Origin of the sequence: Paraburkholderia lacunae (genome assembly GCF_003353175.1) — a bacterium.
GTDB classification, from domain to species: Bacteria; Pseudomonadota; Gammaproteobacteria; order Burkholderiales; family Burkholderiaceae; genus Paraburkholderia; species Paraburkholderia lacunae.
The window spans coordinates 57,672-114,928 of the sequence record NZ_QHKS01000004.1; the positions used below are offsets into that span (position 1 = coordinate 57,672).

The following is a 57,257-nucleotide window of genomic DNA, read 5'->3' on the forward strand; positions in this document are numbered from 1 at the left end:
GTGGCTGGTGGACATCAGCATGATCTTCGGCGTTTCGATGCCGTTCGCGGCGAGCACGAAATACTTGCCTTCCACGCGATGCTCGTTGCCTTGCGGGTCTTTGTACAACGCCGCGGTGATGCGCTTTTGCGGACCGACTTCGAGCTTGTGGACCACGGCCTTGTCGATCAGCTTCGCGCCGGCCTGCTCGGCCTTTTCGACGTGCACGATACCGTTGTACATCGCGCCGATCGGGCAGATCGGCATGCAGTTGTTGTTGCCGCAGCAGGTCGGTCGGCCGTCGTAGGGACGGCTGTTGCGCGCAACCGGCTCGGTCACGACGTGGTAGCGCGCGTCGAAGCTGTTCAGCTTGCTCTTGATGGTCTGCTCGTTGTACGACAGCGGCAGCGGCGCCATCGGGTACGGCTGGGCGCGCGGCGAACCGAGCTCTTCGTCAGTCGGACCCCACACGCCGAGTTCTTCTTCGGCGCGCTGATAGTACGGCTCGAGTTCGTCGTATTGCATCGGCCAGTCGCGGCCCACCCCGTAGACCGTCTTCATCTTGAAGTCGTTCGGCATGAAGCGCCACGCGGACGCCGCCCAGTGCCACGTCGTGCCGCCCACCGCGCGAATATATTGCGAGTTGAATTTGTGCTCGCCCTTCAGGATCAGATAGTTGTTGGGCGGGCCGTATTCCGGATGCGGCGCCCATGCGCTCGACGGATACGGCGCCATGAAATCCATCTTGTCCGTCTGATTGCGAAAGCGCTCGACGATTTCCCAGCGCGGCATGCGCGGCCCTGCTTCGAGCAGGATCACGGACTTGCCCGCGAGCGCCATTTGATGCGCGACGATCGCGCCCGCGACGCCCGACCCGACGACGACGATATCGGCTTGTTGTGTTTCGGCCATTGCTTAAGCTTGCCTTTCGATGGGTTTTGCCGCCCAGAAGCCGGGCTTGTTGGGGCAATACGAACGGATGATCAGCGTGTCGGAGACCACGCCGAACATCAGCGCCTGTTCATAGGTCACGACGACGTTGTCGACCGTGCCGAGATACCAGGCTTCCATGATCTTCAGCGCGAGCGCCTGTTGGGCGGTATCGGCGGAACCGGCCGCCAACGCGCCGGCCAGCTTCGGCAGTTGCTGCGCGAGAGCGGCCGTGGACTTTTGCAACGCGGCCAGCAGGCGCGTGCCGACATCGCGATCGAGACCGGACTTGGCCGTCAGCGATTGCGACAGCGTCATGAAGGCGTCGATCGGCGCGGCGGCCGGATCGGCGGCGAGCGCTTTGAGCGCGAGCGAGCCGGCGAGACCGGCCGCCGTCAGCGCGAGCGCGCCCTGCAGCCAGCGGCGGCGCGTCATGGTCGACGCTTCACCGCTCGCTGCGCGCGCTTCGAAGGAAGTCCCCTTGGGGGACTCGCCGTGAGTGTCTTGTGGAGTCAATTGTTGTTTATCCCTTGTGAGGCGTTCAATGCTTACTGCGAGGCTATCCGTGCTGCCGAACGTGTTGCCGGATCGCTTGCCGAAGCCGCTTCAGAACTGATGCAGCATGCCGACGTACGCGCCGGTTTGCGACTCGCCCGCGAGCGGACTCGTGTTGTTGGACGCATCACGCGGCGACGCTTCCAGCGAGAAGCTCGCGTTGCCGCTGTTGCGCACGTAAGCGACCGTGCCGTACAGGAAGGTGCGCTTCGACAGGTTGTAGGTGGTGCCGAGCACGTACATCATCGCGTGGCCGGACGGATCATGTGACGCGTCGCCGGCGCCGTCGCCGACCTTGACGTAATAACCACCGCCGGTCATCGCCCAGCGCGGCTGGAAGTGATAGGTGGCGCCGAGCCAATAGTGATCCGCACTGTCGGCCACACCGGCCGGCGAATCCGGCGCCGCGTAGTGCGTATAGGCGCCCTGGATCTTCACCGCGTCGAAATGCAGGTTCGCACCGACAAAATACTCGCGCGAACTCTGGAAGATGTTGCTGAACCGGCCGTTGCTGTCGCGCAGTTCGTCGTAGATGCCGCGCACGTCGAAAAGCGGCGAGTGATACGTGAGCATGATGCCGTCCGAGCGGCCGAATTCGCCGGCCGCACCGCTGTTGAACGCGCCCGGCTGATTGCCCAACGCGTACTGCGCCTGCACGTCGAAACCCCAGAACACCGGGCTGTGGTACTCGACGTTGTTATTGGTCTGCTGCCAGTTGCGCCCGCGCACTAGAGAAGCCGATGCAAACGCCTGCTGCACGAACGGATCGAATTCCCAGACGCCGTCGCTGTCGATGAACAGATTGCGCCCGGCCTGCAGCGTGCCCCACTCCTTGCTGGACAGACCCGCGAACGCGCGCCGCGACCAGAGCCGCCCGCCGCTGGTGGTGCCGTTCATCACCTGCAATCCGGTTTCCAGATTGAAGATCGCATGCAATCCGCCGCCGAGGTCTTCCGTGCCTTTGAGGCCCAGCATGCTGGTGCCCCAGTCGCCGCCTTCCGCGCTCCAGCGGCTCGAACTGCCGCCTGCGCCATTGCCGATGTGATTCAGGTATTCAACGCCGCCGTCGAGGCGGCCATATAACGTCACGCTGGTTTGACCATAAGCCAGCGGGCTTGCCACCGCTAAGGCAGCCATTAATTTTGTAGATAGTCGCATTGTTTTGCCGTGAACTTTTTCTGTCGCAATGTTGGGCAAAGTGGACCGCTGAGCGGCCCCGCGAATGAAACAAAACTACTCGACGCCGCGTGCCGTGATTGTCTGCTGCGCGGCCGCGAATCTTGACGGAAGGTCCACAACGGACCCGGCTGCGGGCGTCTGGACAGTATTCGCAATGACCTGCTATGCATATCGGCCTACGCCGGGGAAGCGGGATTTTACCCAATTGCGAATAATCGTGTTGTAAAACTACACACTCCGCGAGTCGAACTATAGGTGATAGACGCCCGATAGCCTATTCCGCTTCATGCAATAAACTTTTGCCGACTGCGCGCTCGACATTGGAAATCAGACGCCGAATCGGCAGATCGAAAGGCACCCAAGATAAGATAGGCGGCGAATTGCCATCAGCCAAATCAAAACTCGCTATTTGCCGTGATTCGCTACTTCAATATTCGCCATTTGCCATGAACGCGCCTGAATTGACCGAAGACGAAAACCTTGGCCTCTATCAACGCGCGACCGAACATGGCGCGGAGTGGTGGCGTGTCAGCGTGGCGGACCGACCGGAAAACTACCGGCTCGAACACGGCGTCGATGACGGCAACGGCGCTGCGGCGGTCGATATCGATCTGGTGGTCGACGCGGAGAATCTGCGCGCGAAGCTGAAGAAATGGCGCCGCGAAGGCTTTGCGATCGACGCGAGCGACGCCGCGAGCGTACCGACGACGCTCGAACGCGTAGCCTTCATGCCGGAGCTCGAACGGGTGGCCGCCCTGGCTTCGGCGGCCAGACATCGGAGCACGACGGGCGCGGCGGGCGCGGCGGACACCGTGCGCATCGGCCGTACGGACGTGCCCTGCGGCGTCGGCAACCCGCTCGTGCCGCGCGTCAATCCCGCCTATCTGTTCTCCGAGCGCTTCAACGACATCGTCGAAGATATTGTCGAGAACCGGCGCGTGATGCTGATCGGCCATACCGGCGCCGGCAAGACGAGCCTGATCGAACAGGTCGCGGCGAGCTCGCGTCACGGCGTGTTGCGCTCGAATATGAACGGCCAGACCACGGTCGGCGATTTCGTCGGATTCTGGACCGTCAAAGGCGGCGAAACGATCTGGGTCGACGGCGTGCTGCCCACGGCGATGCGCGAAGGGCTCTGGCTGATCGTCGACGAAATCGATTTCGCCGAGCCGTCGATTCTCGCAGCGCTCACCTCCGTGCTCGAACCGCATGGGCGCCTCGTGCTGAAGGAGAAAGGCAACGAGATCGTCGCGCCGCATCCGGCCTTCCGGTTGTTCGCCACCGCGAATGCGGTCGGTGCGATGAGCCAGTTCCGACATCTCTACCAGGGCGCGAATCTGATGAACGAGGCGTTTCTCGATCGGTGGCGCGTCTATCTGCTCGACTATCTGAGCCCGACCGAAGAAGCCGATGTACTGATGCGCACGCTCGCGCCGCATATGACGCGCGCGTTGGCCGACACGCTCGCGGCAATCGCTGCCGACTGCCGCGCGGCATTCGCCCGCGAGGATCTGTCGAGCGCATTCTCGACCCGCCGCCTGCTCGACTGGGCCGAGCTGATGCTGCGCACCGGCGACCCCGAGCGCGCCGCCGGACCGGCGATCTACGCAAAGGTCAGCCCGGAAGACGCGGCGCTGATTCGCGGCATCGTGCGCCATCACATCGCGCCGGCCGCCTGACGGTGGGCGTGATGCACGCAGCGCGGGACACGCGGGGCTTCTCCTTCGAATCGACGCTCGGCAAGATTGCGCGCGTGCTCACCGGGCAATACGGCGTGACAGTCGCGTTCAGTCCGGATGGGCCGCGTGTCGAACCCGGCCGCATCGTGATTCCCGACTATGAGTTGAGTGGCGGCGCCGAGCGCGACGTGTTGATCGGCTATCTGGATCTGCTGGTGGCGCGCGCCAGGTATTCGTCGCTCGCGCAACTCGCGGCGTTGCCGTCCGGCGTCGCGGCCAGGCTGGCGCAGGTGATCGAAGACCGCCGCGTGTGCGCGCAGCTGCTCGACGAATATCCTGGTGCGCGCTGGTTCATCGGCAAGCTGCGCGTGCACGCCGCGCGCGAGGCGCGGCAGCGTTGGCAGAAGCTGCATTGGCGCGACCGGCTGGTCTGGCTGGTGGAGCGCGCGCTGTGGGACGAAACGCCGAGCGCGACCGAGGCGAGCCATTCGCTGATGGCCGCGCTGCATGCCGCGCAAGATTTGCTCGAACAGGCGCGTGCGAGCGGCTCGACTGCGCATAGCATCGCGGCGGCGCAAGACTTCGTGGCGCGTGTGCGGGCGCTGTCGGCCGGCGAGTTCAACAGCATGATGTTCAGCGCCGATCCGCTCGAGGACATCGACACGGAAACCGCCGCGTCCTCGTCCGAACCGTTCGGCGACGCCGCCGCCCTGCCCGATCTGGATAACGCCGCCGCACCGCCAGCCGGTCAGGGCGGCAGCGCGCAGGCGGAGAACGCGGTCGGCATGGGGCAATCGCTAGCCGATGCGCAGCAGCCGTCGGCACGCTCCGCTGGCGAAGCTGGCGCGGCGGCAGATTCCGCACGCGCGCTGCTGTCGATCCCGCTCGCCACCGAATTCGACGAAATCACCGATGTCACCGGCCAGGGCGACAGTGCAACGTGGCGCGAACTACGCAACCAGGCCCGCGAGGAAACCGCGCCGCTCAAGGAGAAACTCGAACGCGCATTGAGCGTCGACGAACGCACGCGTTGGCGTCGCGAACAGGAGCGCGGCGAAATCGACCGCACCTCGCTCGCCAAGCTGGCGACGTCACCGGGTTACCGCACGCCGTTTCGCACGCAGCGGCCGACCCGGGGACGCGATGTGGCCGTGAGCCTGCTGATCGACCGCAGCGGTTCGATGGCCGGGCGCAAGATCGAACTCGCGCGGCTCTGCGCGAGCGCGCTGTGCGATGCGCTCACGCAGTTGTCGTTCGATTGCGAAGTGCTCGGCTATTGCTCGCTCGAATCGGCGCCGATGAAGCAGTTGTACGAGCGGCAAGTATCGGCGGGCGTGGATTTGCGGCGCTATAACCGCTTCGTCGAGCGGCTCGATCTGAAAGTCTATAAACGCTTCGGCGCGGCCGATCTGAGCGGCATCGCCGAAATCGACTGCGGCCACGAGAATCCCGACGGCGAGGCGCTCGCCTGGGCGGCCGCCCGGCTCGCCGATCATCCAGCCGGAAGGCGCATCCTGATTGTGTTCTCCGACGGCTATCCGTCGACCGGCGACGGCGACCCGCACGTATTGCGCAGCGACCTGCGCGAACGCATCGCGGCGATCGGCAAGCGCGGCATCGAACTCGTGGGCATCGGCGTACTGACCGATGCCGTCGAGGATTTCTATCCGCACAACGTGGTGGTGAGCCGCCTCGCCGAATTGCCGGCGACGGTGTTCTCGGTGCTGAGCGCGATGCTGCTGACGCGCTGACTCGCTACGCCAGCTCAGGCGTGAACGGGTATTGCTCGATCTCGCCGCCGCGCGCGACCACCGCGGTGCTTTCAGGAATCGCTTCCCACCAGCCCGGCAGGTCCACCAGCGGCTCCGACAGCACCAGAAACGCATTCTGCCCGGCTGCCAGGATACGCGGATCGTCCGGATACAGATCGCGCAGGTGCCGGAACGACGTGCTGTGAAAGAGCGAACGCGACTGCCCTTCGCTCGAATAGCGCACCGCCACGATCTGCTCGCCGTCGGTGGCGCAGACCGTCATGTTCAACGGCTCGCCGACGCCGTGTTTGCGCCCGGTTTCCTCGATGAAACCCACCATGCGCTCGAGCGCGGCGACAGGCGCCCGTTCCAGACCGAAGGTCAGCGCCAGGTAGAACATCACTTCGGAATCGGTCGAGCCTTCGATCAACGGGAACAGTTCGGGCGCGATCGCCAGCATCAGATCGCGGCGCACCGCGGGATAGTCGCGCACCAGGCCGTTGTGCGCGAACAGCCAGCGGCCGTAGCGGAACGGATGACAGTTGGTTTCCTGCGATGGCGTGCCGGTCGCCGCGCGCACATGCGCGACGAACAGCGGCGCGCGGATGGCGCGCGCCGCCTCGCGCAGATTGCGGTCGCTCCAGGCGGGCTGAATGCAGCGGTAGCGAAACGGAATATCGGTCGGATGACCGTACCAGCCGATACCGAAGCCGTCGCCGTTGGTGGTCGTGTGGCCGAGCCGCGAATGCAGGCTCTGGTCGATCAGGGAATGTTTGGCGCGGAACAGCACCGCTTCGAGGTGAATCGGGTTGCCGGTATAAGCGAGCCAGCGGCACATGGGTCTCCCTCCTGTTTCGGCACGCTCGACAGACCTGAAGCGGACCGGGCGTGGCACTGCACTCGTGGCACTGCGCTCTATTTGACCACGGGCTGCATCTGCGCGATCGGAATCAGGAATTCGGAGAAGCCGGTCAGCATGATCTGCACGCCGATGCACAGCAGCAGGAACGACGATACCCGCATTGCGACCTTGGTCCCTTCCACGCCGAGATACTTGGCGAAGATCACCGCGCGGCTGTAGATCAGGTAGACGACTAACGCCACGACGATCGAGATCACCACCGACGCGATACTCGACAACACGAAGTCGGACAGCTTGTGCGTGCGGTTCGCGGTCAGCGCGATGGCGGTGGCGATCGAGCCGGGCCCGGTGGTCAGCGGAACGGTCAACGGGAAGAACGCCTTCGACTTCGCTTTATCCGCATCCACACGCTTGACGGGTTGCTCGGCCGGTTGCGTATCGGGCGCGTTGAGCATCTGCCAGCCCCCTACCGCCACTGCGAGGCCGCCGCCGATGCGCAGCGCCTCCATCGAAATGCCGAAGAAATGCAGGATCGGCGTACCGACAAAAAACGCCACCAGCAGCACGCACAGCACGTTGATGGCGATTTTCCTGGCGAGCGCGGTGCGCTCCTCCATGGTCAATGAAGCAGTCCGGTCGAGGAAGACGAAAGCAATGCCGATGGGGTTGATGATGCTGATCAGCCCGGTAAAGCCAAACAGAATGTCCGAGATCAGACTGTCGACCATATGCGATCCATATCGGGCAGCGGCTCGGGCGGATTCGCCGCGCACCGTGCGCCGCGCTGTGTTGAAGGGGCTGGACGCGCTATGTGTCGTCCAGGTTCGTTTGCTCGGGTGGCGTGAGCGGATCATATCGCGGCGCGGCACGCTTTATCGCGAATCGCACGATAAAGCGTGCCGATGCCTCGCGCGACTGACATTGCAACGCAGCAACCGCGCTGCCGAAAGATGCTCGCACAACTTTCGGAAAGCCTACAGTTTTTTGACCAACTTTACGCCACCGAAGCATCAGGCTTACAGTCGCCACCGAAGCCACCCTTTCAACGAGACGTACTCACCGGTTCGAGGAGTTGCCCCATGTTGCTTCGTGCGCTCGCCGCGTTGCCGTTCATCGGCATTGTGCTCGGCATCGCGTTTGTCAATCGTGTCGAACCGCTCGTGCTCGGCATGCCGTTCGTGCTGGCCTGGATCGTCCTCTGGGTGGTGCTGAGTTCGATCATCATGGCGATCGTGTATCGTCTGGACCCCGCCAATCGCCGGATTGCAGCTGAAGGCGAGGAGCTCCGATCATGAGCGCACTCGTCATCATCGCGGCCATCACGCTGTTTGCGCTGTACCTCGGCATGCGCGCGCGGCGCGGCCACGACATGAGCCTCGAACAGTGGACCGTGGGCGGCCGCAGCTTCGGCACGGCCTTCGTGTTTCTGCTGATGGCCGGCGAAATCTACACGACCTTCACCTTTCTTGGCGGCAGCGGCTTTGCATACGGCAAGGGTGCGCCGGTCTACTACATCCTCGCGTACGGCACGCTCGCGTACATCCTTTCGTACTGGATGCTGCCGCCGATCTGGCGTTACGCGAAACAACACCATCTCGTCTCGCAGCCGCATTTCTTCGCGCGCAAATACGACAGCCCGGCGCTCGGCACGCTGGTGGCGCTGGTCGGCGTGGCCGCGCTGATTCCGTATCTGGTGCTGCAACTGAAGGGGCTCGGCATCATTGTGGCGACCGCGTCGTACGGCGCGATTTCGTCGACGGCGGCCGTGTGGATCGGCGCCGCGGTGGTGACTTCGTATGTGATCGTCTCCGGCGTGCGCGGCTCGGCGTGGAATTCGGTGGTGAAGGATCTGCTGATTCTGGCGATCGTGTTGTTCCTCGGCATTTATCTGCCGCTTCACTACTACGGCGGCTTAGGCAACATGTTCCACGCGATCGATGCCGCCCGTCCCGGCTTTCTGACCTTTCCGGCCAAGGGTTCGAGCGTGACCTGGTTCCAGTCGACCGTGCTGCTGACCGCACTGGGATTCTTCATGTGGCCGCACACGTTCGGTTCGGTCTACACGGCAAGAGACGCGCGCATTTTCCGGCGCAACGCGATGGTGCTGCCGCTGTACCAGTTGATCCTGCTGTTCGTGTTCTTCGTCGGCTTTGCCGCCACGCTGAAGGTGCCGGGCCTGAAGGGCGGCGACATCGACCTGTCGCTGTTCCGCCTGTCGTTGCAGACCTTCGACCCGTGGTTCATCGGCGTGATCGGCGCCGCGGGCGTGCTGACCGCGCTGGTGCCGGGCTCGATGATCCTGACCGCGGCGTCGACGCTGCTTGCCAACGATGTTTACCGCGGCATCGTGAACCGCGACGCGTCTGACGCGACGGTGGCGAGTCTGGCGCGCATCCTCGTGCCGGTCGTTGCACTGGCGGCCGTGGGCTTCACACTGCACGGCGGGGAGACGATCGTGGCGTTGCTGCTGATGGGTTACAGCTTCGTGACGCAACTGTTCCCTGCGGTGATCTGCAGTTTGGCGCCGCGCAACCGGGCGACGAAACAGGGCGCGTTTTGCGGCATTCTCGCCGGCGTGACGGTGGTCGCCGTGACGACGACGATGCATCTCAGCGTTGCGCAGTTGATGCCGTTTTTGCCTGATGCGTTGAAGGACGTGAATGTGGGGTTTCTGGCGTTGGCCGTGAATGTGATCGTGTTTGCCGCAGTCAGCGCGATGACACAGCCGCGTTCGGCCGAGCGCGCGTCCGCGGCGGTGCAGTGAGCGGTTTGGCTTGGCGGCGCGTTTTTGCATTCGACGATCCCGACGGATCTCGCATCGTCCTGCAAACTGCAGCGTGGGGTTGAATACGCTCGGAAGCGCCCTGCGTGTCCGTGCGTTTCAACCTGCCCCACGTCTCACCCCAGTGAAGCCATCTGCGCTCCACTCGTTGGAGTTCACACCGTGGTGACGAAGCTACATCGGGGTCCCCTTGATTTCAGTGCGACTTGCCGGTGTAGGCCGATCCAGGCGCGACAGGGCCTCTCGCTCTCCCAATAGCGCGGCGATTTCGATACTGCACTCCGGCAGCGGTCGAGGAAAAATATGCCGCGTCGTCTTTGACGGATAAAGTAGCCGCGCGCGTGAACGTGCGATGATTTGCGCGCCATCTACACAATAATCAGGCCGACGCGCCTCCACGCCGACCTGCGCGTAATCGAGCAGCACGCACGGCACGCGCGGCAGCGATAGACGCCGCGCTGCCGCCAGCCGGTGATGCCCGTCCATCACAGCAAGGCTCGCGCGCTCGAGCACGATCGGCGCAGTCCAGCGGCCGCTACGCGCGATGTTGTCCAGCACTTCGAGGAGCCGCGTCTCGTCGTGCTCTTCGTTCGGCAAGATCCGTTCGGTTGGAATCAGTTCGATGGCCCAGGTGTCATGTTGCATGGCGTGATCCTTCGAAATCGATGCAAGGGAAATCAACCCACACGGCCCAGATACGACGATGCGATGTCGCGCAGGTCGGGCGGTGCGAACCGGTCCGGATACAGATGGGCGGCGGCCTCGGCCAGCACCGCGTGACGCGCGATCGGGCCGAACGATTCGATCCAGTGATCGCCGACGCGCACGATCCGCACGTGGCGCACGGTGCTCAGGTGCCGCCACACCGGATTCGCGTCCAGGCCGCGCGGCCCGCCGTCGTCGTACACGAAAATCGTGTCGGGCCCGGCGATCAGCAGCGTCTCGAGGCTTATCTGGAACGCGGTGTTGTCGCGTCGCAATGGCAGCGGATTGCGCCCCGCGACGTTGACGCCGCCCAACGCATTCAGCAGCGAACAGGTCATGTTCTCGTCGTAGAACGCCCACGGCGCGGCGCCCGTACCCCAGACGAACAGGTAACGAGGCCCGCGGCGCGACGCGACGCGCGCGCGGATCGCCGCACACACGTCGGCAAAGCGCCGGTTCAGCGCAGCCGCGGCCTTGGCTCGCCCCAGCGCCGCGCCGACGAGCGCGATGCTGCGGTCGCTGTCCTGCCGGACCTCGAGATCGAGCGCGAGATACGGCGCGATCTGCTGCAGCCGCGCCGCGTTCGCCTCCGTGTATCGCCGGATCGCGACGATCAGGTCGGCGTGCGTGCTCGCCAGCAATTCCAGGCTTGGGCTTGCGCGCTGACCCAGATCGATCACGCGATCCATCCGGTCAAGCAGATACGCGGGACGGCGGCCGCGCACGAGGAAAGTCGAAGCGATCGGCTGCACGCCGAGCGCGAGCGCGGTGTCGGCGCCGAAGTATGAGATCGTCGCGACCCGTCCTGGCGTGGTGCCGAAGCGCAACGTCACGCCGCGATCGTCGACCACACTGTACGGCGTAGCCGGTGCCGCGGCGCGAACGGGCCGCGCCAGCACGGACGCGAGCGATGCGGGCAACGCGAGCGCGAGCGCGCGGCGCTTACGGTCGATCATTGGAGACCCGCCCGACCAAAGGCACGACGTTGCTGGGAATCCATTGCGCATCCCCCGGCCCGTTTTCCGGTGCCGCATAGCCAAGCGGATGGCACACCGGCACGCCGTCGCTCGCGCCGTGTAGCCGCTCGCTATGGACATGGAACACGTCGGCGACGAAGGCCGGCGTCAGCACGTCGACCGGCACGCCATCGGCGATCAGCCGGCCGTCGCGCATCACGACAGCACGATCCGCGAAACGCATCGCCTGGTTCAGGTCGTGCAGCGACATCACGAGCGTCAGGCCGAATTCGTCGTTCAGACGCCGCAGCGTCTGCATCACGTCGAGTTGATGCCCGAGGTCGAGATAGGTCGTCGGCTCGTCGAGCAACAGGATGTCCGCCCGTTGCGCGAGCGCCATCGCGATCCACACGCGCTGCCGCTCGCCGCCCGACAGCGCGACCAGCGGACGCTCGCGCATCGCGGCAAGGCCGGTCGTGGCCAGCGCCCAATCGACCGCGTCGCGATCTTCGTCTGTTTCGCCGCGCAGCCAGGTGCGATGGGCGAATCGTCCATGACGGACGAGTTCCTGCACGCTCAGGCCGGCCGGCACGTCCTGCGTCTGCGCGAGAAAGGCGATGCGCCGCGCGAGCTTGCGGCGCGGCCACTGCTGCAGCGGCACGCCATCGAGCTGCGCGGCGCCGCCGCGCGGCGCGAGCAGGCCGGCGAGCGCGCGCAGCAGCGTACTCTTGCCGGAGCCGTTCGGACCGAGCAGCACGGTGGTCCGGCCAGGCTCGATCGACAGCGACAGGTTGTCGACGATACGGCGCGCGCCGTATCCGAGCGAAAGATCGCGGGCAACGAGTGTCATCGGGAAGATCGGGAAAGCAGAAAGAGAAAAAGCGGCGCGCCGAACAGCGCGGTGACCGCGCCCACCGGAATCTCGGCCGGCGCGACGACGATGCGCCCCACCAGATCGGCGAGCGCCGTGACCAGCGCACCGCATAGCAGCGCGAACGGCGCCTGCCGCGCGAGCGGCCCGCCCACCGCGAGCCGCGCAAGATGCGGCGCGATCAGGCCGACGAACGCGACCGGACCCGCGATGCCGACCGCGCAGGCGGCCGCAAAGCCCGCATAGGCAATCGCCGCGAGACGCCAGCGTTCGACATCGAGGCCGACGCTGGCCGCCGCATCGTCGCCGAGCGACAGCACCTGCACCCCGGGCAGGATCGCCGGCAGCAGCGCGATCGTCGCCGCGCTCCACGGCGCGAGCAGCAACACGTGCTGCCAGCCGCGCGCATAGAGGTTGCCGGACAGCCAGGTGAGCAGCACTTCGATGCGGCTCGAGCCCCAGCCTGCAAGAATGGTCATTGCGACCGCATACAGCGCGGCGCTGACGGCCACGCCCATCAGGATCAAGCGCAACGGCGCAGTACCGTTGCGCCACGCAAGCGCATACACACCGAGCGCCGCGCCGATGCCGCCGAGTTGCGCGGCGAGCGGCATCCACGTCGCGTCATAGGCGTCGAGCCGGCTGCTGTCGATCGAGCCGGCAAAATTGGCGATGAGCAACAGGACCATCACGCCAAGCGTCGCGCCTGACGACACGCCGATCACGCCTGGTTCTGCGAGCGGGTTGCGCAGCGCCGCCTGCAGCACGAGCCCGCTTGCGGCGAGCTGCGCACCGATCATCAGCGCGAGCAGCACGCGCGGCATGCGCAGCTCCCACAGCACGAATGCGGCGTCGTGCGCGCCATTACGATGGATCAACGCCTGAACGGCCGCCGTCAACGGGAAATCGGCCGCGCCGAACCGCACCGAGAGCACGATCGTGAGCGCCAGCGCCGCCGCTCCGCCCGCTCTGCCCGCCACCGTGCGCAGCCACGTGCGTTGGACGCCGGCCCCGCCTGCCGACAGGTTCGGACTGCCCATCACGACGACGCTCCTTCGTCGCGACGGATCATCGCGATCAACAACGGCGTCGCGACCAACGCGGTCAGGAAGCCGACCGGAAGCTCGCGCGGCGCGGCGACCGTGCGCGCGACGAGATCCGCGGCCGCGACGAGCAGTGCGCCGGCCAACGCGGTCGCAGTGAGCGTTCGCCGATACCCGCCGCCGAGCGCGGCGCGCGCCAGATGCGGCACGCACAGTCCGACGAAGCCGACAGGCCCCGCGATCGCAACCACCGACGCAGACAGCACAACCGCAATGCCACCGAGGATCAGACGCCAGCGCAGCAGGTCGAGGCCGATGCTCTGCGCGGCTTCGTCGCCGAGCGCAAGCGTGTCGAGCACGCGCGCGCCGGCGAATGCGGCCGCCAGGCCCGCGACGGTCCACGGCGCCACCATCGCGACCTGCGGCCAGCCGACGCCCGCGAGGCCGCCGGCCAGCCAGTAGAAAAGCGGGCCCGCCTGCGGGCCGGCCGCGATCATCAGCGAGATGATTCCCGCGCTGCCGAGTGCGGCGATCGTCGTCCCCGCGAGCGATAGGCGCAGCGGCGACAGGCGCGCGCGCCACGCGAGCGCGAACGTGAGCGTCGCCGCGCTGCCGCCGCCGGCCAACGCGACGAACGGCAGCACGCCGGCCGGCACGGCCGGGCTCAGCACGGTCGCCGCGACAACCGCAAGCGCCGCGCCGCTGACAACGCCGGTCAGCGTCGGATCGGCGAGCGGATTGCGCGTGATGCCCTGCATCAGCGCGCCGGCAACCGCGAGGCTTGCACCGACCAGCAGCGCGGCGACGAACCGCGGCAGGCGGAGTGCATGGACGATCTGAGCTGCGGGCGTGTCGCCGCCGCGCGCCAGCGCGTCGAGCGCGGCGGCCGGGCTCAGCACGAGGTTGCCCGTGCACAGGCTCGCGAGCGCAACAACACCCAGCGCGATGATCAACGCGAGCACAATTGCGCCCACCCGTGCCCGCGGCTCACGTGCCGATCCGGGCGGCGACGCTCGCACGCGCTTGCGGTCCGGCGACTGCTCGCCGGACACCCGTCGTTCCAACACATGCCGTTCGCTCATGAATGACGCGCGCCCACCTGTTTTGCCAGCGCGCCAAGTCGGTACTCGAACTTGCGCAGCAACATCGTCGCGGTCGCGGCAAGCCCGATCGCGAGCCCGATCCAGATCCCATAGATGCCATAGCCGAGCATCACGCCCGCCGCCCACGCGACCGGCAGGCCGATCAGCCAATAGCCGACGATCGAGATCCGGAACGAACTCTTCACGTCGCCGAGGCCGCGCAGGATGCCGACGCCGATGTTCTGGCTGCAATCAAAGATCTGCAGCAGCGCGGCGATCGTCAGCAGGCCCGTCGCGAGCCGCAGCACATCGGTGTTCGCGGCCGCATCGTGGTCGAGGAACGGCGCAAGCACGTGCGCCGGCGCGATCAGATAGGGCAGCGCGACGATCAGCATCGCGCCGACGCCGAGCGCAAGCCCCGTATAGCCGAGCCGCCGCGCGCCGTGATAGTCGTGCTGCGCGCACGCGTGGCTGATACTGATCGACGACGCATGTGACAGGCCGACCGAGATCATGAACACGATGTAGATCACCTGGTTGACGATCGTCTGCGCGGCGAGCGCTTCGGTGCCGAGCGTGCCGATCACGAGCGTAAGCACGGTAAAGAACGCCGCTTCGGAACCATAGGTCGCCGCGATCGGCAGGCCCATCTTCCATGTCCGTGCGAGCGCCTCCGTATCCGCACGCCAGGCGGCAAGCGACAGGTATTCGGCCAGTTCCGCCCGGCGCTTCGCGATCGCGAGAAACGCGACGAACGACAGCAGGTACACGCTGCTCGTCGCACACGCGACGCCAGTCAAGCCGAGTTCGGGGAAACCGAAGCGGCCGAACATCAGTGCGTAATCAAGCGCCGCGTTGACGACGATCGACACTGCCGTGATCGCGAGCAGCGGGCCGGGCTTGCGCAGCCCGACCGTGTACTGCCGCAGCGACTGGAACCACAGGCACGGCAGCATGCCGGGCGCGGCAGCCGCAAGATAGAACGCGGTCTGCCGCGCGACGGCGGGGTCCTGGCCGAGCCACACAAGCGGCTTCTCGACGAACAGCATCAGCAGCGCGAACGCGAGCGCCGCGAGCGTCGACAGCGCAAAACTCGCTCGCACGAGACGCATGATCTGCGCATGATCTTTCTGCCCGTTCGCGAACGCGACGAGGTTGCCGGTGCCCGTCACGAGCCCCGTCCCCATCGTGCGCAACTGATTGAAGATGGTCAGCGCGAGACCGCCCGCGGCGATCTCGCGCGGGCCGAGCATCCCCATCATCACGATGTCGGTCGTCGTCAGCGCAACCTGCGCGAGCTGGGTGAGAATGAGCGGCGCGGCGAGCGCGCCGATGTTTCCGGCATCGAGCCGGAACTGTCGATGAAACTTCATGCGGCGTTGGCGAAGATGGGATCGAGTTCGCGGGCAATGGAATCGTCGAGCAGATTGCGCTCGTTCATCCAGTCGTCGTTGAAGACTGTGTCGAGATATTTTTCGCCGCCGTCGCAAATCAGCACGACGAGCGTCGCATCGGGCGGCAGCGTGTCGAACATCTTCAGCGCGTGCCAGATCACGCCGCCGCCCGAACCGCCGACGAGCAGCGACTTTCTGCGTGCGAGGTAGCGTGCGGTGTTGAACGCGGCCGCGTCCGTCACCTTGACACCCTCGTCGAGCAGCGCGTAGTCGACGAGCGCGCCGATCTCCGCACCGGGCGGCGTACCCGTGCCCGATTGATAGTACGAGCCGCCTTCGCCGCCGAATGCGATCGAGCCGACCGGCTCGACACCGACGACGCGAGGCGCGGGGCCGGTCGCTTGAAGCTCGCGCGCGGTGCCGAACAGCGAGCCGCCTGTACCGACAGATCCGACCAGGTAGTCGATGCGCTCGCCGAGGGTGTCGCGCAGTTCGCGCGCGAGCCCCCGATAGCCGTTGCCGTTCGCCGGGTTGTTGTGCTGCTCGGTCCAGATGCTGTCCGGATCGTCGGCCGCCATCCGCTCGGCAAGTGCCTCGCGGTCCGCCGTCGCGAGCGCGTCGCCCTCGCTCACGTAGACAAGCTCTGCACCGAACGCCTGCATCGCGCGCAGCTTGTCTTTCGACGCATGGCAGTCGACCACCGCGGTGAACCGGTAGCCGCGCTCGGCGCACAGCAGCGCGAGTCCCATGCCCGTGTTGCCGGACGTCGACTCGATCACGCGTCCTGCGGGCCGCAGGCTGCCGTCCTGCCCGGCTTCGTCGAGCATCTGCCGCGCCATGCGGATCTTGGCGCTGCCGGTCGGATTCGTCGATTCGAGCTTGAGCAGGATGCGTGCGCCGTTGGCGCCGCGAAGCAGCTCGAACAAAGGCGTGCGGCCGATGAGGTCCGATACTTTCGACACGATCGCCGGCACGGTGATCGTCGGTTGTTCACGCAGGGAACGCATATTCATCGTCAGGCTCCGGAAAACGGGGAAAGGCGATCGACGCGCCAACGCGGACGCGCGCCGTCGAGGGTCATGACAAGCTTCGGTGGCAAAGGCAATTCATGGAACGGCGACTCGTTCGAATCCATCTGGTAGCCGGCCGTGTTCGCGTACAGCAGCAGGTCGCCGGGTTCGGGACGTTGCGCGAACGCGACCTTGCGCCATGTGACCATGTCCGAGTCGAGGCAGCTCGCGCCACCGACGCACGCGCGATACGGTCTGGACGCGCGCGGCGGCTGCTGCAGATCGCGCGCGGCGCTCAGCAGTTCGGGGTCGGGCAGGAACTCGCTGGCGAACCATTGTTCGGAGACGCTGAAGCTCGTGCCGTTCACGGTCGCGATGCCATAGTCGCCGCGATCTTTCACGCCTTGCACGGCAAATACCGTGAAGCCGGCCTGATCGAGGAGCGCCCGTCCCGGCTCCAGCATGATTTGCAGTCCGTGCTCGCGCAACAGATCGGCCAGCGGCTTCGATTCGCCGTCAGGGACGCCGGTCAGGATGGCATCGAGCATTTGCGCGCCACTGCACGCCGAGTGATACGGATAGAAACCGTCGAACATCTTCGTCGCGTGGTAGTCGCCCGGCTTCTGTGCAGCCTGGAAGGCACGCCAGTCGTCCTCGCCTGCGTATGACATCGCAAAGCCGCCGCCGATATTGATCGTGTACGGCGAGAGATCGAACGCACGCGCAGACGCGCACGCGCGCACCGCGATCCCAGCCTGATTACAGCGAGCCACCGCGCTGTAGCCGGACAAGTGGAACGAAAAACCTTCGAAGACAACCGACGATCGATTCGACGCACACATCGACAGGGCCGAGTCGAGCGCCGCAACGCTCAGACCAAATCGGCTTCCGGTCTGGGCAGCCGGCTCCATACGCAGCAGCACGCGCGCGATGCACTCACATTGCTGCGCGATCGCAATGAGGCGACCAAGTTCGTCGAGACTGTCGATAGCGATCAGGGCGTCGTGCAGCACCGCGAGCCGAAGCAGATCGTTCGCCTTCGCGGGACCGGATACCCCGATGTCCTCGCCGCAGACGCCCGCGGCCAATGCATCTGCGAATTCGCCCACACTCGCGACATCGACACCGATCCCGGATTCGGCAGCGGCGCGCACGAAGCAGCGCGCCTTGTTCGCCTTCTTCGCGTAGTAGACGCGGCCCGCTACCTGACGCTCGTCGAGCACGCGTTGAAACGCCGCGACATTACGCGCGAATCGCTGCGGAAACAGCAGGTGAATCGGCGCATCGAAACCGTTTGCAAGTTCGTGGATCATCGCTTCATGCTCATCCACGAACTCACGCAATGCCGGATCCCACAACGCGGGCAGCCGCGGAACATCGTTCACCATAGCTCGACCTCCTCGCCCAGCCCCTTCGCACGTGCCGCATCGGCCAGCACACGGCCGAGCGCGATGTCGGTCACGATCATCCCGCTGTTGAACGCGTACACGATCTCGTCGTCTGCCCGGCGTGCCGGCTTGCGGCCGAGCAGGATGTCAGGCAGCTCCGCATCGACCGGGGGAAGCTTGCCCGTCTCGTCGACGAGATCCACGCCGGTCACCTGCATCTGTGCTTCGCTGGTTGCGATCCGGTAGTCGGCGCGATGGAGCGCGTCGGCGTGAATGCCATAGCCGACCAGCAGCGCCAGCGCACCGGGTTTCAGCGCGGTGTGACGTACCGCTTCCGGTGCGCCCGCACCGGCCACGCCGAGCACGATGTCCGCCTGCCTTGCAGAGCCGTCGAGATCGGCCGACACCTCGATGTCCCGATCCGGATGAAAGCGCTTGAGCGTCTTGCGGACCGCGTCGATGCCTTCGTCGTAATGGCCGTGCACGATCACGCGTTCAACGCTCGGCAGCGCGGTCACCAGGAAAGGCGCAGCCATCCGGCCTTGCGTGCCGGTGCCGACGACGAGCGCGGTGCGCGCGTGCGGGGCGGCCGCGCGGGCGATCAGCGCCGAGACTGCCGGCGTGCGCAGCGAGCCGACCAGACTGCCGTCCATCATGGCGATCGGCATGCCGGTCTCGTCGTCGAACAGCAGCAGCGTCGTGTAGTACTTCTGCAGCGCGCGGCTGTGCTCGGGGTCGTGCTTGTACGACGTCTTGAAGCCGACCGTCCGGCGTCCGCCATCGCGGCCGAGCATCGAATAGGCGACCGAATGCTGGTCCGCGGGCTGGCTCATCAGCTTGCGCGGATTGTCGGATTCGCCGGTGCCCAGGCCGCGATACGCGCGCTCGACCGCGTCGAGCACCAGCGCCGGGTCGTAAGCGAGTTCGTCGATCACGCGCTTGCCCAGCATGAGCAACTGCGAGGGCTGCGTCGCGAGTCGCGGGCGGACGTCCACATTGGTTTCGGCCGTCACGGCCGCGTCGAATGCCATCGTATTCATCTGCGCCTCACAGGATTTCGCGCGTCGTCGGCGCCTGCCGGAACGGCAGCGTCTCGCGCAGGTTGACGTGAACGTTGACGCGTCGCAGCCATCGCTGGCGCGGACCGTAGTTCGGGTGATAGACGGTGCGCCCGTGCACCGCGCGCTTGTTGTCGACCCACACCATGTCGCCCGGCTGCATGACGACGCTGGTCTGGTGTGCATAACAGGCATCGATCAGCCAGCGCAGCGCCCGCTCGGCCTCGTCGTCGCCGGGCAGCGCCGCCATGAACGCCTCGTCGACGCGCACCCACGGCTTCGCGCGCAGTCCGGACAGCGCGGGAACGGGCTCCGGGTTTTCGTGCATGCGGCGGATCCGCTCGAACACGTGGTCGTCGAGCCGCCATTGCTCGCTGACGTTCTGCTCGGGCAAGTGCGACTTGTCCGGCAAGATCGAAAAGCGCGGCGCGCTCAGCACACGCCACATGGCGTCCGGAATCTCGATCTCGTCGATGCCGCAGAAGATCGTTTCCGCTCGCTCGTCGTTGCGGTAGCAGAGAATCGACAGGAAATCGGCGCGATGCTCGTGAAACGCCTCCTCGTTGTGCCAGACCAGCGTCACGCTGCTGCCGCCGCCGAGCTGCTCCGCGTGGTCCTTCCTGATCGGCACGATGTGGCGCAGGAAGCGGCCGTTCTCCTGCGTGCGCCAGCCGAACATGTCGCCGAGCAGCGACGTCATCAGGCATTGCATCGCCTCTTCGAGCAGCGACGGCGGATTGCGCCATGGCGCGTCCCAGTGCGAGGGCGATGCGCCGATGCGTGTGTCGTCGACCGGCATGCCGCGCAACAGCAGCACGCTGCACGGCAGTTCAAGTTGCCGGTAGCGCTGCGCGAGCGCGCGCAGCGAACGCGGCAGTTCCTGTGCGGCGAGCATGCAGCCGTGTGCGAACATGGTGTTTTCGACACTGTCGTGATGGGCGATCAGTTCACGCGCGACGTGCGTGAGCCCGGCAATTTCGTCCGCGCGCAATTCGTAGATCGCGAGCGACTTCGAAACCGGCCGCAGACCGGATGGATCGATGCCTTCTGCAAGATTCATGCGTTTCCCTCGTATGAAAACGGGCGTCGCCGTACCGGCGGTGCGGCGGATGCCCTGCGGATTACCTGTTTTCGCGGGGAGACGGCTGGCGCGCTCTGCGGCGCGTCCGGTGGCCGTCATCTCTCGTTTTTCTGCTGGTGCCTGTTAGATGTCGGCCTGCACGGACAGGAAGAACGTGCGCGGCTGGCCCGGCCACACGGCGTTGTAATTCGCCGCGGCCCAGTAGCGCTTGTCGGTCAGGTTCTGCACGCCGGCGCGGAAGATCGTCGTGTGACCGCCGATGCGCGTCTGATAGCGCGCGCCTGCGTCAAAGCGTACGTAGCCCGGCAGCGACACGGTGTTCGCCGCATCGAGCGGCCGGCTGCCGACGTAATAGACGCCCGCGTCGACGTTGAGCCCGCGTAAGGCCGCGATCCGGTAGTCGAGGAACGCACTCGCCTGGAACGTCGGGACGTTCGCCGCGCGTTTGCCGTTCGTCGCCGGGTCGCCCGTATCGTCCTGCACGGTATGCAGGTATGCCGCGCCCGCGACGATCGACAGATCGCGCGTCAGGCGACCGTTCGCGGTCAGCTCGGCGCCCGTATGGCGCTGTGTACCCGCTTGCACGTAATAGTTCGCTGCGTTCACGTACTGCAGCGTCTTCTCGATGCGGAACACTGCTGCATTAACGGCCAGGTCGCTGCCGACATCGGCCTTCATGCCCGCCTCGTACTGCTTGCTCTTCACCGGGGCGAGGTTCTGGCCCGCATTGAGCGTGTTGTAGGGTGCGACGCCACCCTGCTCGAAACCTTCGGCATAGCTGACGTAGGTCGACAGTGACGGCAGCGGCTTGAAGATCAACCCGGCCGACGGCACGTTGACGCTCGTCGCGTAGTGCGTGCCAGCACCCGACGGCGCATACGAGTCGTCGCGGTAGCGCACGTGGCGCAAACCGAGCATCACGCTCCAGTGCGAACCGATGTCGATCAGGTCGCTGATGAACACGCTCGGCTGGAAATTCTTCGTGACCGTCTTGCCGGGAAACGTTGTGGTCTGCGCCGGCGAATAGACCGGGTTGAAGATATTGCCAACGGTGATCGGCATCACGCCGAAGCCGCCTTGTTGCGAATCGTAGTTGCGCGTCGACACGCCGGTTACGAGCTGGTGTGCGAGCGCTCCCGTGTTGAACTTGCCGGTCACGAACGTGTTCGTCGACAGCACGCGGAAGCTCTGGTTCGGCGACAGATAGATGTCGCCGCTAAGAATGTCGCCGTTCGCCGCCACCGAATACACGTCGGGAAACGCCGCGTCGCGATTGTTGTAAGACTGGGCGATCTGCGTCGTGAAGGTCCAGTTGTCGGTCAGCTTGAAGTCGAACTGTCCGCCGACATTGAACGTGTTAGTCCGATACTGCAGCCACGGCTGCCCAAGCAGCGTGCGCGGGTCGAACTGCGGCGGCAGCGATCCGTCCGGCTGCGTGCCGATCACCGGCTGCGCGGCGAGGCGTTTGTTCTGGTAGTCGAAATTCAAGCGCAGCAGCGCGCGTGGCGAGATCGCCCAGTCGAGCGCACCGCTCACGAACGTGCGGCGCAGGTCGCCCGAATGGCTGAAGTTGCCGACCTTCTCGCCCGCCGCGTTGAAACGGTAGCCGAACTGGCCGTCACCGATCGGGCCGCCCGTATCGACGGCGCCGTAGTAGCCGTCATAGCTGCGCACTTCGCTGGTGACGGTAGTGAAGCGGTCGAGAGTCGGGCGCTTGAGCACGTAGTTGACCGTGCCGCCCGGCGAGTTCACGCCGTACAGGAATCCCGACGGGCCCTTCAGCACATCGACGCGCTCGACGTTTTCGAGCGGCAGGTCGTAGTACGGTGCGACCGGCATGCCGTCACGCCGCATTGTGTTGGTCCAGTCGACCGGAAAGCCGCGGATGCTGATGTTATCCATCGCGCCACCGACCGCGGTGTTCTGCACCGACGGGTCGTTCTTCAGCACGTCCATCAGTGTGCGGGCGCGCTGCGCTTCGATCAGTTCGCTCGAGTAAGACGTCACCGACATCGGCAGGTCCTTCGGGTCCTTTGCGCCGAGCGCGCCGACGTTGACGTCGGGTACCGCGTACAGCGACGGGCGGCTGCCCTGCACGGAAATCGTATCGAGCGCCACTCCACCGGCGGCCGCCGCATCCGTCGACTCGACCGCGTTCGCCGCACTTGCACCGCTGTTGCCCGTTGAAGCAGCCGCATTTGCGCCGGCGCTCTCCTGCGCATGGACGTGCCACGACGCGAATGCCAGCGCACACGCCAAAATCATCCTGTCCTGATGGCGCACCGGCCTATTCCGCACGACACTCGCTCGTCCCCGAAACCTGTTCGCACTACTGAGCAGCTTCATTGTTCTACTTCCGTTTTGATTTTTTGTAAAAATCGTCACTGCCCGCCGGGCGATGACCTCTGCGTAATACGACGCGTCGTGTGCCCTATGCATCCGGGCGGCATCGGCGCAACGGTGCGGCACGTAAAAGCGCGCGCCTACCGCACCACCCGGCGCTTGAATGTCAGGCATCGGCAGCGAATCCGGGCTATCTCAATTTTCTAAATGAGAATTATTGCTATTTGAGAATCATTGTCAATAATTAATTTGTAATTTCCCGCCAGTAAGGCAATCGAGCTGCGAAGAGGCGTCCGGGCGCATCCGTCAAGCCGGGATCGGAAAATACGCGGGGATCGAATCCCGCTCAGTTCGCGCGCACCGCGAACGCATAGCCATTCTTGCCGTTGCGCTTGACCTGATACATCGTTTCGTCGGCTGCGGCGACGAGGCGGCGATAGTCCTCGATGGGATCGGGAAAAATGGCGATGCCGATGCTGGCACGAACCAGCCCGGTTCCCATCAGTTCGTCAGTCTGGCTCACACAACCGATAAGACGCTGGGCAATTTCGCCCAGTTCTGCGTCCGTCGAGAAACTCCCAATCAGCACCGCGAACTCGTCGCCGCCGATTCGGGCAACCACGTCACCTTGACGAACCGAATCGCGAAAACGTCTGGAAACCGCGATCAGGAATTCATCGCCGAGTCGATGGCCGAGGGAATCGTTGACTCGCTTGAAGCCGTCCAGGTCGATATAAAGGACCGCGATTCTATGGAGCACCGAGTCGGCGGACGGGCTTGCCGCGGCCTCCTCGAGCATGGCAAAGAATTTCCGTCTGTTCGGCAGCCCGGTCATCGCGTCGTGCAACGCCGCGTGTTCGAACTTATGCGACCGGCCTGCGAGTTGACGAGTGCGCTTTGCGTACATTGCCAGCGCAGTGAATAGCATGCCGAACAGCAGCGCCCCCAAAGCGATCAATGTGTTGGCGACGTGGGAAATCCGCACACGCACGTCGGCGCTGACGATGTCTCGCTGTGCATGCCAATATGCCGATACCGAGCCGAGCAATGCGTCCGTACTGCCGGGATCCGAGTCAGGAGACAGCGCGGACGGCGGAACTTGCGGCGCCCCGGACGGACTTGCATTGACCACCGCCGCGAGTGACGCGAGGCGTCCTGCGAGTTCCTGGCGCGCATGCCGGTAGCCATCCGATCGGGCGTCGCTACCTTCGGGCAGCCGTTGCCAGACGCCGACCATGTTGCGGGCACTTTCCGCACGTTCGACCGCTTCGAGGACGAGCGCGATATATTCCTGGCGCAACTGGTCCGAAAAAATCGTCCTGATTTGCAGGGCAAGATACAGGACGCTAATCAACAGACAAAGCAACGCGGCGCCGGCAAGCGGAGCCGGGCCCAGCCTGAAGCGCGAAGCGAGGGCGCGCCGCGAACGAAACCGCTCAAGGATGGGAATAGGTGTCTTGCTTGTTTCCCGTGCCATGCTGCCGGTAAGTCACGCGACGAAAAAACAGACCCAGACGGGCAAAGAGGCTCTTCTTGGCTTTCCGGTTCACCACTTGAGTACGGCGGTCCTGTGGCGCGGCTCGGGCTTCCCGGCCAGGGCGCGTATCGGCCAGCTGCGGCGCAGCAGGATCTGGCGAAGCGGCTGTGCGGCGAGCGGGTCGGACGGACGACGAAGATGCGGCGGGGTCCACGGCGGCAACGGCAGTTTCCCGGGAAGGCAGCGACGAGGATCGTGTTACCTGGCCGGCAAAGTACGCATTTTCAGTGGGAGGTTCGTCTTCTGTTGCCGAAGCTGACGATTCTGTCGATTCTGACGGTGTTGCCGGTTTCGCTGATGCCGCCGGTTCTGTCGATACCGCCGGTTTTACCAATGCCGCCGTTATCTCCGATGCAGCCGGTTTCGTCGATGCTGTCGCTTTCGCTGATGCCGCCGGTTCTGTCGATACCGCCGGTTTTACCAATGCCGCCGTTATCTCCGATGCAGCCGGTTTCGTCGATGCTGTCGCTTTCGCTGATGCCGCCGGTTCGGTCGATGCCGCCGGTTTTACCGATGCCGCCGATATCGCCGGTGCTGCCGCTTTCGCCGCTGCCGTCGAAGCGATAATGCCCAGCGCCTCGCGCGCGCCCGTCATTGCCTCGGCGTAGGTCCTCTGATCGTGGTTGAACCAGACGCCGTAAGCAACCGTACCGACTACGCCGATAGCCAGCGCACCTGCTGCCGCGACACAAAGCGCAAGACGTCCGAATCGCCCAGGCGGTGCGGCGGGCATCGACTCGAAGTCAGGATTGAAACCGGTATCCCGGCCGTTTACAGCTGATTCAGGCAAGTCGGTACTGTTGGACATAGCAACACTCTCCGGACTCGTAAGTCCGCCGTTTCAGCAGACTTGTATTCGCACGGCTTGCAATTGGCCAATGCAAAGCCGCTTGAAGAATGTACCCCCCTCGCCGGGCGGCGACAATATCCGCGGCCGCGCTGGAAGTCAGCTCGCGAATTGAATTTTCATGGATCGGGAAAGTAAAAATTCCACACGGCGTGTAGCGATGAGCGGGGCGGTGAAGCTGGACCGCCCGCCCTTCCCCGCTGACGCGAAAGTGCCGCGCCACGGCAATCCCACACGCAACAAATGGGCCCACTGCGAGTGGGCCGCTGGGAACGCGCAATCGGTTACATGTGTTACCAGGCGCAACGCGCCCGCCGGGGCTCTCGAGGCCCCCGAGCCCCCTATTGCACGGTAATCGTCTCCCTCATATTCGGATGTATGCCGCAGAAAACCTTATAGACCCCCGGCTTATCGAACTCGAACTGAAAGGTATCGTTCTGATCGAGTGCCGAGGAACGAAAAATACCGGCGTCGTTGACAACCGTATGCGGCTCGCCATCGAGATTCTTCCAGGTCACCGTCGAACCGGCTTTGATCGTGAGCGCCATCGGCGAGAACATGAAGTTCTTGATCACTACCGCATTGGGATCCTGGGCGCGCGCGACAGAAAAAACGGCCGATGCCGCCATGATCCCTCCAATCCCGAGGAGCGAAAAAAAGACACGGCGAATATGAGTCGTTTGCATAACTTATCTCCTGCTGGTGAACAGTGTCCGGAAGTCAAACGAGCGTCGTATCGGCAAGCGTCGCCTTGAGTGGATGGCGCACGATCTTGATGCTGGTCACCCCGAGCATCCTGGGAAGCTGATCGCTTGCCACCGTCAGCGGTCCCGGGCCTGGCCCGTTGCCGGCCGTCGGCTGCGGATAGGCCGTAGAGCGCGCGGTATGGAAGGTGATATTGCCCTCGACCTTTGTGACGATCTGGTGAATATGGCCGTTCAGGACCGTCACCGAACCGAAGCGCTTCAGATAGCTCATTGCCTGGCCCGCATCGCCGGTGCCCCAGCCCCACGGCTCGTAGATCGTCCACATCGGCATGTGCGCGAAGACGACGATCGGCGTGCTGGATGAGCGATTCTTCAGGTCGTTTTCGAGCCATGCAAGTTGTTCATCGCCCAGGCCTCCCAAACCGTTCGGCTTGAAATGCATGACATTGACGAGACCGACGAAGTGCACGCCGTTGTGGTCGAAGCTGTAATAGCCCTTATTGTCCGAGGCTTGACCGAACCGGCTGAAGTATTCGGTTCCCGGTCCATCCGTCACATCGTGTTCGCCCGGCACGGTGTGCAACTCCGTGATATTCAGCCCCGACAGCAATTGCGCCGCGAGATCGAACTCGGCCGGCTTGGAAAGATGCGTGATGTCGCCCGTATGGATGGTCAGCGCCGGTTTGACCGGCATGGCATTGACAAAGTCGATCGTCTGCTTGAGGGTGCCCGCGACATCCGGATTGGCTTCCTTGTTGAAACCGATATGCGTGTCGCTGATCTGCAGGAAAAGGGGAACCCCTCCGGTCTTCGAGGATTCCTTCGCGCCGACGGCAAGGGCCAACTCCACCGGCGTGAGAACACCTCCCGCCAGCATGAACACAGTGCCCACGCCGCCGAACGCGAGACATTTCAGCGCGCCGCGACGCGACGGATCGAATGAATGATCTGACGACATATTGACCTCACAATAAAGATTCGGAGGCAGACCGCGGGATTATCCGGCGGGCCTCTCGACTCGGTTCATGAAGCGTGACTGCCGCGCCATCCGTTTTATTCCCGCCCAAACCGATCCGCCGCACTTTTTTCAGTCCCGCCGCCCGGCTGGCCGCCACGCCCGCAATCGGCGTGAATGTGGGAATAGCCACGCCGAGCCGCCAGTCATGCAGATCGAAGAACACGAAAGGAGTAGTCGACATGGACATCATCGACATGGCCCGCGCCTCGGGCATCACCGTCATCCTCGACGGCAGGATCGGCCGCGAGGAGTACCAGAGCGTATGCGGATCGCTTTCCGCGCTGCAGCGATTCGCCGATGCGGTACGTCATTGCGAAGCGCCGTCCGATATTCGTCGCCGAGGGCAAGCGGCGATGAACAGTCGGACCCGCGCTGTTCATTCAAGCCCTGGGAATATTCAGGAATGAAGCGGCGTCGACTCGTCGCACACCGTGCACACTCATAGGAGTCTGAAATGAAAAAGCTCGCCATAGCCGCCATTTCGCTGGCCGTTTTCACATCGTCGGCTGCATTTGCTCAAGCCAAGACGCGCGCTGAGGTCTATCAGGAACTGATCGAAGCGCAGCAAAACGGCCTGAACTACGTTACCGACACCTCGTACCCGGACGTCAATCCGATTTTCGCCGCACAAGTGGAGCGCATGAAGCAGGCGCATCTCGCCCAACAGAATGCGGCCCGCGACGCGGCCGCAAGCGGGGCATCGGCCAAAGCCGCCAATTGAATGTTCCGCGCCGCTGGAGGGCGTGCCGAATGCTACGCCAGGATTGCCGTGCGAGCGCAAAGGACCGCACGCCGTTCCTGGCCGTTCGGCCGCAGCGTTATCGGTCGCGGTTTCAGGCGGGCTTCATACCGGCTTCACACGGCCTTCATACGGGCTTCATATCGGCTTCACACGGCCTTCATACGGGCTTCATATCGGCTTCATATCGGCTTCATATCGGCTTCATATCGGCTTCATACGGGCTTCAACCAGACCCGTTCGCATAGACAACATCACCGGAGGTTGAAGTGCGACCCGTTTTGCACCGCTTGCAGCTAGGATCGGGCGTGGTGCTGCTAATCTATCTGTTTCTCCACCTGGTCAATCATGCACTCGGGATCTGGTCGCTCGATCTTGCGGGACACGGCCTTGCGTTGGCTCTGCGAGTCTGGCGCAGCGTGCCCGGAACGATCCTGCTGTACGGTGCGGCCCTCCTGCATTTTGCGCTGGCCTTGCGCACGATCTACGGTCGCAATCACTGGGCGCTGCCGCTCACCGAATGGATACGCCTTTGGGCAGGACTCAGCCTGCCTCTTCTGCTGATCCGCCATGCGGTGGCAACGCGCCTCGCGGGCTCGCTTTACGGCTTCGAACCGAACTACGAGCGGATCGTGATATCGCTGATCACGAGCGGCACGCAAGGCCTGCAACTTGCGTTGCTCGCGCCGGGCTGGCTGCACGGCTGCCTCGGCTTGTGGCTCCGGTTGCGCCACTATGCGATCGTGCGCGACGCGAAGCCCGCGCTGCTTACCCTGCTCGCATTCCTGCCGCTGCTATCCGCGGCGGGCTTTGTCCGGATGAAGCGTGCCGTCGTGGCAATGCACGCGATCCTTCCCGCGCCCGACCCGAAACTGGTCGCCCATCAACTCGCACTCGATGCGTGGCGTCACAATCTCGTCACCGTGTACCTTGCGCTGGTCGTCAGCGCTTTTTTGGCGGGTCAATTGCGGAGCTGGCTGGAGCGTCGAAGGTCGCGCAAAGCGGCGCTCAATGTCTGAACGTGACGTGAGCCGCATCGCCAACGATGCGCACCACGTCCCTGCCCTTTCCTGCGTCGTCTGCTTCAGCTTGAATTTACCGTGGTACCGGATCGCCCGACGCAGCGACTACGTTGTCCGCGCAACCATCAGTTGCTGACGCGCGAGCGGTGCGGCAACGGGATTCGAGAAGTCGCCTTCGATTGACGCGATCGCGTTTTAACTCGTTATGTCACGCACCGCATAAGCAGACCGTGGCGCGAGGCGCTCGACGCTCATCCAGCGAGCAGCCGCGCAACCACCTCAAGTCGCGACAGTTATCGCCGGGCCAAAGCCGGCCGCAAGTTGCTTCATCAAACGGCCATGGGCGAATTACGTGTCGAATACGCCACGCTCCACGCCAACGACGACCCTTCTCTAAAGCTCGCCATCCATAAGGTGGACGCCGCGTAGATCAATTCAGTGAACGCCGGACCCGCATGCCGCGCGTTTCCCCGCCGTCAGCCGCGGGTTATCCCGCGTTGACGATTGAACAACCACCTCTTTACAGTTCCGTCTGTTCGCATACTGAATCTGAGTTCTTTATACGAACATCACTCAGACAAGAAATAAGACGCCGGGGCCACCACCTGTCGTCTAGGTCAGGTTCACGAGAGAATCGTTCACATGAAGCGCACCATCAACGGCTGGGATGTGTCGGCTGCCGACTCGAACGTACCGTACATTCCAGGAGTAGGATCGAGCTTCCACGATACGGCGATGTTCAACACGCTCGGCGCGGCGGGCTCGGGCCACATCATTACCGCCACCGCGACGATCGGCGACGGCTTCCAGAGCGCGCCGTCATCGTCGTGCAACCAGTTCGCGGCAGGCGTCGGCATCGTGCACCGCTTCTAACCGGCGCACAGAGTAAGTAAGAAGGACGGCTCGTGACAACGGGCCTCCACGCAGTCAGGAGACAAATCATGAACCGCACCGCCGCCGTCAACGTTCAAACCTTTATCAACGAGCACCCCTTTTCGCCGTTTCAGTGGCTGATTTTTTTCATGTGTTTCATCGTCGTCCTGCTGGACGGCTTTGACACGGCGGCGATCGGCTTCATTGCACCGTCGCTGATCGCCGAATGGGGCATCACCAAACCGGCGCTCGCGCCCGTGCTCAGCGCGGCGCTGTTCGGCCTCGCTTGCGGCGCGCTCGTCTCAGGGCCGCTGTCCGACCGGCTCGGGCGGCGCCTGATGCTGCTCGGCTCGGTCCTGCTGTTCGGCGTGGCGTGCCTCAGTTCGTCTTTCTCCACCAGCATCGGGCAATTGACGACGCTGCGCTTCATCACCGGCGTCGGTCTCGGCGCAGCCATGCCGAACGCTGTCACGATGATGGGCGAGTACTGCCCGGACCGCCGCCGCGCCACGTTGATCAATCTGATGTTCTGCGGGTTTCCTCTGGGCGCGGCGTTCGGCGGCTTTCTCGCCGCGTGGATGATTCCGCATTTCGGCTGGCGCAGCGTGCTGTTGCTCGGCGGCGTTACGCCGCTGCTGCTGATGGTCGTGCTACTGCTGAAAATGCCGGAATCCGTGCGCTACATGGTCGCGAACAATCAGCCGGTCGAGCGGATTCGCGCGGCGCTGGCCCGGATTGCCGCCGAAGCATCGCAAGCCGCCACGTTCACAATGACCGAGACCGCGCCGCAAACGGGCGGCAAGGGCCTCGGCGTGGTGCTGTCGCGCTCGTACATCATCGGCTCCGTGATGCTGTGGGTCGCCTACTTCATGGGCCTCGTGATTTTCTATGCGTCGATCAACTGGATGCCGATCCTGCTGAAGGACGCCGGCCTCACGCCGCAGCGCGCGACGCTGATCTCGGCCCTGTTCCCGCTCGGCGGCGTGGGCGCCGTGCTGTGCGGCGTCCTGATGGACCGCTTCAACGCGAATCGGATCATCGCGGCCTGTTATGCGCTGACCTCGGTGAGCGTCTATTTCATCGGCCAGGCGGTTGGCAACGTGGGCGCGCTGGTGTTCATCGTGTTCGTCGCGGGCGTGCTGATGAATACCGCGCAGTCGTCGATGCCGGCGCTCGCCGCCGCGTTCTATCCGACCCAGGGACGCGGCACGGGCGTGGCGTGGATGCTGGGGATCGGGCGCTTCGGCGGCATCGCGGGATCGTTCCTCGTCGCCGAACTGACGCGGCGGCACTTCTCGTTTGCCGGAATCTTCGCGACGGTCGCAGCCGCGGGTGTGATTGCTAGCGTGGCCTTGCTGCTGAAGCAGGTTGCACGACCGCACGCGTCCTCGTCTCCGGCTGCGAAGACCGAGTCGTTCGGGCACTGAAGCGCACAACGTGCCCCGAAGGTTTGCGAGCTTCGGGGCACGCTGCCAGTCACGTCGCCGTTTACGTTGTCGCGCCTGTCCAGGCGCCTCAGGCACCTATACCAGCGGGCCTTCAGCCTGTTTTCCTCGCATCGCGACGGCAATCGAGCTGCCGACAATCAACGCGATGCCGAGCAGCGACATCGCGCCGATCGTCTCCCCCCACATGACGTAACCAAACAGCGTGGCCCAGACGATGCTGGTCTATTCGTACTGGCGGATTCGTGTTCTTTGTCTGCGATAAAAAAACCCCGACCGTTTCCGGTCGGGGCCAACTCTCTCGCTCGCACATCGAGGCCGTGCGTGCATAAGTACTTTACCGGCGTCGATCGCACGGATATATACGTCGCGCTGGAAGAGTCCTTTCCATTACTAGCGGATCACGCAAAAGCTGCGCGGCATCAACGGCTGTACATCGCGTTCCAGTCAGCGGCAGACACGCCGGGCCGGCCCGTTTGCGACGAGCCCGCGGCGCTGCCGCCATAACCGCTCGTGTTGCTGTTGTGTGCGGCGATGCGTGCTTGCGCCGCGATCAGAACCGCGTGCGCAAGCCCACGGTGCCGACTACCTGATTGCCGGTCGAAGACGCACCGCCCGCCGTATTGATGAACGCCACGTAGCCGTGGCCGCTCACGTGTTGGTACATCGCTTCGGCGTACACGTCGGTGCGCAACGACAACGCATACACAGCCTGCAGATTGACCTGATTCCACTTCGGATCGGCGCCGTAACCCGACGTGCCGTTCACATGCGCGTTCGTGTACGTATAGGCCGCGCCGAGGCTCAGCGCGGGCGTCACCGCGTATTTGCCGTTCACTTCATAGTTGTCGAAGTGCATCGAACCATGCGTCGCACCGAACGATGCCGTGTTCTGAAACTGGCTATGGGTGTAGACGAACCCCGCCGTCACCGGACCGAAGCCGTAGCTCAGCGCCGCGCCCGCGGTGCGCTGAACGTCGGCGCCAAGCTGGAAGCCGCCCGTGCCGTTCGCCGTCGATTCGGCGAGATCGACCGACCCACCCGTGTTCGCGGTCGAATTCGAACCGTTGATCTGCAGATAGCCCGCCGCCATCTTCAATGCGCCAGTGCTATAACTCACGCCCGCACTGTACGCGCGATTGACCGCAAAATCGGTGCTGTTCGAAAACGCGTAGAGGCCGCCGAACTTCAGGCCGCCATAGTTCGCGCTCGTGTACTTGACGGCATTGCTCATCCGCACCGAATGATTCAGATTGTCGTTGTCAAACGGATGGGCGAAACCGGTATCGCCGAAAGTGCCAGCCGTGCCGGACAACGGCGCGACGAAGTCGACCAGCGAATCGTATTGACGTCCGAGCGTCAGCGTGCCGAACTGGTTATTGCTCAAGCCAACGAAGGCCTGGCGGCCGAACATCCGGCTGTTCTGGCCGAGCTTGCCGTTCTGCACGTTGTAGCCGTTTTCGAGCACGAACAGCGCCTTCAGGCCGCCACCGAGGTCTTCGCCGCCCCGCAGGCCGAAGCGGCTGCCGTTGATGTTGCCGCTGGTCGCCTGGACGAGCGAGCCTTGCGAGCTGCCTTTCCTGACGTTGCTGGTGTACATCACACCGGCATCGATGAGTCCATACAGCGTGACCGAACTTTGCGCATGCGCCACCGTAGCGGCAAGTCCTGCAAACGCCGCGACTGCGGCGGAAATCTTATTCACGTGAACGCTCCTGCGTAGCTGAGTGGGTGTTGAACAGCGACGCGAGTATAAAAACGAGGACCCCGAAAACGGGTATCCGGCATCTGGAGCAGTCCTTTATAGATTGAAGAACAATCGTTCATCAAGGTGCAGCAATCGAGATACGACGCGCTTTACGCGCTACTTCCCGCATTCTCGAACGATGGCGCCGCAGTCGAACCCCACAACGATCGGGTTGCACGCGAACAACAGTCCGGCGTTCGATCAGCTAACGCGCACTGGCCATTTCAACTCCCCGATCCAAGGAAGAACTTGAGTATTTGCACAGGACTCTTGCAAGTTCGCGTGCCTTCCGCCCGTCGGATTTCTTACGCTAAGGCCGCAAGTTTCCCGGTTCGTCGCTTAGCGAACGCAGCTCACTATTTTCGAAGAGGTGACACAAGACAGCGAATATTGAAGGAGATTCAGGACTGGCCTGCCGGCTGAAGCATCGGATACGTCAACAGGAAAAAGTGCAGCACGTTCAGACCAAAATGGGCCAGCACCGCGGCCTGAAGTCCGCCGAAGCGATAAGCCAAGCCATACCCAATTCCTGCGAGGCCTCCCAACACCATCCATTGCCATCCACCTGCTATGTGCGCCAGCCCGAACAATGCCGCTGCTGCGCAAAGGGCAAGCGCGTCTGCGTAGGATCGCTGCTTGAGCAGGCGGCTTAGGCCACCCTGCAGATAGCCGCGGAACAAGGCCTCCTCGGTGACAGTCACGAGGAGTAGATTGTTCAGCAGCCAAAGTCCGCTGACGGACGGCCATTTGGGCGCCCATGTGACGAGTCCGAGCAATACGGCCCCCGTCAGGCAAGTCACCGCCGCAATCAGTAATCCGCCGATACCTGCTATCAACGACTTACGCAGCTCGTACCGAGGCCGAATCCAGGGCAAAACCAACAGCAGCCAGAAGCCGATCAGGGGCTTGTCGAGGTTGAGATACATCGTGAACGGCACGGCATCCGACGTAAAACGCTCCGGTCCGATGACCAACGGGTTATGAAAGCCGGGTAACCAATGCATGCTTAATGCGATGGCGAGCGCGATGAAGAGCGCGTGCCCGATGTATCGGACGTGCGCCTTGCGGTTTGGCCGTACGGCATAGGCGGCAAGGAAAACCAACGCGACGGGGATCGCCGCCTGGAATCCGAGCTGCCCATTCGCCAGCGCAGCGCCATAGCCCAGGATGAGCAGCCCCAGACTCAGCCATTGAATAGCAGACAACCACGTCGCCGGCACGGCAAGGAAAATTGCAACCCACGGTAACGCAAACATGTCGGCTCCCTGGCGTTGATCGCCCGGAAACCCAGGCGAATTGTCTGAACATAGATTCGTCTGGCTGAAGCTTACTTCTACCGTCGGCCACCGCGCTCGGAAAGTTGTGTGAATGATTTGATGAACATAAGCTCACTCCCGTCCTGCCCGGCAAAGCCGAGCGACGTCTAAAACGTAATTGCGACGTGACTGCGCCTCGCAAGCAGGCTTGCAACAGGCGGCCAAACAAAGAGAGCGTGCTGCTGACAGACCGGCAGAAAGCCAGTCAATGATGAAGCGCGCCAACCCGACCAAAGCGAGTTAGCAGCGAAGGAATGTTCCTGCGGTCGCTATCCCGCGGTTGCTTCACCGGCGCAGGCCGGCATCTGACTTCCACTACTGGAGCATGCGTCCACGCGGGACTCCCATCGCCCTCCAAAACTGTTGGCACTGCCCTCACACGCGAGGCCGTTCCGGCATTGACGGCGGCTCACAACCTTTCATTTTAATTTCATATCGGTCGTTTCAGAAGGTAGATTGGCAGACGGAAAAGTTATATGTGGTCTGCTTAACGAATCGTGTTGACTTTGGATTCAAGCGACGCCTAAAATTCGCGCATCCTCACAAACGGGGCGAACGCCTTGGACACCTGCAGTAGTCGACCTTCGAACAGTTTCGCTGCCTGACCGGCAGGACGTCCGCGCTCTCTTCATCCCGCCGCCGTCTTGCCTCAAGGCAGACGGTGCGCGCCGTAGTTACCCTCTCCGTGCACCATTATTAGCGCCACATGGCCGTCGCGATCACGCGCGTCCATATGGCACCGCGTCGCGAGCGTCAAACTCGCGGCGGCGTTCGTTCGCGCCCTTTCGATTCAGCGGCGCGGGCTGACGCGTGGACAAGCACGCGCCTAACAGGCGCGCGCAACAGACGCCGATAAGGAGCCGCCATGCCGGACAGTGACAGTTACCCCATATGCCGCACACCTCTGTTTTTACTTTTGTCCGAGGAAAGCGAGTAGATCTGCGTCGCCGCGCCTGATGCGCACGACCTCTCCGTCTGCCGGCTTTCCGCGAACCGCGTCAAACGACGCACTAAGCCACGCGTTGAGCCACGCATAAAGCCATCCAGGCACGGAGAAATATCATGATTTTCGGCCTCCTCCTGTCGAAACTGCCGCACATCCAGGAATCACGCGTCTTCTACGACGGCATGCTTGCCCTGCACGCGCCTGTACCTTGCAAAATCGCCGCGGTCTGGCAGCGTTTCAAGCTTCTTCTTTCATAAGTTCGCGCCCTCTTCCGTCATACGCAAGCGACGCCGTCGGTGCACGACTTACGCCCTTACGTATGCCGGAGATGCGCATTTTCCTTTCAAAAACCAGCCTAAGAGAAGAAAGCAAAATGTCTACTCCAACTCAAGTCTCAACCACGCGGAGCGCCGTGCTCGATTCGGCGCACGTCGGCGACATCCGGGGTGCTCTGGGCACTATCGCTCACCACGACACGGCGCCGCGCAACAACTGGTGGGCGCGCTTGCGAACCCTGCTGGCCATCCTGGGGCCGGGCCTCATCGTCATGGTCGGCGATAACGATGCGGGCGCCTTCGGCACCTATACCCAAGCCGGGCAAAACTACGGGACCACGCTGCTGTGGACCATGCTGTTGCTGGTCCCCGTGCTCTTCGTCAATCAGGAAATGGTGCTGAGACTGGGCGCCGTGACCGGCGTCGGCCACGCGCGGCTCATCTTCGAGCGCTTCGGCAAATTCTGGGGCGCGTTCAGCGTCGTTGACCTGTTCATTCTCAATGCGCTGACGATCGTGACCGAGTTCATCGGCATCACCTTCGTGCTCGATTTCTTCGGCCTCTCCAAGATTGCCGGCGTTTGCATCGCTGCCGCGCTGACCATGGCCGCCGTCAGTACAGGAAGTTTCAGACGCTTCGAACGCTTCGCCATCGTGCTGTGCCTGCTGAGCCTGTTGCTCGTGCCGGTGCTCGTATCGATTCACCCGCCGGTCGGCCAGATGACGCGCGACTTCCTCATCCCGAACTGGCCCGCGCACTCGAAGCTCAGCGACGTCATGCTGCTGGTCATCGGCATCGTCGGCACCACCGTCGCGCCGTGGCAGCTCTTTTTCCAGCAAAGCTACATTGTCGATAAACGCATCACGCCGCGCTTCATGAAGTACGAGAAAGCGGACCTGTGGATCGGCATCGTGTTCGTGCTGATCGGCGCGGTGGCGATGATTTCGTTCTGCGCCGCGCTGTACGCCGGCAAGCCGGAGTTCGGCAATTTCACGGACGCCGGCGGCGTCATCGGCGGCCTCGAAAAGTATGCGGGCCGGACCTCGGCGGTCCTCTTTGCCGTGGCCCTGCTCGACGCGTGCATCATCGGTGCTGCCGCGGTGTCGCTCTCGACTGCCTACGCCATCGGCGACGTGTTCAAGATTCGCCACTCGTTGCATCGTCCGGTGTCCGATGCCAAGGGGTTCTACCTCGTGTACTTCGGCATCGTTGCCGCCGCGGCGGCGCTGGTGCTGATCCCCGGCAGCCCGCTCGGTCTGCTGACCGAAGCGGTGCAAACGCTCGCGGGTGTGCTGCTGCCTAGCGCCACCGTATTTTTACTGCTGCTGTGCAACGACCGCGCCGTGCTCGGCCCGTGGGTCAATTCGAAGACGCTCAATCTGTTCACCGGCGCCGTTGTCTGGGTGCTGGTGATGCTGTCCATCATTCTCACCGCCTCGGTGATGTACCCGGACATCAGCGGCGAAACGATTCTCAGATTGCTCGCCGGCGGGACGTTGTTGGCCGTGCTCGGCTACGCCGCCACCATCGGGTTTCGCAAGTTGCGCGGTGAAACGGCGGACAGCCAGGTCGAGGCTCAGCCGACAAGCGCGCGCGATACGTGGCGCATGCCGCCGCTGGAAGAACTGCCGCCGCCGAACCTCACACTGTCCAAGCGTGTCTGGATGGGCGTGCTGCGCGGCTATCTGGTTCTGGCTGTCGCATTGGTGATCGTGAAGGTCGTGCAGATGACGCTTCTGATATAAGCCGGTATAAGCCGGTGCAGGAGCACGGCGCCGCCGCCCGAGAAGCGGCGGCGCCGCCTGTACGCCGTCTATTTCATCCGTTGCCATACGACTTTCGCCGATCCATATCCGAAGGCGCCGGGCGTGATGTACGTGAGCCGATCACCGTCCAGCGTGAACGGACGCCGTTGAACATCGGCGTCCCAGTTCGGAAAGGTACTTTTCTGGATGTGGAACACGATCGCTTGCGCGGCCAGGTCGACGGTGTAAGTGCCGAAATGCGCGACGTTGCCCCGCATGATTTTTTCGTTCTCTTCAACCGTGCCCAGCTGCCGATTGCCCGATGCGAATTTCGGCAGATCGGCGCGGAGCACGACCAGAACATAGCGGCCGTCACTGCCGAAAATGAGTTGCCCCTGCGGATGCGGTCCAAGCAGTTCCGCTTCATTGCCGCTCTTTACCTCGGTCGCCGAGACTAGAGACCACGAACCCACTACACTGGCCGCGGCCTGGGCAAACGCCTTGGGCGTGGGCGCGCACGATGCGGCAGCCGTTACCGCGATCGCGGCCATGGTTCTGAACGGTGCTTTCATGACGTTCCCCACGCGCGCGAGGACATGAAGTCAGACGAATCCGTCGCGCTTCGCTAACACTTGCGTAAAGATTCGCCGCGGCTCTTGCGGCGTGCCGACCGGGTCTGCGTCGCATTTCGTCCCGGCTTTTGGCGCACGACGATGACTTCAGCGAGAGAAACCGGATTTACTTCGGGTGGTCTGTGAAGCGTAGGCGCTTTCCCGGCGAAAATCTATCGCGTCGAATCGCACGCGTCGCGGGTCCGGCACAAGCGCGCCGGACCTCGCACCGTTGCAAAGTTTAGAAACCGCACCGCCTCAATTGAAGTCGCCGGTCTCGAGTTCCACGGACCGTCCACCGTTTTTTTCGAGCACCCGCCGCGTAACATTTTCAATCTGTGCGCGATTTGCCTCGAAGGTGCCGACGAGATTGTGAGCCGATGTGCCGTCATTGCCGAAATGGTCGTTCAACGCATCGAGCGACACACTGCACCAGACGCCGGCCCCATCAACGTTGGCTTCGAAGGCCACGCGCGCAGCCGCCACCACTTCACGGCGTCCGGTGAATTCGATTCTCATGATTCCCTCCATCAGTCGAAAGAGAGCGTCGAACGCGCAAGCGCCGTGCCGCGTTTGCTGTACCGCACCACACGCCTCACGCGCAGCGCACATTCTCCGCAAGGTGCATACTCGACATCGGCCGCATTCGCGCGGCCGCGCTGATGCGTCGCGGCGCTCATGTTGCGGGCCGATCTTGCCGACCCATGCTGCCGGTTCACATTGCCGGCTCAGTAGCCTGTCACGCCGCCTGACGTGCCTAACATCCTAATACTATCGCCCCATGTCCCGTAGCCCGCAATCGTCGCGTCATCTTGTCATCGCCGCCGTCATGGCTTCCATGGCGATGATCGCCATCGAAGCCACCATCGTGTCCACCGCCATGCCGCAGATCGTCGCGCAACTCGGCGATCTGCATCTGTATAGCTGGGTCTTTTCGTCGTTCCTGCTCACCCAGACCGCCATGACCGTGGTGTTCGGCAAGCTCGCCGACCTGTACGGGCGCAAACCCGTGATGCTCGCCGGCATCGCGATCTTTCTGCTCGGCTCGGTGCTCGCCGGCTTCGCCTGGTCGATGCCCGCGATGATCGCGTTCCGGCTGATCCAGGGCGTGGGCGCCGGGGCCATCCAGCCGGTCGCGCTGACCATCGTCGCCGACCTCTATCCGGCGCGCGAACGCGGCAAGGTGCAAGGCTATCTGGCGAGCGTGTGGGCGATTTCGGCGGTGGTCGGGCCGATGGTGGGCGGCTTCATCATTCACAACCTGTCGTGGGCCTGGATCTTCTGGATGAATGTGCCGATCGGCCTCGCGTCGGCGGCGGGCTTCATCGCGTTCCTGCGCGAATCGGAGCGGCATGCGCGCCCATCGATCGATTTCGCCGGCGCAGCGCTCTTCATGGCCGCGATTGCCGCGCTGATGACGTCACTGACTTACGCAGGCGACGACGACATCGCGAAGGCAGCGATCGCGGGCGCCGTGTTCGTGCTGTGCCTGCTGCTCTTCGCGATGCAGGAGCGCCGCGCCGCCGAGCCGATGATCTCCTTCGCGCTGTGGAGCCGCCGGCCGATTGCCGCGTGCAATGGCGCGACGCTGCTGTCGGGCATGATCCTGATGGGCGCCACCACCTTCCTGCCGATGTACGTGCAGGGCGTGCTGCATCGTTCGCCCGTGGTCGCCGGTCTTGCACTGACGATGATGATGGTCGGCTGGCCGGCCGGCGCGACGCTCGCGGCGAAATCTTTTCACCGCATTGGACTGCGGCGCATTCTGATTGGCGGCAGCGCGTTCATACCGCTCGGCGCCGTATTGCTGCTGATGCTCTCGCCCGGCAGCTCGCCGCTGATCGCGGCTTTCGGTTCGCTCATCATCGGCTTCGGCATGGGCACCTCGAGCGTGAGTTCGCTGGTGATGATCCAGGAAATCGTCGAGATGAACGAGCGCGGCAGCGCCACCGCGTCGAATCTCTTTTCGCGCAATCTCGGCAGCACGCTTGGCGCGACGCTGTTCGGCGCGGTGCTCAACTTCGGCCTCAGTCACTCGAAGAACGTCGCCGCGGTCACCTCGGACCAGTTGAAAGCACTGCTGCAGAATCAGACGGCGAGTCTCGGCGATAGCGATGCGATCCGCCAGGTGCTGCATCAGTCGCTTCACCTGACCTTCACGTCGATCTTCGCGATCGCGATTTTTGTCGTGATGCTGCTGGCTTTCGTCCCCGCGATCCACATTGGTGGCGCTAAAAAGGCCCCACTCAAAGCGCTCTCGCCACTCGAAGACTGATCATCCACTCATGAGCCGCGCCCACGGCCGCCGAACGCGCAGGCTGCGATCAAGCTCCGATCAAGCGGCTAGAAGGCAGGCTGCGGGCGCAGCTGAAGTCCGGTGGATAGCGTGCCGGCGACGCGAACGAGTCCGGGCGGCCGCTCGATCGCCCAGACTCACGCTTGCGCCGCCAGCAGCTCGATGCCGTCCAACTGCGCTGCGCACGTATCGCGCACGATCGTGACGAAGTCGTCGAAGTAAGGCCGGCTTGCAAAGCCCTTGGCCGCCACCGCGTAGAGCTCGCTCCACAAGCCTTGCGTGCCCACGCGTTTTGCCAGCACGTAGTCGTGATCGACGTAGTTCTTCACGCCCCAGTTCGGCAGCGCCGCAATGCCGCGGCGGCTCGCCACCAGTTGCATGATGGCAATGGTCAACTCGGCCGTGCGCCGCTCCAGCTCGATGCCCGCCGGTTCCAGCACCTCGCGGATCAGATCGATGCGCGCTTCGGGCACCGGATAGGTAATCAGCGTCTCGCCGCGCAGATCGTCCGACACCACGCGGCGCTTGTTGCGCAAGCGGTGCTCGTTGGCCATCACCACGAGAATCTCGAAGCGGAACAGCGGCGCGATATGCAGGCTGCGCTTGATCGCCGGTTTCGAACCGATCACCACGTCGGCCTTGCCGTCGCTCAGCAAACGCAGCGGGTCCGCATGAAATCCCGCGACCAGATCGACTTCGACCTCGGGCCAGCGCCGGCGGAATTCGTCCATCACCGGCATCAGCCAGTCGAAACAGGTATGGCATTCCAGCACGATGCGCAACTCGCCGCGCGTATCGCCCTTCAGGCGGACGAGATCGCGTTCGGCCGCACTGACCGCGGCAATCGTCTCGCGGGCGAGCGCCAGCAGCCGCTCGCCGGCCGCGGTGAAGCGCAAACCCTGCTTGGTGCGCTCGAATAGCGACACCTCGTAATGCGCTTCGATATCGCGGATCTGATGCGACAACGCGGACTGGCTCAGATGAACGCGCTCGGCCGCCGCCACCAGCTTGCCGGAATCGGCGATGGCGATCAGCGAACGCAAATGGCGAAGCTCAAGCATGCCGGTGCTCCGCGCTAATCAAGGTCGAACTGAATTGGATATGAATTTGGCTCATACATTGGTGAAAACATGTCGCTTGATGAATCATAGCGCGACTTTCAAACTGGGCGCCAATTCATACAACGCATAAGGAGCTCATATGGCCCGCACGCACATCCCCGGTTTTCCTCGCATCGGCGCGCAGCGTGAACTGAAGTTCGCGCAGGAATCGTTCTGGCGCGGCGAATCCGATGAAACCTGTCTGCGCGGCGTCGCGAGAGAATTGCGCGCCCGCCATTGGCAATTGCAGCACGACGCCAAACTGGATTTCGTCACCGTCGGCGATTTCGCTTACTACGATCAGATGCTCAATCTGAGCACGCTGCTCGGCGCATTGCCGCAGCGCTTCGGCTTCGATCCCCAGGCTTTGTCGCTCGGCCAGTACTACGAACTCGCGCGCGGCAATCACGCGCAACCGGCGATGGAAATGACCAAGTGGTTCGATACGAACTACCACTACCTCGTGCCGGAACTCGGACCGGATACGACCTTCAACGGCGGCGTCGAATGGCTTTTCGACGAGGTCGACGAAGCGCTCGCGTTGAAGCTGCCGGTCAAGCCGGTGTTGATCGGGCCGATCACGTATCTGTGGCTGTCGAAGAGTCATGTCGCCGGTTTCGACCGCTTATCGCTGCTGCCTCAACTCGTAATCCGCTACAGCCGTATTCTCGACAAGCTGAAGCAACGCGGCATCGAATGGGTGCAACTGGATGAACCGGCGTTATGCGTCGATCTGCCCGCCGAATGGCTCGACGCATTGTCCGCGGCCTATGAGGTGCTCGGCACAGCAGGCGTCAAGGTACTGCTCGCGACTTACTTCGACACCGCTGCGGACCATGCGCCGCGCGTCGCCAAGCTGCCGGTGGCGGGCATCCATATCGATCTGGTGCGCGCGCCGCTACAACTCGCCGCCTGGCGCACGGCATTGCCGGCGAACGCGGTGTTGTCGGCGGGTGTGATCGACGGCCGCAATATCTGGCGCGCCGATCTCCGCGGTATCGTCGAGTCGTTGCAGGCGCTGCATGCGGAGCTTGGCGAACGTCTCTGGGTGGCGTCGTCGTGCTCGCTGCTGCATGTGCCGGTATCGCTCGATGGGGAGAAGAAGCTCGGCGCCGACTTGAAATCGTGGCTCGCCTTCGCCACTGAAAAACTCGCTGAAGTCAGCACGATTGCGCTGGCCTTGCGCGATCCGGCCTCCGCCGAACCGAAGCTCGCAGCCGCCGACCAGGCGCTGGAAGCACGCCGCCATTCGAGCGCGGTCGTCAATACGCTGGTGCAAAAACGCGTCGCCGCCGTGACTGCCGCGATGGCGGAGCGCAAAAGCCCGTTCGCCGAACGCAACCGCGTGCAGCGCGAAGCGCTCGACCTGCCGCCGCTGCCGACCACCACGATCGGCTCGTTCCCGCAAACGCCGGCGATCCGCCAGGCGCGCGCAGCCTACAAACGCGGCGAACTGCGCGCGCTCGACTATCTGCAACGGATGCGCGCCGAAATCGAAATCGCCGTGCGCAAGCAGGAAGAACTCGGGCTCGACGTGCTGGTGCACGGCGAAGCCGAGCGCAACGACATGGTCGAATACTTCGGCGAGCAATTGTGGGGCTACGCGTTCACGGAAAACGGCTGGGTGCAGAGTTACGGCTCGCGCTGCGTGAAGCCGCCGATCATCTATGGCGACGTCTATCGTCCCGAACCGATGACGGTAGAGACGACCCGCTACGCGCAATCGCTCACGCAACGCCTGATGAAAGGCATGCTGACCGGCCCGGTGACGATGCTGCAATGGTCGTTCGTGCGCGACGACCAGGCGCGCTCCACCACCGCGTTGCAACTCGCGCTCGCGATCCGCGATGAAGTGATGGACCTCGAAAAAGCCGGCATCCGCATCGTTCAGATCGACGAACCGGCGTTCCGCGAAGGCTTGCCGCTGCGCAAGTCCGATTGGGCCGCGTATCTGGAATGGGCGACGCGCGTGTTCCGCATTTCGGCGGCGGGCGTCTCCGATCAGACGCAGATTCACACGCACATGTGCTACTCGGAGTTCAACGACATTTTGCCGTCGATCGCCGCCATGGACGCGGACGTCATCACGATCGAGACCTCCCGCTCGGCGATGGAGCTGCTCGACGGCTTCGGCGAATTCGCGTATCCGAACGAGATCGGACCGGGCGTCTACGATATCCATTCGCCGCGCGTGCCGAGCGCCGAAGCGATGCAGCGGCTGCTGGAACGCGCGTGTGAAGTGATCCCCGCCGGGCGCCTGTGGGTCAATCCGGATTGCGGGCTGAAGACGCGCGGCTGGCCTGAAACGGAAGCCGCCTTGACCAATATGGTTCAGGCGGCCAAGGCGTTGCGCGTGAAGCTGGCGATGAAGGAGGTTAATGAGCAGGCGAATGAGCAGCCTGACGAACAAACCGCTGCCCGACCTGCTGAATTGACAGCGTGATTCACCATTCGCACAGCCCATCCGCGAATCGTAGTGTCGAGCGGATGGGCTGCACTTGCGCGTGCTGATCAGCCCTTTGCGTACAACGTGGACTCCGCGAATCCTTCCGCGGCGAGTACCTGTCCCACCAGAATCAGCGCCGTGCGCTCGATATGCGTCGAATGCACTTTGCCGACGATGTCGTCGAGCGTGCCCGTGAGCTTCTCTTCATCCGGCCAGCTCGCGCGATAGATCACCGCGATCGGACAGTCGCCGCCGTAATGAGGCCGCAATTCATCGACGATACGCGCGAGATGCCGCACGCCGAGGTGAATCGCCATCGTCGCGCGATGCCTCGCGAGGTCGCCGAATTGCTCGCCTTCGGGCATCGCCGTTTTGCTCGCGTAGCGCGTGAGGATCAGCGTTTGCGAAATGCCGGGCAGCGTGAGTTCGCAGCCGAGCGCCGCCGCGCACGCGGCGGTCGCGGTCACACCGGGCACGATCTCATACGGAATGTTCAGCTCGCGCAGTCGGCGGATCTGCTCGCCAATCGCGCCGTATAACGACGGGTCGCCCGAGTGCACGCGCGCCACGTCCTGGCCTTTCTCGTGCGCCGTCTCGAGCAACGCGACGATCTGATCTAGGTCGAGCTCGGCGGTATTGACGACCTGGTTCGCGGCATGACCCTCCAGCACAGCGGCCGGCACGAGCGAGCCCGCATACAGGATCACCGGGCAACTGCGCACGAGGCGCTGCCCTTTCACCGTGATCAATTCCGGGTCGCCGGGACCCGCGCCGATAAAAAACACCGTCATTCCATACTCCGTGATTCATTCGGTCGGCACGTCATCGACGCGCCGTTCAGGAGGAGATGCGCCGCCATGCGCCGAGCAACTCGGCGACGTCGCCGAATTCGCGATCGGCTGCGGGCAACTCGGGCCGCCGCAGCATCACGACCGGCAGGCCGCGTTCGCGCGCGACTTCGAGTTTCGCTTCGGTGGCGCTGCCACCGCTGTTTTTGCTGACCACGACGTCGAACGCTTCGGCGCTGAACAGCGCGCGCTCGCCTTCGAGCGTGAATGGGCCGCGTGTTGCCAGAATCCGCGCACGCGCGTTGCCTTCATGCGGATCGAGACAGCGCACGGTCCAGAACTGATGCGGCGGGATGTCGTCGAGATGCGCGAGCGGTTCGCGCCCGAGCGTGAAGAGCGGCCGCTTGAACGCGGCGAGCAGCACGCTCAGTTCGCGCCAGTCGTCGACCATGCGCCAGGCATCGCCGTCTTGCGGCTGCCAGCCCGGGCGGCGCAGCGCCCAGCACGGCACCCGCGCGGCACGGCTCGCCTGCATGGCATTCGCGCTGATTTGCGCGGCGTACGGGTGGGTCGCGTCGATCACGAGGCCAATGCGTTCGTGTTCGATGTAGCGCGCCATTCCCGCACTGCCGCCAAAGCCGCCGACGCGCACCGCACACGCCAGATCGTCCGGCACCTTGCCGAGCCCGGCGAGACTGTACACGTGATCGGGCCCGAGTTGACGCGCGATCTTCAAGGCGTCGCCGGTGCCGCCGAGCAACAGGATGCGCATCATCGCGCGGCTCCGATCAGATTGCCCTGGCGGTCGATCGCGAACGTCTCGACGGCGACCTGCGGCGGCACGATATCGCGTGCCACCGCAAGCGCATGCCGGCAGACGATATCGCCGAGCGGGACGTTTTGCGCGTGCGCCAATGTCATCGCCTGCTGAGTCGTATTGGCCGCGCGGATCGCCGCCTGCAAGGCGGCGTCCGCGCCATGTTCGGACGCCCACACGGCCAGTTGCGCCAGATCGATGCTCGAATTCCGGCTATGCAGATCGAGATGCCCCGCGGCCAGTTTGCTGAGCTTGCCGAAGCCGCCGCAAATGCTCAGGCGTTCGACCGGCGCGCGCTTCATGTGCTTGAGCACCGCGCCGACAAAGTCGCCCATTTCGATCAGCGCGATGTCCGGCAGGCCGTAATGCGCGCGCATCGCGTCTTCGCTGGCGTTGCCGGTGCAGGCCGCGAGATGCGTGTAGCCGTTCGCGCGTGCGACGTCGATGCCCTGATGGATCGACGCGATATACGCCGAGCACGAGAACGGCCGCACGATTCCGGTGGTGCCGAGAATCGACAGGCCGCCGAGAATGCCCAGACGCGGGTTCATTGTCTTCAGCGCGAGCTCTTCACCGCCTTCGACGCCGATCGTCACCTCGAAACCGCCGCCATAAGCGTGTTCCGCGGCCAGATCGGCCAGATGTCCGGTCATCATCTGGCGCGGCACCGGATTGATCGCCGGTTCGCCGACCGGCAGCGTCAAACCCGCGCGCGTCACGGTGCCGACGCCCGGTCCCGCATGAAAACTCACGCCTGGCTCGGCGCGCAGGCGCACGCGGGCGAACACGATCGCGCCGTGCGTCACGTCGGGATCGTCGCCGGCATCCTTGACGGTGCCGGCTTCGGCGCCGTCGGCGGTCAGGCGGCAGAACACCAGCGGCATCGGCACAAGCTGGCCCTTGGGCAAAACAATTTCAGCGACCTCGCTGACGATGCCCGTGAGCAGCAGACGCGCCGCCGCGAGCGACGTCGCGGTGGCGCAGCTGCCGGTCGTGTAACCGCTTCGCAGCGAGGCGGGCTGTTCGGGTGTTTCGTCGCGCATTACGGTTGCTGGTGCTGGTGCTGGTGCTGATGCGGGTGCGGGTGCTGGTGCTGGTGCTGATGCGGGTGCGGGTGCGGGTGGCGCGCGGCATCGCCGGCAGGCCTGGTCACGTCGAGCAGCGTGATTGGCAATGCCTGACGCCAGGTGTCGAAGCCGCCGAGCGGTTGCGCGTCGGCGAGCGCAATGCGCGTGAGCGTGCCGCCATGCTGGGCGCGCCACGCCATCAGCGCCGCCTCGCCCTGCAAGGTCACGGCATTGGCAACCAGCCGGCCGCCCTCACGCAGGCGCGCCCAGCAGGCATCCAGCACGCCCGGCGCCGTCACGCCGCCGCCGATGAACACGGCATCCGGCGCCGGCAGTCCGTCCAGCGCCTCAGGCGCGCGGCCCGCCACGAGTTGCAGACCCGGCACGCCCAACGCATCGCGATTGTGTTCGATGAAACGCTGGCGCTCCGCATGCCGCTCGATCGCGATCGCGCGGCACGCCGGATGCGCGCGCATCCATTCGATGCCGATCGAACCGCTGCCCGCGCCGACATCCCACAGCAATTCGCCGGGCGTGGGCGCGAGGCGCGCCAGCGTGATCGCGCGCACGTCGCGTTTGGTCAACTGGCCGTCGTGGCGAAACGCGTCGTCGGGTAAGCCGGAGGTCAGCGGCCAACGCGGCGCGCCCTGCGTGGCGCGGCATTCGAGCGCGATCAGATTGAGCGCCGCCACGTCGCCCGCCGGCCATTGATCGGCACGACCGTCGATCCGGCGCTCCAGCTCGCCGCCCAGGTGTTCCAGCACGATCATCCGGGTCGCGCCGAAACCGCGCGCGTTCAGCAAGCCGGCGAGCGCCGCGGGCGTGCTGCCGTCCGCGCTCAGCACGAACACGCGTGCGCCGTCGTGCAGATGGGCGTTCAGCGTCGCCAGCGGCCGGCCCACCAGCGAGACCGTCGCGACGTCCTGCAAGGGCCAGCCGAGCCGCGCCGCGGCGAGCGACAGCGACGACGGCGCCGGCAGCACCCGCAACTCGCCGGCCGGCAGTTGCCGCGCGAGAGTCGCACCGACGCCGAACAGCATCGGATCGCCGCTCGCCAGCACGCACACGGGCGTGGCGCGCTCCGCCAGCAAAGGCGCGAGATCGAACGGACGCGGCCACGCGGCGCGGCGCGCGCCGAGACGCGCGGGCAGCATCGCCAGATGCCGCTCGCCGCCGTACACCACCGACGCTTCCAGCAAAGCGCGCCGCGCCGGCCGCCCCAAGCCGGCGAAGCCGTCATCGCCTATGCCCACCACGGTCAGCCACGCCGGCATGCATCCATCCTCATTCTGTATCTTGAAATAATGCGCTGTGCCACGCCGATCAAAGCGTCCAGCCTCGTTGTGCTGTTCGAAAAAAGGCATAATACAGCCGCCGGTGCCCTTCGGGGCCGAAGAGGGAACACAGTGCCACTGTGGCTGCCCCCGCAACTGTATGCAGCGAGTCCGCCTGCGCCGCGCGCCACTGGTTCGACCGGGAAGGCAGCGGCGGACCGTGACCTGCCAGCCAGGAGACCTGCCGGCGAGATTGTTCGTGCCAGCCTGCATCGGGCGGGGTGTACCGATGCCGCAGCCATGCCCGCTTTGGGTGGGTTGCCCCGGGCCGTCGCGCGACGCTAAACCCGGTGTCCGTCTTGAATCACGCTGCGCCCTCCGCTGCTTTATCTACCGCTGCCCTTGCGCCGCGGCCTTCGGCTTGTCCGGGGCTGTTGCGGATCGTCGCCGCGCGCGACGGCGGGATTTGCCGGATCAAATTACCCGGCGGCGCCTTGAGCGCCGCGCAGGCAGCCGCGATCGCCGAGGCGAGCGAGCGGCATGCCGCCAGTGTGATCGAAGTGACCAACCGGGCGAATCTGCAGGTGCGCGGCGTGCGAGCCGGGCACGAAGCGGCGTTGATCGAGGCTCTGGTGGCGTCCGGTCTCGGGCCGGCTCCGGCGACCAGCAGCATGGATGCGGCGGCAGTATGGTCGGCATCGGCCGCCGACGATATCCGCAACGTGATGGTCAGCCCCGCTGCGGGACGCGATTCGTCCGCGCTGTACGACACCACGCCGCTTACCGCCGGGCTTCTCGGGCTGCTGCAAGGCGAAGCGCGTTTTGCGGCGCTGTCGCCGAAATTCGCGTTGCTGCTGGACGGCGGCGAGCGCCTTGCGAGGCTCGACCATCCGCATGACGTGTGGCTCGCGGCGACGCCGGCGAGCGACGGTGTGCGGTTCGTCTTTGGCCTGGCGGGTTGTCCGCCTACGGTGGCCAATGCGGTGACCAATGCAGCGGCCAATGCAGCGGCCAATGCAACCGACAACGCAGCGGCCGATGCGACCGCCGCGCACGCGGCCGGCAACGGCTCGTCCGACGCGCCGCAAGACCCGGTCGCGACCGGCACACGCGCCCTCGCCGCCGTCTTGCCTGCGGAAGTCGTTCAGCTGGTCCGCGCGCTGCTGCACACGTTCCTCGATCTGGCCGCCGCCGACGCCACGCGCATGCGTCATCTGCTCGCCACGCATTCCGTCGACGCGGTATTGCAACGCGCCCAAACGTACGTCGATTTTCCGCTGTCACGCGATGCGTCGCTCGCCGACTGGCATCGCGGCGCACCCGCCGATGCCGCGTTGCGGCTCGGCGCGCACCCTCAACGCGTGGCGGGAACGTGGCACGTGGGCGGCCAGCCGCCGCTCGGACGCCTCGAGGCCGCGACGCTGCGCGGCCTCGCCGCGTTGGCGCGGCAGCACAGCAACGGCACGCTGCGCATGACGCCCTGGCAAAGCGTGCTGCTGCCCGATATCGCCTCAGAGGCCGTGCAGGCCGTGCTTGCCGAACTGGAAGGACTAGGCCTTGCCTGCGATCCCGCGCAGCCCCTCGCACGTTTGATCGCTTGCGCCGGCTCGACCGGCTGCGTAAAAAGTCTCGCCGACACCAAAGCCGACGCGCTGCGGCTAGCCGCTCGCCTGCCCGACGGCGTCGACGTCCATCTGAGCGGCTGCCCGCGCTCGTGCGCCGCCGCGCATTGCGCGCCGTACACGTTGCTGGCGGTGGCACCCGGCACCTACGACCTGTATCGACGCGACGCCTCGCCGGATTTCGGCCGCTGCATCGCACACCGACTGACGCTCGAACAGGCCGCCGACATGCTCGAACAATTGGCCCGGAGTCCTTTTTAGATGCTTGATTACATTCGCGACGGTCAGGAGATCTATCGCCAATCCTTCGCGACGATTCGTGCAGAGGCCGATCTGTCGCGCATCCCCGCCGACCTCGAGAAACTCGCGGTGCGCGTGATCCACGCCTGCGGCATGGTCGACGTGATCGACGATCTGGATTTTTCGGCCGGCGCAGGCACCGCGGGCCGCACGGCGCTGGCGCGAGGCGCGCCGATTCTGTGCGACGCAGGGATGGTCGCGCAAGGCATCACGCGAGCCCGCCTGCCCGCGGACAACGAAGTGATCTGCACGCTGACGCACATGGACGTGGCGTCGTTGGCGCGCGAACTCGGCAACACGCGTTCGGCCGCCGCGCTCGAATTGTGGCGTCCGCATCTGGCCGGCAGCGTCGTCGTGATCGGCAATGCGCCGACTGCCCTCTTTCATCTGCTCGACATGCTCGACGCCGGCGCGCCCAGGCCTGCATTCATCCTCGGCTTTCCGGTCGGCTTCGTCGGCGCGGCGGAGTCGAAAGCGATCCTCGCCGAAGACAGCCGCGGCGTGCCCTACGTGGTGGTCCACGGAAGACGCGGCGGCAGCGCGATGGCCGCCGCCGCCGTCAATGCGCTGGCTACGGAGGTCGAGTAAATGAGCGTGCAAGGACGTTTGTTCGGACTCGGCGTCGGTCCCGGCGACCCGGAATTGATCACGCTGAAAGCGCTGCGTCTGCTGAAGGCCGCGCCGGTGGTCGCGTACTTCGTCGCGAAGGGCAAGAAAGGCAACGCGTTCAGCATCATCGAAGCGCATTTGCACGACGCGCAACAGCATCTGCCGCTCGTTTATCCGGTCACGACCGAAGCGCTCGAGCCGCCGCTTTCGTATGAAGCGATCATCGCCGACTTCTACGACACCGCTGCCGAGGTCGTCGCCGCCCATCTCGACGCGGGCCGCGACGTCGCGGTGATCTGCGAAGGCGATCCGTTTTTCTACGGCTCGTATATGTATCTGCACGACCGGCTCGCCGCGCGCTTCGAGGCCGAAGTGGTGCCGGGCGTGTGCTCGATGCTCGGCGGCGCGGCCGTGCTCGGCTCGCCGCTGGTGTATCGCAACCAAAGCTTGTCGGTGCTCTCCGGCGTATTGCCCGAAGACGAATTGCGCCGCCGTCTCGCCGATGCCGACGCCGCCGTCGTGATGAAACTCGGCCGCAATTTCGACAAGGTGCGGCGCGTGCTGGGCGAACTCGGTCTCGCGGATCGCGCGCTCTACGTCGAACGCGCGACGATGAGCAACCAGCGCATCGTGCCGCTGGCGGAAGTCGATCCGATGGCGTCGCCGTATTTCTCGCTGCTCGTGGTGCCGGGGGAAAAATGGCAAGGATGACGCCGCCCGCGATCGTGATTCTCGGCGCGGGCGCATTGGCGACCGCGCGGCGCGTACAGGCGCTCTATGCCGGTGCGCAGGTGCACGGTTTACAGGGACGTGTCGAAGCCGACGTCACGTACGCCGAACTCGGCGCGCATCTGTGCGAACTGTATGCGCGCGGCACGCCGATCGTCGCGCTGTGCGCGGCCGGCATCGTGATTCGTTGCGTCGCGCCGCTGCTGTCGAACAAGGGCACCGAGCCGCCGGTACTGGCCGTCGCCGAAGACGGCAGCGCGGTCGTGCCGCTGCTCGGCGGACTCGCGGGCGTCAATCTGATGGCGCGCGAAATCGCTGCGGCGCTGGCCGTGCCGCCGTCGATCACGACGAGCGGGGAACTGCGCTTCGGCACTTGCGTACTCAATCCGCCCGAAGGCTATGCGCTCGCCGATCTCGCGCAAGGCAAGCGTTTCGTGTCCGATCTGCTGGCCGGCGAAAGCACGCGCATCGAAGGCGAAGCGCCGTGGCTCGACAACGCGCAGCTGCCGCGTTCGAACTCGGCGCGTCTCGCGATCCGGGTGACGCCGCGCGCGTGGGATGGCCGGACCGATGAGTTGGTGATTCATCCGCGAAGCGTGGTGGCGGCGCTCACCGGGTCGGGCTCGGGTTCGGGCGCACAGATCGCCGGGCGTGTGCGTGAAGCATTGAACACGCAGGGTCTCGCCACGCTTTCTCTTGCGGCACTGCTCGCTTCGTCCGAGCGGATGACCGATCCGGCGTTGGCCGAAGCCGCCGCGAGTTTGAACGTGCCGTTACGGTTCGCCCAGACGCGTGCGGGAGATGGCGAGCCACCGGGTAACCCGCTGCACGCCGCGCTGCGCATCCCCTACGAAACGCTGCACGACGACGCTGATGCCGGCATCGCGCTGGCGTTGGCGCCGCTTGCTATCGACCCCGCCAGCGTCGGCCGTGCACGTGGCCGCCTCACGGTGATCGGCCTCGGTCCCGGCAGCGCCGATCTGATGGTGCCCGCGGCGCGCACGGCGCTCGACCAGGCGACCGACATCCTCGGCTACGACACCTACGTGAAAATGGCCGGCCCGCTGCACGCCGATCAGCGCGTGCACGGCACGGACAATCGCGAGGAAATGCAACGCGCGCGTCATGCGTTCGAACTGGCGAGCGCGGGACGTTCGGTGGTCATGGTGTCGTCGGGCGATCCCGGCGTGTTTGCGATGGCGGCTGCCGTGCTCGAAGCACTGGACGGCGCGGAGAACGCCGGCTGGGCCGCCGTCGAGCTTTCGATCGTGCCGGGCGTGTCGGCGGCAATGGCCACGGCGGCGCAGGCCGGTGCGCCGTTGGGACACGACTTCTGCATGCTGTCGCTATCCGACAACCTCAAACCGTGGACGATCATCGAAACGCGCCTCAGACACGCGGCCGAAGCGGATCTCGTGATGGCGTTCTACAACCCGATTTCTCGCGCCCGGCCGTGGCAGTTGGACAAGGCGCTGGATATCGTGCGGGAATACCGCGCGGCGGCCACGAAAGTGGTGCTCGGGCGCGATGTCGGCAGGCCCGGGGGCACGCTGCGTTCGACCACGCTCGGCGAACTTCGCTCGTCGGATGTGGATATGCGGACGATGGTGATCGTCGGGTCGTCGACGACGCGGGGGGTTGCTCGTGGTGACGGGCAGTCTGGCGAGTGGGTTTATACGCCGCGGTGGTATGAGTGAATCGACGCTCGCCCTGCAGGCTGACTGCGGGCTCACTGCGGGCTGACGACGGCACATGTCACTGCAGCTGAGCACCGCCCGCTCAAGCCGCCACCTTCAAATCCTCCACCGCCCGCTGCCTCACGCCGAGATCGTCCCAAAGCTCCGGATGGCACGTGAACACCAGAATCTGGTGACGTGTCGCCGCGTCGATCAATGCACGTTTGATCGCATCGCGCCGCGCGGCGTCGGTGTGCACCGCGGCGTCGTCGAGCATCAGTAGCGTCGGGCGGCCGGACGCCTTCAACAGATCCGCGTACGCGAGCCGCGTGAGTATGCCGAGCTGTTCGCGGGTGCCGAAGCTCAGCGCATCGAGCGTATGGGCGCGACCGTTGCGATCGAGGGTCGCGGGACTCAGATCGTCGCCGAGCGCGATCGTCGAGTGCGGGAAAATCCGCTTCAGATAATGCCCGAGACGTTCGGTCAGCGGCGCGCGCAGTTGCGCGACCGCCGCATCGCGTTCGTCGACCAGCACTTCATCGAGCAGACTCAACGCGCTCGCGCGCAAGCTCAGCTCGTCCTTGCGACGCGCGGCCTGCTCCACCGAGGCTCGCACCGCGGCGAGACGCTCGCCGAGTCCCGACGCGCCGACTGTTTCGAGCTGACTGCGCAACTGAGCGATCCGCAGTTGCCGCTCGTGCTGTTCGCTGCGCGCGAGTTCGGCCGCTGCCCGGTAGCGTTTCACCTCGGCCGCCGGGTCATCCAGGCGCGCCGCCTCCAGTTCGCGCTCGCGTCCTGCGAGCTGCTTTTTCAACGCCTCGACCTGCACGCGTTGCTCGACGATTTTCGTTTGCCAGAGCGCGCGGTTGCGGCAGAACGCGTCGTCGTTCAGTTGCGCCTCTTTGCGCTGCAACTGCCCGGAGAGCGAATCAGCGGTGGCCGTGGCGGTCGTTCTGGTTTCAGCGGCCCGCGCCAGCACTTTTCCGGCGGTGTCCAGCGCATCGCGGGCGATGTCGGCAGCGCGGCGTGCCTCGTCGAGCGGCGGCGCGGCGCAAGCATCGGGCAACATCGCCAGACGTTCGTTCGATGTCTGCAACCGCACGGCTGCCGAAGCCAATGCGGCGCGCAACGCATCGACGCCGTGCGGCGCGTGCACCTCGAGAATCTTCGCCTGGCTTTTCTGCTGCGCGACGAGCGTCTTCCACTGCTCGTGACGCGCCTGCGCTTCGCCCAGCGATGCGACACCCAGCGTCTGCAACAGTTGCGCATGCTGGGCCTCGAGCGACGCCAGTCCGCTCAGTTGCGCAGACAGATCGGACACGCCCGGGATCACGCGCAATTCGCCGAGTTCGCCAAGGCCGATCCGCTTCTCCTCGTCGAGCCGCAGCACACCCTCGCCGGTCACGCTCGCATCGCCGACCGTGATCGTGCCGTTCAGCCGGTATTCGATTCGCGTCATCGCGGCTTCGGTTCGCGCGCGCAGCACCGTCAATTCGGTGTCGAGGGATTGCAGCCGCTTTAGCTGCGTCACGTCGATTTCGAGCGCGGCGGCTGAACGGGTGGCCTCGATCACCGCCTCGTTGGCGGTTGTCGCGGCGGCAATCGCCGCGTCGAGCCGCTCGCTTTCCGCCCGATGCAGCGCGATCTGACTGCGCAGGTCGGCGGCGGTGACGGCGGCATTGGCCAGCTCGAGCGCACGGTTCGCATCGGCATACGCCTGCTCCAGCTGCGCAACACGCGCCAGCGCATCGTCGTGCTCATGCCGGGCAGTCGACGCGCTGGCTCTCGCCGCGTCGAGTTGTTGCCGCTCGCGGGCGACCGCGGCTTCCAGATCCGTCGCGCCCTGCTCCTGCTGCAACGACAGCGCCAGTTCCGCTTCATGCACTTGCAGCGACTGCACCAGTCCCTGAAGACCGCGCTCGAGTTCCGCGGCGGCATCGGCGCGCTGTTGCGCCTGCACCGCTTTCTGCTCGTGCAGCTCCCAGGGCCGCTTGCGTTGCGCGTCGTCGAAAGCTTCCTGCTGCGTCGCCAGACGCGCGATGTTTTCTTCGAACTGCAGGCGCTGTTGCTCCAGATCGTCCCGCTCGATAATGAGCCCCGCCAACGCCTGCTCGGCTTCGGCCAGCGGCCCGGTGGATTTCTGCGTACGCGCGGTCAGCAACTGCCGAAGCTCACGCTGCACCGCTGCGATCAACGCGTCCTCGCCCGCCGATTCGTTGCTTCCCGATAGCTGCGACAGCGCATCGCGCAAATATTGCGCCGCGTGGCCGGTCGAATCGCGCACCTCCTGCGTGCCACCCTGTTGCACCCACAACAAGCCCGGAACGCCGGCGTTCTCCGCCTTGAGCGGCCCGCGCGCCGAACGCGAAAACCCGAGCAGCGCGGCAAGCTTGTCTTCGGCTTCGTCTTCGCCGAACACGGCCTGACCGATGCTCAGATCGCAGCGCTGCCGTGTGACGAAGTGCTTCGACAGCTTGCACGCGGCGCCGGCGAGGTCGAATGTCACTTCGACCGAGGGCTGTCCGCTCGCCTTGCCCCACGGCAGCAGATCTTTCAGATGCGAGGCCTTATAGCGTTCGAGGAACACGGCCCGCACCGCCTCGGCGATCGTGCTCTTGCCGGCCTCGTTCGGGCCGGTGAACAGGTTGAGCCCGGGCTGCAGATCGTCGATGACGAGCCGGCCGGTGAACTGCTTGAACTCCTGAATCGCGATACGTTCGAGCTTCATGCGGACCTCGCTTCGCGCGGCAGTTCACGTTGCAAGCGCGCAAGCAACAGCAACGCCTCCGCCGCGCGCTTCAACTGTTGCGGATCGGCCTGCGGGTCTTCCTGCAAGCCGCGCAGACGTGCCACCACCTTGGCGAGGTAGCCGCTTTGCGCGCCGAGCTCGGCGAGGTCGCCTGCGGTGGGCAGCACTTGCAGGCCGCCCAGCTCGGCACGCAATGCCCGCACGCGCGCGCGGGCCTCTTCCACCGCGACGTGAAGCGCTTCGGCCTCGGCCAGCGCGGCCGTGCCGCTCACCACGAGACGCAGCACGTCGGCGGCTCCCAACACGGCAAGCCGCGCCTTCAGCGCGTCCACATCGGTCGGCACCGAAATCACTTCTTCCCACCGCTGCCATTGATACTTGCCGACGCGCACCGCCTCCACCACCGGCAGCGCGCCCGGCTCCGTCAGCGTGACGTCGAGCATGAAGCCCGGATCGTTGGCGCGGAAGCGGTCCTGCTCATGCGTGCCGGCATACCAGGTGCGCTCGTCGACACGATAGCGGCCATGCCAGTCGCCGAGCGCGAGATAGTCGAGACGGGCGCTCGCCGCGCGCGTCGGCGCGATCGGATTCGACGAATCGATGCCCTCCTGCAGGATCCCGCTGACGCTGCCATGCGCAAGCCCCACGCGGCAGTAGCCGGGCGGCGTTTCGGCGGCGTCGAAGAAGGCCGTCGTGTCGTCGTAGGTGATGCGTTGCGTGAGCGGCGCGCTCAGCACAGCGCAGCGGCTAGCGTCGAGCAACACCACGCCGGGTTCGAGCACCACCCGCACGTTCGGCGCAATGCAGTTCAGACGCTGCGCGCGGGTCCAGACACTTTCGACCAGCGCGGCATCGTGATTGCCCGGCAGCATGATCCATACGCCAGAGAATGCTTGCAGCGCGCCGAACAAACGGCGAATCACCGTGTCCGAGACGGTTTGCTGATCGAACACGTCGCCCGCGACCAGCACGGCGTCGACCTTGCGCGCCGTGGCTTCCTCGGCGATCCGGCGCACGGTCTCGAAGCGCGCTTCTGCGAGGTGTGCCGCTTCGTCCGGCTCGAACTGGCCGAACTGCGTGCCTATCTGCCAGTCCGCGGTGTGCAGAAACCTGATCACTGTGCCTCCATTCCGTTCATTTCCATCGTCGTGCGGTGCTCGCCCGATCGACCTGCTCAGTCGTTGCTGCATCGTTGCTTCGTCGTCGCCCCGCAGTCTAACCGGAGATGTTACCGCGCAGGCGGGACAAACGACGCCCTGAGCACGGGACACACCGCCGGAACCGCGGCGCTACACTCGCGTTTCCGGACCCGCGCGTCGAGCGTCAGCCGTGCCATGTCAACTCAATCGCCTTCCAACCAAACAGACTCCGCTGCCCTGCTGCCCATGAACAAAGAGACCGAGCTGAAAAAGGCCAAGCGCAATCCGTTGCTGTTGCTGCTGGCCGCTGCCTGCATTTTCGTCGTGACGGCTTTCATGCCGCGCGGCGTCTGGGTCGACGGGATCAAGGCGGTGTCGGAGGCCGCGATGGTCGGCGCGCTCGCCGACTGGTTCGCGGTGGTCGCGCTGTTTCGCCGCGTGCCGATCCCGATCGTCTCCGCGCACACGGCCATCATTCCGAAGAACAAGCACAAGATCGCCGACAACCTCGCGGTCTTCGTGCAGGACAAGTTTCTGGATGTGTCGTCGATCGTCGGGCTGATCCGCAAACACAATCCGGCGCAAGGCATTACTTCATGGCTCACCACGCCCGCCAATGCCGATCGTTTGGGCGACTATGTCGTCAAACTGACGGGCGGGATCCTCGAGTTGACCGACGACGTGCGCATTCAGGTCTTCATCAAGGACGCCTTGCGCGACGTGCTCGCGAAAGTGGATCTGTCTCAATCGCTCGGCGCGATTCTCGACACGCTGACCAAAGACGGCCGTCATCAGGAATTGCTCGACGCCGGCATTGAGCAGGTCGTAGCCCTGCTGCGCGAGCCGCAGGCGCGTGAATTCATCGCCGCGCGCATCGTCGATTGGGTCAGGAGCGAATATCCGACGATCGAAAAAATCCTGCCGTCCGCGTGGATCGGCGAACAAGCCGCCGAGACGATCGCCAACGTCGTGAACCGGATGCTCGAGCAGATCAGCGAAAATCCGGCTCATCAGCTTCGCCAGAAGTTCGACGGAGCCGTGCAACGGCTGATCGCGCGGCTCAAGAACGATCCGGCGTTCCTGCAAAAAGGCGAGGAACTGAAACGTTACCTGGTGGAAGGCGATGCGTTCGGCACCTATGTGAAGGACATGTGGACCGAATTGCGCGC

49 protein-coding genes, 2 pseudogenes and 1 riboswitch (2 of these 52 cut by a window edge) are annotated in these 57,257 nt (G+C 64.6%); of the genes and pseudogenes, 19 read left to right on the forward strand and 32 right to left on the reverse strand.

Features of this window, described 5'->3' with window-relative positions:
* From DLM46_RS07035 to DLM46_RS07045, 3 genes are all read right to left on the reverse strand, one after another.
* On the reverse strand, positions 1–891 hold the 5' portion of the coding sequence (locus DLM46_RS07035) for a GMC family oxidoreductase (RefSeq protein ID WP_115100053.1). The gene continues 720 nt to the left of window position 1, outside the view; the window shows 891 of its 1,611 coding nt (coding positions 1–891); its start codon is at positions 889–891; its stop codon lies beyond the left edge, outside the window.
* 3 nt (positions 892–894) lie between these two features.
* On the reverse strand, positions 895–1,344 hold the full coding sequence (locus DLM46_RS07040; protein WP_115100054.1) for a sugar dehydrogenase complex small subunit: 450 nt from the start codon (positions 1,342–1,344) through the stop codon (positions 895–897).
* Between the two features lie 171 nt (positions 1,345–1,515).
* Positions 1,516–2,622: a porin gene (locus tag DLM46_RS07045; RefSeq protein ID WP_115100055.1), complete on the reverse strand. Its 1,107-nt coding sequence runs from the start codon at positions 2,620–2,622 to the stop codon at positions 1,516–1,518.
* 467 nt (positions 2,623–3,089) lie between these two features.
* On the opposite strand from DLM46_RS07045, the gene DLM46_RS07050 reads away from it, so the two are divergent.
* A complete protein-coding gene (locus DLM46_RS07050; RefSeq protein WP_115100056.1) occupies positions 3,090–4,322 on the forward strand; it encodes an AAA family ATPase in 1,233 nt (410 codons plus the stop codon).
* Between the two features lie 11 nt (positions 4,323–4,333).
* Positions 4,334–6,073: a cobaltochelatase CobT-related protein gene (locus DLM46_RS07055; RefSeq protein ID WP_115100308.1), complete on the forward strand. Its 1,740-nt coding sequence runs from the start codon at positions 4,334–4,336 to the stop codon at positions 6,071–6,073.
* Between the two features lie 4 nt (positions 6,074–6,077).
* Here DLM46_RS07055 and DLM46_RS07060 read toward each other — a convergent pair whose 3' ends face one another.
* Both DLM46_RS07060 and DLM46_RS07065 read right to left on the reverse strand, forming a co-directional pair.
* Complete coding sequence (locus DLM46_RS07060) at positions 6,078–6,911, reverse strand: class II glutamine amidotransferase (RefSeq protein ID WP_115100057.1); 834 nt, start codon at positions 6,909–6,911, stop codon at positions 6,078–6,080.
* Positions 6,912–6,988: 77 nt separating this feature from the next.
* Positions 6,989–7,663 carry a MarC family protein gene (locus DLM46_RS07065; RefSeq protein ID WP_115100058.1) on the reverse strand — a complete coding sequence of 225 codons (675 nt, stop codon included), beginning with the start codon at positions 7,661–7,663 and terminating at the stop codon, positions 6,989–6,991.
* A 351-nt stretch (positions 7,664–8,014) separates the two neighbouring features.
* Here DLM46_RS07065 and DLM46_RS07070 point away from each other — a divergent pair, with 351 nt between their 5' ends.
* The gene (locus DLM46_RS07070) at positions 8,015–8,230 is read left to right on the forward strand and encodes a DUF3311 domain-containing protein (protein ID WP_115100059.1); all 216 of its coding nucleotides are present in this window, start codon (positions 8,015–8,017) and stop codon (positions 8,228–8,230) included.
* A complete protein-coding gene (locus tag DLM46_RS07075) occupies positions 8,227–9,699 on the forward strand; it encodes a sodium:solute symporter family protein (protein ID WP_115100060.1) in 1,473 nt (490 codons plus the stop codon). The genes DLM46_RS07070 and DLM46_RS07075 overlap by 4 nt, the downstream gene beginning before the upstream one ends.
* A gap of 192 nt (positions 9,700–9,891) precedes the next feature.
* On the opposite strand, the gene DLM46_RS07080 is transcribed toward DLM46_RS07075, so the two are convergent.
* The 12 genes from DLM46_RS07080 to DLM46_RS07135 form a co-directional block, all read right to left on the reverse strand.
* Positions 9,892–10,362: a ParB N-terminal domain-containing protein gene (locus DLM46_RS07080; protein ID WP_133300301.1), complete on the reverse strand. Its 471-nt coding sequence runs from the start codon at positions 10,360–10,362 to the stop codon at positions 9,892–9,894.
* Positions 10,363–10,394: 32 nt separating this feature from the next.
* Positions 10,395–11,378: an ABC transporter substrate-binding protein gene (locus DLM46_RS07085; RefSeq protein WP_115100062.1), complete on the reverse strand. Its 984-nt coding sequence runs from the start codon at positions 11,376–11,378 to the stop codon at positions 10,395–10,397.
* Positions 11,365–12,228, reverse strand: coding sequence for an ABC transporter ATP-binding protein (locus tag DLM46_RS07090; RefSeq protein ID WP_115100063.1), 864 nt, complete (start codon positions 12,226–12,228; stop codon positions 11,365–11,367). The genes DLM46_RS07085 and DLM46_RS07090 overlap by 14 nt, the downstream gene beginning before the upstream one ends.
* A complete protein-coding gene (locus tag DLM46_RS07095; protein WP_244305974.1) occupies positions 12,225–13,289 on the reverse strand; it encodes a FecCD family ABC transporter permease in 1,065 nt (354 codons plus the stop codon). The genes DLM46_RS07090 and DLM46_RS07095 overlap by 4 nt, the downstream gene beginning before the upstream one ends.
* Positions 13,289–14,374, reverse strand: coding sequence for a FecCD family ABC transporter permease (locus DLM46_RS07100; protein WP_244305902.1), 1,086 nt, complete (start codon positions 14,372–14,374; stop codon positions 13,289–13,291). Before DLM46_RS07100 ends, DLM46_RS07095 begins: the two co-directional genes overlap by 1 nt.
* Positions 14,371–15,747, reverse strand: coding sequence for an MATE family efflux transporter (locus DLM46_RS07105; protein ID WP_115100064.1), 1,377 nt, complete (start codon positions 15,745–15,747; stop codon positions 14,371–14,373). The genes DLM46_RS07100 and DLM46_RS07105 overlap by 4 nt, the downstream gene beginning before the upstream one ends.
* A complete protein-coding gene (locus DLM46_RS07110; protein WP_244305905.1) occupies positions 15,744–16,781 on the reverse strand; it encodes a cysteine synthase family protein in 1,038 nt (345 codons plus the stop codon). The genes DLM46_RS07105 and DLM46_RS07110 overlap by 4 nt, the downstream gene beginning before the upstream one ends.
* A gap of 2 nt (positions 16,782–16,783) precedes the next feature.
* Positions 16,784–18,166, reverse strand: a complete 1,383-nt coding sequence (locus DLM46_RS07115) for a type III PLP-dependent enzyme domain-containing protein (protein ID WP_115100065.1) — start codon at positions 18,164–18,166, stop codon at positions 16,784–16,786.
* Entirely contained in the window at positions 18,160–19,206 is a 1,047-nt protein-coding gene (locus tag DLM46_RS07120; protein ID WP_115100066.1) for an ornithine cyclodeaminase family protein, read from the reverse strand. The genes DLM46_RS07115 and DLM46_RS07120 overlap by 7 nt, the downstream gene beginning before the upstream one ends.
* Positions 19,207–19,213: 7 nt before the next feature.
* On the reverse strand, positions 19,214–20,284 hold the full coding sequence (locus DLM46_RS07125) for a TauD/TfdA family dioxygenase (protein WP_165847918.1): 1,071 nt from the start codon (positions 20,282–20,284) through the stop codon (positions 19,214–19,216).
* Between the two features lie 144 nt (positions 20,285–20,428).
* The gene (locus DLM46_RS07130; protein ID WP_244305908.1) at positions 20,429–22,570 is read right to left on the reverse strand and encodes a TonB-dependent siderophore receptor; all 2,142 of its coding nucleotides are present in this window, start codon (positions 22,568–22,570) and stop codon (positions 20,429–20,431) included.
* 424 nt (positions 22,571–22,994) lie between these two features.
* Complete coding sequence (locus tag DLM46_RS07135; RefSeq protein WP_115100069.1) at positions 22,995–24,125, reverse strand: GGDEF domain-containing protein; 1,131 nt, start codon at positions 24,123–24,125, stop codon at positions 22,995–22,997.
* Positions 24,126–24,412: 287 nt separating this feature from the next.
* Here DLM46_RS07135 and DLM46_RS39815 point away from each other — a divergent pair, with 287 nt between their 5' ends.
* A complete protein-coding gene (locus tag DLM46_RS39815; RefSeq protein ID WP_115100070.1) occupies positions 24,413–24,793 on the forward strand; it encodes a hypothetical protein in 381 nt (126 codons plus the stop codon).
* 580 nt (positions 24,794–25,373) lie between these two features.
* Here DLM46_RS39815 and DLM46_RS07145 read toward each other — a convergent pair.
* From DLM46_RS07145 to DLM46_RS38950, 3 genes are read right to left on the reverse strand one after another with little or no spacing between them, the layout of a single operon-like run.
* On the reverse strand, positions 25,374–25,718 hold the full coding sequence (locus DLM46_RS07145) for a cupredoxin domain-containing protein (RefSeq protein WP_115100071.1): 345 nt from the start codon (positions 25,716–25,718) through the stop codon (positions 25,374–25,376).
* 34 nt (positions 25,719–25,752) lie between these two features.
* Positions 25,753–26,697: a metallophosphoesterase family protein gene (locus DLM46_RS07150; protein WP_115100072.1), complete on the reverse strand. Its 945-nt coding sequence runs from the start codon at positions 26,695–26,697 to the stop codon at positions 25,753–25,755.
* Between the two features lie 7 nt (positions 26,698–26,704).
* A complete protein-coding gene (locus tag DLM46_RS38950; protein ID WP_133300303.1) occupies positions 26,705–26,953 on the reverse strand; it encodes a hypothetical protein in 249 nt (82 codons plus the stop codon).
* On the opposite strand from DLM46_RS38950, the gene DLM46_RS07155 reads away from it, so the two are divergent.
* From DLM46_RS07155 to DLM46_RS07175, 5 genes and pseudogenes are all read left to right on the forward strand, one after another.
* Complete coding sequence (locus DLM46_RS07155; protein WP_115100073.1) at positions 26,937–27,164, forward strand: hypothetical protein; 228 nt, start codon at positions 26,937–26,939, stop codon at positions 27,162–27,164. The genes DLM46_RS38950 and DLM46_RS07155 overlap by 17 nt on opposite strands.
* A gap of 47 nt (positions 27,165–27,211) precedes the next feature.
* Positions 27,212–27,478, forward strand: a complete 267-nt coding sequence (locus tag DLM46_RS07160) for a DUF4148 domain-containing protein (protein WP_115100074.1) — start codon at positions 27,212–27,214, stop codon at positions 27,476–27,478.
* A 287-nt stretch (positions 27,479–27,765) separates the two neighbouring features.
* Positions 27,766–28,515, forward strand: coding sequence for a hypothetical protein (locus DLM46_RS07165; protein ID WP_115100075.1), 750 nt, complete (start codon positions 27,766–27,768; stop codon positions 28,513–28,515).
* A 660-nt stretch (positions 28,516–29,175) separates the two neighbouring features.
* Positions 29,176–29,391 (forward strand): annotated as a pseudogene (locus DLM46_RS07170) (hypothetical protein); the annotation flags it as partial.
* A 68-nt stretch (positions 29,392–29,459) separates the two neighbouring features.
* The gene (locus DLM46_RS07175) at positions 29,460–30,818 is read left to right on the forward strand and encodes an MFS transporter (protein WP_115100076.1); all 1,359 of its coding nucleotides are present in this window, start codon (positions 29,460–29,462) and stop codon (positions 30,816–30,818) included.
* Positions 30,819–30,914: 96 nt separating this feature from the next.
* Here DLM46_RS07175 and DLM46_RS07180 read toward each other — a convergent pair.
* From DLM46_RS07180 to DLM46_RS07190, 3 genes and pseudogenes are all read right to left on the reverse strand, one after another.
* Positions 30,915–31,061, reverse strand: a pseudogene (locus DLM46_RS07180) (EamA/RhaT family transporter); the annotation flags it as partial.
* Between the two features lie 328 nt (positions 31,062–31,389).
* Entirely contained in the window at positions 31,390–32,541 is a 1,152-nt protein-coding gene (locus DLM46_RS07185; RefSeq protein ID WP_115100077.1) for a porin, read from the reverse strand.
* A gap of 443 nt (positions 32,542–32,984) precedes the next feature.
* A complete protein-coding gene (locus tag DLM46_RS07190) occupies positions 32,985–33,839 on the reverse strand; it encodes a CPBP family intramembrane glutamic endopeptidase (protein ID WP_115100078.1) in 855 nt (284 codons plus the stop codon).
* 1,122 nt (positions 33,840–34,961) lie between these two features.
* On the opposite strand from DLM46_RS07190, the gene DLM46_RS39310 reads away from it, so the two are divergent.
* On the forward strand, positions 34,962–35,102 hold the full coding sequence (locus DLM46_RS39310) for a hypothetical protein (RefSeq protein WP_165847919.1): 141 nt from the start codon (positions 34,962–34,964) through the stop codon (positions 35,100–35,102).
* Between the two features lie 116 nt (positions 35,103–35,218).
* A complete protein-coding gene (locus DLM46_RS07195) occupies positions 35,219–36,865 on the forward strand; it encodes an NRAMP family divalent metal transporter (RefSeq protein ID WP_115100079.1) in 1,647 nt (548 codons plus the stop codon).
* A 68-nt stretch (positions 36,866–36,933) separates the two neighbouring features.
* Here DLM46_RS07195 and DLM46_RS07200 read toward each other — a convergent pair whose 3' ends face one another.
* Positions 36,934–37,437, reverse strand: coding sequence for a lipocalin-like domain-containing protein (locus tag DLM46_RS07200; RefSeq protein WP_115100080.1), 504 nt, complete (start codon positions 37,435–37,437; stop codon positions 36,934–36,936).
* Positions 37,438–37,734: 297 nt separating this feature from the next.
* On the reverse strand, positions 37,735–37,995 hold the full coding sequence (locus DLM46_RS07205) for a DUF1488 family protein (protein ID WP_115100312.1): 261 nt from the start codon (positions 37,993–37,995) through the stop codon (positions 37,735–37,737).
* 262 nt (positions 37,996–38,257) lie between these two features.
* Between DLM46_RS07205 and DLM46_RS07210 the strand changes: the two genes are divergently transcribed.
* Positions 38,258–39,751 carry an MDR family MFS transporter gene (locus DLM46_RS07210; RefSeq protein ID WP_115100081.1) on the forward strand — a complete coding sequence of 498 codons (1,494 nt, stop codon included), beginning with the start codon at positions 38,258–38,260 and terminating at the stop codon, positions 39,749–39,751.
* 158 nt (positions 39,752–39,909) lie between these two features.
* On the opposite strand, the gene DLM46_RS07215 is transcribed toward DLM46_RS07210, so the two are convergent.
* Complete coding sequence (locus DLM46_RS07215; protein WP_115100082.1) at positions 39,910–40,833, reverse strand: LysR family transcriptional regulator; 924 nt, start codon at positions 40,831–40,833, stop codon at positions 39,910–39,912.
* Between the two features lie 139 nt (positions 40,834–40,972).
* Here DLM46_RS07215 and metE point away from each other — a divergent pair, with 139 nt between their 5' ends.
* Positions 40,973–43,315, forward strand: coding sequence for a 5-methyltetrahydropteroyltriglutamate--homocysteine S-methyltransferase (gene metE, locus DLM46_RS07220; protein WP_244305922.1), 2,343 nt, complete (start codon positions 40,973–40,975; stop codon positions 43,313–43,315).
* Positions 43,316–43,383: 68 nt separating this feature from the next.
* Here the strand turns inward: metE and cobM are convergent, their stop codons facing one another.
* From cobM to cbiE, 4 genes are read right to left on the reverse strand one after another with little or no spacing between them, the layout of a single operon-like run.
* Complete coding sequence (gene cobM, locus DLM46_RS07225) at positions 43,384–44,109, reverse strand: precorrin-4 C(11)-methyltransferase (RefSeq protein ID WP_115100083.1); 726 nt, start codon at positions 44,107–44,109, stop codon at positions 43,384–43,386.
* A gap of 46 nt (positions 44,110–44,155) precedes the next feature.
* Positions 44,156–44,881 carry a cobalt-precorrin-6A reductase gene (locus tag DLM46_RS07230; protein WP_115100084.1) on the reverse strand — a complete coding sequence of 242 codons (726 nt, stop codon included), beginning with the start codon at positions 44,879–44,881 and terminating at the stop codon, positions 44,156–44,158.
* Positions 44,878–45,966 carry a cobalt-precorrin-5B (C(1))-methyltransferase gene (locus tag DLM46_RS07235; protein WP_115100085.1) on the reverse strand — a complete coding sequence of 363 codons (1,089 nt, stop codon included), beginning with the start codon at positions 45,964–45,966 and terminating at the stop codon, positions 44,878–44,880. The genes DLM46_RS07230 and DLM46_RS07235 overlap by 4 nt, the downstream gene beginning before the upstream one ends.
* On the reverse strand, positions 45,966–47,264 hold the full coding sequence (gene cbiE, locus DLM46_RS07240; RefSeq protein ID WP_244305936.1) for a precorrin-6y C5,15-methyltransferase (decarboxylating) subunit CbiE: 1,299 nt from the start codon (positions 47,262–47,264) through the stop codon (positions 45,966–45,968). Before cbiE ends, DLM46_RS07235 begins: the two co-directional genes overlap by 1 nt.
* Positions 47,265–47,348: 84 nt before the next feature.
* Positions 47,349–47,527, forward strand: a riboswitch (cobalamin riboswitch).
* Positions 47,528–47,614: 87 nt separating this feature from the next.
* Between cbiE and DLM46_RS07245 the strand changes: the two genes are divergently transcribed.
* Genes DLM46_RS07245 through cobJ form a run of 4 tightly spaced genes read left to right on the forward strand, consistent with a single transcriptional unit; the run spans position 47,615 to position 52,221 of the window.
* Positions 47,615–49,147 (forward strand): oxidoreductase, encoded by a 1,533-nt coding sequence (locus tag DLM46_RS07245; RefSeq protein ID WP_115100086.1) that lies wholly within the window; start codon positions 47,615–47,617, stop codon positions 49,145–49,147.
* Positions 49,148–49,774, forward strand: coding sequence for a precorrin-8X methylmutase (locus DLM46_RS07250; protein ID WP_115100087.1), 627 nt, complete (start codon positions 49,148–49,150; stop codon positions 49,772–49,774). It abuts the gene before it with no gap.
* Positions 49,775–50,506, forward strand: a complete 732-nt coding sequence (locus DLM46_RS07255) for a precorrin-2 C(20)-methyltransferase (protein ID WP_115100088.1) — start codon at positions 49,775–49,777, stop codon at positions 50,504–50,506. It begins immediately after the preceding gene.
* On the forward strand, positions 50,503–52,221 hold the full coding sequence (gene cobJ / locus DLM46_RS07260; protein WP_115100089.1) for a precorrin-3B C(17)-methyltransferase: 1,719 nt from the start codon (positions 50,503–50,505) through the stop codon (positions 52,219–52,221). The genes DLM46_RS07255 and cobJ overlap by 4 nt, the downstream gene beginning before the upstream one ends.
* A gap of 82 nt (positions 52,222–52,303) precedes the next feature.
* Here cobJ and DLM46_RS07265 read toward each other — a convergent pair whose 3' ends face one another.
* Complete coding sequence (locus tag DLM46_RS07265; protein ID WP_115100090.1) at positions 52,304–54,928, reverse strand: AAA family ATPase; 2,625 nt, start codon at positions 54,926–54,928, stop codon at positions 52,304–52,306.
* Positions 54,925–56,067 (reverse strand): metallophosphoesterase family protein, encoded by a 1,143-nt coding sequence (locus tag DLM46_RS07270; protein WP_115100091.1) that lies wholly within the window; start codon positions 56,065–56,067, stop codon positions 54,925–54,927. Before DLM46_RS07270 ends, DLM46_RS07265 begins: the two co-directional genes overlap by 4 nt.
* A 267-nt stretch (positions 56,068–56,334) precedes the next feature.
* On the opposite strand from DLM46_RS07270, the gene DLM46_RS07275 reads away from it, so the two are divergent.
* Positions 56,335–57,257 carry the 5' portion of a DUF445 domain-containing protein gene (locus tag DLM46_RS07275; protein WP_115100092.1) on the forward strand. 358 nt of this gene lie beyond the right edge of the window, so the window shows 923 of its 1,281 coding nt (coding positions 1–923); its start codon is at positions 56,335–56,337; the stop codon falls past the right edge of the window.

Bases quoted from the DNA above. Each gene is read 5' to 3' on its own strand.
- DLM46_RS07040 (WP_115100054.1), bottom strand. From the start codon at position 1,344: ATGACGCGCCGCCGCTGGCTGCAGGGCGCGCTCGCGCTGACGGCGGCC.
- DLM46_RS07045 (WP_115100055.1), bottom strand. From the start codon at position 2,622: ATGCGACTATCTACAAAATTAATGGCTGCCTTAGCGGTGGCAAGCCCG.
- DLM46_RS07050 (WP_115100056.1), top strand. From the start codon at position 3,090: ATGAACGCGCCTGAATTGACCGAAGACGAAAACCTTGGCCTCTATCAA.
- DLM46_RS07055 (WP_115100308.1), top strand. From the start codon at position 4,334: ATGCACGCAGCGCGGGACACGCGGGGCTTCTCCTTCGAATCGACGCTC.
- DLM46_RS07060 (WP_115100057.1), bottom strand. From the start codon at position 6,911: ATGTGCCGCTGGCTCGCTTATACCGGCAACCCGATTCACCTCGAAGCG.
- DLM46_RS07065 (WP_115100058.1), bottom strand. From the start codon at position 7,663: ATGGTCGACAGTCTGATCTCGGACATTCTGTTTGGCTTTACCGGGCTG.
- DLM46_RS07070 (WP_115100059.1), top strand. From the start codon at position 8,015: ATGTTGCTTCGTGCGCTCGCCGCGTTGCCGTTCATCGGCATTGTGCTC.
- DLM46_RS07075 (WP_115100060.1), top strand. From the start codon at position 8,227: ATGAGCGCACTCGTCATCATCGCGGCCATCACGCTGTTTGCGCTGTAC.
- DLM46_RS07080 (WP_133300301.1), bottom strand. From the start codon at position 10,362: ATGCAACATGACACCTGGGCCATCGAACTGATTCCAACCGAACGGATC.
- DLM46_RS07085 (WP_115100062.1), bottom strand. From the start codon at position 11,378: ATGATCGACCGTAAGCGCCGCGCGCTCGCGCTCGCGTTGCCCGCATCG.
- DLM46_RS07090 (WP_115100063.1), bottom strand. From the start codon at position 12,228: ATGACACTCGTTGCCCGCGATCTTTCGCTCGGATACGGCGCGCGCCGT.
- DLM46_RS07095 (WP_244305974.1), bottom strand. From the start codon at position 13,289: ATGGGCAGTCCGAACCTGTCGGCAGGCGGGGCCGGCGTCCAACGCACG.
- DLM46_RS07100 (WP_244305902.1), bottom strand. From the start codon at position 14,374: ATGAGCGAACGGCATGTGTTGGAACGACGGGTGTCCGGCGAGCAGTCG.
- DLM46_RS07105 (WP_115100064.1), bottom strand. From the start codon at position 15,747: ATGAAGTTTCATCGACAGTTCCGGCTCGATGCCGGAAACATCGGCGCG.
- DLM46_RS07110 (WP_244305905.1), bottom strand. From the start codon at position 16,781: ATGAATATGCGTTCCCTGCGTGAACAACCGACGATCACCGTGCCGGCG.
- DLM46_RS07115 (WP_115100065.1), bottom strand. From the start codon at position 18,166: ATGGTGAACGATGTTCCGCGGCTGCCCGCGTTGTGGGATCCGGCATTG.
- DLM46_RS07120 (WP_115100066.1), bottom strand. From the start codon at position 19,206: ATGAATACGATGGCATTCGACGCGGCCGTGACGGCCGAAACCAATGTG.
- DLM46_RS07125 (WP_165847918.1), bottom strand. From the start codon at position 20,284: ATGAATCTTGCAGAAGGCATCGATCCATCCGGTCTGCGGCCGGTTTCG.
- DLM46_RS07130 (WP_244305908.1), bottom strand. From the start codon at position 22,570: ATGATTTTGGCGTGTGCGCTGGCATTCGCGTCGTGGCACGTCCATGCG.
- DLM46_RS07135 (WP_115100069.1), bottom strand. From the start codon at position 24,125: ATGGCACGGGAAACAAGCAAGACACCTATTCCCATCCTTGAGCGGTTT.
- DLM46_RS07145 (WP_115100071.1), bottom strand. From the start codon at position 25,718: ATGCAAACGACTCATATTCGCCGTGTCTTTTTTTCGCTCCTCGGGATT.
- DLM46_RS07150 (WP_115100072.1), bottom strand. From the start codon at position 26,697: ATGTCGTCAGATCATTCATTCGATCCGTCGCGTCGCGGCGCGCTGAAA.
- DLM46_RS07155 (WP_115100073.1), top strand. From the start codon at position 26,937: ATGGACATCATCGACATGGCCCGCGCCTCGGGCATCACCGTCATCCTC.
- DLM46_RS38950 (WP_133300303.1), bottom strand. From the start codon at position 26,953: ATGTCGATGATGTCCATGTCGACTACTCCTTTCGTGTTCTTCGATCTG.
- DLM46_RS07160 (WP_115100074.1), top strand. From the start codon at position 27,212: ATGAAAAAGCTCGCCATAGCCGCCATTTCGCTGGCCGTTTTCACATCG.
- DLM46_RS07175 (WP_115100076.1), top strand. From the start codon at position 29,460: ATGAACCGCACCGCCGCCGTCAACGTTCAAACCTTTATCAACGAGCAC.
- DLM46_RS07190 (WP_115100078.1), bottom strand. From the start codon at position 33,839: ATGTTTGCGTTACCGTGGGTTGCAATTTTCCTTGCCGTGCCGGCGACG.
- DLM46_RS39310 (WP_165847919.1), top strand. From the start codon at position 34,962: ATGATTTTCGGCCTCCTCCTGTCGAAACTGCCGCACATCCAGGAATCA.
- DLM46_RS07195 (WP_115100079.1), top strand. From the start codon at position 35,219: ATGTCTACTCCAACTCAAGTCTCAACCACGCGGAGCGCCGTGCTCGAT.
- DLM46_RS07200 (WP_115100080.1), bottom strand. From the start codon at position 37,437: ATGAAAGCACCGTTCAGAACCATGGCCGCGATCGCGGTAACGGCTGCC.
- DLM46_RS07205 (WP_115100312.1), bottom strand. From the start codon at position 37,995: ATGAGAATCGAATTCACCGGACGCCGTGAAGTGGTGGCGGCTGCGCGC.
- DLM46_RS07210 (WP_115100081.1), top strand. From the start codon at position 38,258: ATGTCCCGTAGCCCGCAATCGTCGCGTCATCTTGTCATCGCCGCCGTC.
- DLM46_RS07215 (WP_115100082.1), bottom strand. From the start codon at position 40,833: ATGCTTGAGCTTCGCCATTTGCGTTCGCTGATCGCCATCGCCGATTCC.
- metE (WP_244305922.1), top strand. From the start codon at position 40,973: ATGGCCCGCACGCACATCCCCGGTTTTCCTCGCATCGGCGCGCAGCGT.
- cobM (WP_115100083.1), bottom strand. From the start codon at position 44,109: ATGACGGTGTTTTTTATCGGCGCGGGTCCCGGCGACCCGGAATTGATC.
- DLM46_RS07230 (WP_115100084.1), bottom strand. From the start codon at position 44,881: ATGATGCGCATCCTGTTGCTCGGCGGCACCGGCGACGCCTTGAAGATC.
- DLM46_RS07235 (WP_115100085.1), bottom strand. From the start codon at position 45,966: ATGCGCGACGAAACACCCGAACAGCCCGCCTCGCTGCGAAGCGGTTAC.
- cbiE (WP_244305936.1), bottom strand. From the start codon at position 47,264: ATGCCGGCGTGGCTGACCGTGGTGGGCATAGGCGATGACGGCTTCGCC.
- DLM46_RS07250 (WP_115100087.1), top strand. From the start codon at position 49,148: ATGCTTGATTACATTCGCGACGGTCAGGAGATCTATCGCCAATCCTTC.
- DLM46_RS07255 (WP_115100088.1), top strand. From the start codon at position 49,775: ATGAGCGTGCAAGGACGTTTGTTCGGACTCGGCGTCGGTCCCGGCGAC.
- cobJ (WP_115100089.1), top strand. From the start codon at position 50,503: ATGACGCCGCCCGCGATCGTGATTCTCGGCGCGGGCGCATTGGCGACC.
- DLM46_RS07265 (WP_115100090.1), bottom strand. From the start codon at position 54,928: ATGAAGCTCGAACGTATCGCGATTCAGGAGTTCAAGCAGTTCACCGGC.